48 protein-coding genes and 3 tRNA genes are annotated in these 53948 nt (G+C 53.4%); 22 read left to right on the top strand and 29 right to left on the bottom strand.

Annotated features, from left to right (window positions below):
* Positions 1–664 precede the first annotated feature (664 nt).
* The 10 genes from AC07RN_RS20840 to AC07RN_RS20795 all read left to right on the top strand — a co-directional run bounded on the left by AC07RN_RS20840 (position 665) and on the right by AC07RN_RS20795 (position 10744).
* Positions 665–1294, top strand: a complete 630-nt coding sequence (locus AC07RN_RS20840) for a response regulator (RefSeq protein ID WP_478337199.1) — start codon at positions 665–667, stop codon at positions 1292–1294.
* On the top strand, positions 1294–2835 hold the full coding sequence (locus tag AC07RN_RS20835) for an MASE1 domain-containing sensor histidine kinase (RefSeq protein ID WP_478337196.1): 1542 nt from the start codon (positions 1294–1296) through the stop codon (positions 2833–2835). Before AC07RN_RS20840 ends, AC07RN_RS20835 begins: the two co-directional genes overlap by 1 nt.
* A gap of 85 nt (positions 2836–2920) precedes the next feature.
* Entirely contained in the window at positions 2921–4222 is a 1302-nt protein-coding gene (uhpC, locus tag AC07RN_RS20830; protein WP_012016239.1) for an MFS transporter family glucose-6-phosphate receptor UhpC, read from the top strand.
* Positions 4223–4234: 12 nt separating this feature from the next.
* Positions 4235–5266, top strand: a complete 1032-nt coding sequence (locus AC07RN_RS20825; RefSeq protein WP_012016238.1) for an ABC transporter substrate-binding protein — start codon at positions 4235–4237, stop codon at positions 5264–5266.
* Between the two features lie 64 nt (positions 5267–5330).
* Complete coding sequence (locus AC07RN_RS20820; protein WP_478337195.1) at positions 5331–7409, top strand: ABC transporter permease; 2079 nt, start codon at positions 5331–5333, stop codon at positions 7407–7409.
* Positions 7410–7413: 4 nt separating this feature from the next.
* Entirely contained in the window at positions 7414–8460 is a 1047-nt protein-coding gene (fbpC, locus tag AC07RN_RS20815) for a ferric ABC transporter ATP-binding protein (protein WP_478337194.1), read from the top strand.
* 283 nt (positions 8461–8743) lie between these two features.
* Positions 8744–9307 (top strand): type IV secretion protein Rhs, encoded by a 564-nt coding sequence (locus AC07RN_RS20810; protein ID WP_478337193.1) that lies wholly within the window; start codon positions 8744–8746, stop codon positions 9305–9307.
* Positions 9304–9636 carry a putative T6SS immunity periplasmic lipoprotein gene (locus tag AC07RN_RS20805; RefSeq protein WP_478337192.1) on the top strand — a complete coding sequence of 111 codons (333 nt, stop codon included), beginning with the start codon at positions 9304–9306 and terminating at the stop codon, positions 9634–9636. Before AC07RN_RS20810 ends, AC07RN_RS20805 begins: the two co-directional genes overlap by 4 nt.
* A gap of 2 nt (positions 9637–9638) precedes the next feature.
* On the top strand, positions 9639–9827 hold the full coding sequence (locus AC07RN_RS20800) for a type VI secretion system tube protein Hcp (protein ID WP_478337191.1): 189 nt from the start codon (positions 9639–9641) through the stop codon (positions 9825–9827).
* Between the two features lie 428 nt (positions 9828–10255).
* A complete protein-coding gene (locus tag AC07RN_RS20795; RefSeq protein WP_478337190.1) occupies positions 10256–10744 on the top strand; it encodes an Hcp family type VI secretion system effector in 489 nt (162 codons plus the stop codon).
* A 247-nt stretch (positions 10745–10991) separates the two neighbouring features.
* On the opposite strand, the gene AC07RN_RS20790 is transcribed toward AC07RN_RS20795, so the two are convergent.
* The 3 genes from AC07RN_RS20790 to mmuP all read right to left on the bottom strand — a co-directional run bounded on the left by AC07RN_RS20790 (position 10992) and on the right by mmuP (position 14045).
* Entirely contained in the window at positions 10992–11510 is a 519-nt protein-coding gene (locus AC07RN_RS20790; RefSeq protein WP_449553330.1) for a DUF2778 domain-containing protein, read from the bottom strand.
* Positions 11511–11722: 212 nt separating this feature from the next.
* Positions 11723–12658, bottom strand: coding sequence for a homocysteine S-methyltransferase (gene mmuM / locus AC07RN_RS20785; protein ID WP_478337189.1), 936 nt, complete (start codon positions 12656–12658; stop codon positions 11723–11725).
* Positions 12645–14045 (bottom strand): S-methylmethionine permease, encoded by a 1401-nt coding sequence (mmuP, locus tag AC07RN_RS20780; RefSeq protein ID WP_478337198.1) that lies wholly within the window; start codon positions 14043–14045, stop codon positions 12645–12647. Before mmuP ends, mmuM begins: the two co-directional genes overlap by 14 nt.
* A 392-nt stretch (positions 14046–14437) precedes the next feature.
* On the opposite strand from mmuP, the gene AC07RN_RS20775 reads away from it, so the two are divergent.
* A complete protein-coding gene (locus tag AC07RN_RS20775) occupies positions 14438–15547 on the top strand; it encodes an AI-2E family transporter (RefSeq protein WP_012016232.1) in 1110 nt (369 codons plus the stop codon).
* Between the two features lie 120 nt (positions 15548–15667).
* Positions 15668–17452 carry a diguanylate cyclase gene (locus tag AC07RN_RS20770; protein ID WP_478337188.1) on the top strand — a complete coding sequence of 595 codons (1785 nt, stop codon included), beginning with the start codon at positions 15668–15670 and terminating at the stop codon, positions 17450–17452.
* A gap of 3 nt (positions 17453–17455) precedes the next feature.
* On the opposite strand, the gene AC07RN_RS20765 is transcribed toward AC07RN_RS20770, so the two are convergent.
* The 3 genes from AC07RN_RS20765 to AC07RN_RS20755 form a co-directional block, all read right to left on the bottom strand.
* Complete coding sequence (locus tag AC07RN_RS20765; protein WP_478337187.1) at positions 17456–18061, bottom strand: class I SAM-dependent DNA methyltransferase; 606 nt, start codon at positions 18059–18061, stop codon at positions 17456–17458.
* A gap of 135 nt (positions 18062–18196) precedes the next feature.
* On the bottom strand, positions 18197–19750 hold the full coding sequence (locus AC07RN_RS20760; RefSeq protein ID WP_012016229.1) for a peptide MFS transporter: 1554 nt from the start codon (positions 19748–19750) through the stop codon (positions 18197–18199).
* A 640-nt stretch (positions 19751–20390) separates the two neighbouring features.
* The gene (locus AC07RN_RS20755; protein WP_478337186.1) at positions 20391–20942 is read right to left on the bottom strand and encodes a fimbrial protein; all 552 of its coding nucleotides are present in this window, start codon (positions 20940–20942) and stop codon (positions 20391–20393) included.
* Positions 20943–21637: 695 nt separating this feature from the next.
* On the opposite strand from AC07RN_RS20755, the gene AC07RN_RS20750 reads away from it, so the two are divergent.
* Entirely contained in the window at positions 21638–21799 is a 162-nt protein-coding gene (locus tag AC07RN_RS20750) for a hypothetical protein (protein ID WP_186753340.1), read from the top strand.
* A gap of 223 nt (positions 21800–22022) precedes the next feature.
* Here the strand turns inward: AC07RN_RS20750 and AC07RN_RS20745 are convergent, their stop codons facing one another.
* The 4 genes from AC07RN_RS20745 to proB all read right to left on the bottom strand — a co-directional run bounded on the left by AC07RN_RS20745 (position 22023) and on the right by proB (position 25576).
* The gene (locus AC07RN_RS20745) at positions 22023–22781 is read right to left on the bottom strand and encodes an alpha/beta fold hydrolase (RefSeq protein ID WP_478337185.1); all 759 of its coding nucleotides are present in this window, start codon (positions 22779–22781) and stop codon (positions 22023–22025) included.
* 239 nt (positions 22782–23020) lie between these two features.
* A tRNA-Thr gene (locus AC07RN_RS20740) sits at positions 23021–23096 on the bottom strand.
* Between the two features lie 112 nt (positions 23097–23208).
* The gene (gene proA, locus AC07RN_RS20735; RefSeq protein WP_449553338.1) at positions 23209–24462 is read right to left on the bottom strand and encodes a glutamate-5-semialdehyde dehydrogenase; all 1254 of its coding nucleotides are present in this window, start codon (positions 24460–24462) and stop codon (positions 23209–23211) included.
* Positions 24463–24472: 10 nt separating this feature from the next.
* Positions 24473–25576, bottom strand: coding sequence for a glutamate 5-kinase (gene proB, locus AC07RN_RS20730; RefSeq protein WP_012016175.1), 1104 nt, complete (start codon positions 25574–25576; stop codon positions 24473–24475).
* Between the two features lie 305 nt (positions 25577–25881).
* Between proB and phoE the strand changes: the two genes are divergently transcribed.
* Complete coding sequence (gene phoE / locus AC07RN_RS20725; protein ID WP_478337184.1) at positions 25882–26934, top strand: phosphoporin PhoE; 1053 nt, start codon at positions 25882–25884, stop codon at positions 26932–26934.
* 55 nt (positions 26935–26989) lie between these two features.
* On the opposite strand, the gene crl is transcribed toward phoE, so the two are convergent.
* The 3 genes from crl to gpt all read right to left on the bottom strand — a co-directional run bounded on the left by crl (position 26990) and on the right by gpt (position 29261).
* Complete coding sequence (gene crl, locus AC07RN_RS20720) at positions 26990–27391, bottom strand: sigma factor-binding protein Crl (RefSeq protein ID WP_012016173.1); 402 nt, start codon at positions 27389–27391, stop codon at positions 26990–26992.
* A gap of 57 nt (positions 27392–27448) precedes the next feature.
* Positions 27449–28693: an esterase FrsA gene (gene frsA, locus AC07RN_RS20715; protein WP_449553339.1), complete on the bottom strand. Its 1245-nt coding sequence runs from the start codon at positions 28691–28693 to the stop codon at positions 27449–27451.
* 109 nt (positions 28694–28802) lie between these two features.
* The gene (gene gpt, locus AC07RN_RS20710) at positions 28803–29261 is read right to left on the bottom strand and encodes a xanthine phosphoribosyltransferase (RefSeq protein WP_012016171.1); all 459 of its coding nucleotides are present in this window, start codon (positions 29259–29261) and stop codon (positions 28803–28805) included.
* Between the two features lie 259 nt (positions 29262–29520).
* Here gpt and pepD point away from each other — a divergent pair, with 259 nt between their 5' ends.
* Positions 29521–30978: a cytosol nonspecific dipeptidase gene (gene pepD / locus AC07RN_RS20705; protein WP_478337183.1), complete on the top strand. Its 1458-nt coding sequence runs from the start codon at positions 29521–29523 to the stop codon at positions 30976–30978.
* A 52-nt stretch (positions 30979–31030) separates the two neighbouring features.
* Here the strand turns inward: pepD and dinB are convergent, their stop codons facing one another.
* Positions 31031–32089 (bottom strand): DNA polymerase IV, encoded by a 1059-nt coding sequence (gene dinB, locus AC07RN_RS20700; protein ID WP_478337182.1) that lies wholly within the window; start codon positions 32087–32089, stop codon positions 31031–31033.
* Between the two features lie 286 nt (positions 32090–32375).
* Between dinB and dpaA the strand changes: the two genes are divergently transcribed.
* Complete coding sequence (gene dpaA, locus AC07RN_RS20695; protein ID WP_012016168.1) at positions 32376–33116, top strand: peptidoglycan meso-diaminopimelic acid protein amidase; 741 nt, start codon at positions 32376–32378, stop codon at positions 33114–33116.
* Here dpaA and AC07RN_RS20690 read toward each other — a convergent pair.
* On the bottom strand, positions 33087–33854 hold the full coding sequence (locus tag AC07RN_RS20690) for a class II glutamine amidotransferase (protein ID WP_478337181.1): 768 nt from the start codon (positions 33852–33854) through the stop codon (positions 33087–33089). The two genes, dpaA and AC07RN_RS20690, sit on opposite strands and share 30 nt — an antisense overlap.
* 148 nt (positions 33855–34002) lie before the next feature.
* Positions 34003–34581 (bottom strand): D-sedoheptulose 7-phosphate isomerase, encoded by a 579-nt coding sequence (lpcA, locus tag AC07RN_RS20685; protein WP_012016166.1) that lies wholly within the window; start codon positions 34579–34581, stop codon positions 34003–34005.
* A gap of 238 nt (positions 34582–34819) precedes the next feature.
* Here lpcA and fadE point away from each other — a divergent pair, with 238 nt between their 5' ends.
* Both fadE and AC07RN_RS20675 read left to right on the top strand, forming a co-directional pair.
* Entirely contained in the window at positions 34820–37264 is a 2445-nt protein-coding gene (fadE, locus tag AC07RN_RS20680) for an acyl-CoA dehydrogenase FadE (protein ID WP_478337180.1), read from the top strand.
* 108 nt (positions 37265–37372) lie between these two features.
* Positions 37373–38143, top strand: coding sequence for an amidohydrolase (locus AC07RN_RS20675; protein ID WP_478337179.1), 771 nt, complete (start codon positions 37373–37375; stop codon positions 38141–38143).
* 53 nt (positions 38144–38196) lie between these two features.
* On the opposite strand, the gene AC07RN_RS20670 is transcribed toward AC07RN_RS20675, so the two are convergent.
* The 9 genes from AC07RN_RS20670 to dnaQ all read right to left on the bottom strand — a co-directional run bounded on the left by AC07RN_RS20670 (position 38197) and on the right by dnaQ (position 47290).
* Positions 38197–39798, bottom strand: coding sequence for a gamma-glutamyltransferase family protein (locus AC07RN_RS20670; protein ID WP_478337197.1), 1602 nt, complete (start codon positions 39796–39798; stop codon positions 38197–38199).
* 9 nt (positions 39799–39807) lie between these two features.
* Positions 39808–40683 carry an ABC transporter permease gene (locus AC07RN_RS20665; protein WP_478337178.1) on the bottom strand — a complete coding sequence of 292 codons (876 nt, stop codon included), beginning with the start codon at positions 40681–40683 and terminating at the stop codon, positions 39808–39810.
* Positions 40684–40685: 2 nt separating this feature from the next.
* Positions 40686–41627, bottom strand: coding sequence for an ABC transporter permease (locus AC07RN_RS20660; RefSeq protein ID WP_012016161.1), 942 nt, complete (start codon positions 41625–41627; stop codon positions 40686–40688).
* A gap of 20 nt (positions 41628–41647) precedes the next feature.
* Positions 41648–43162 carry an ABC transporter substrate-binding protein gene (locus tag AC07RN_RS20655; RefSeq protein WP_235134805.1) on the bottom strand — a complete coding sequence of 505 codons (1515 nt, stop codon included), beginning with the start codon at positions 43160–43162 and terminating at the stop codon, positions 41648–41650.
* Between the two features lie 2 nt (positions 43163–43164).
* Entirely contained in the window at positions 43165–44247 is a 1083-nt protein-coding gene (locus AC07RN_RS20650) for an ABC transporter ATP-binding protein (RefSeq protein WP_478337177.1), read from the bottom strand.
* Entirely contained in the window at positions 44244–45257 is a 1014-nt protein-coding gene (locus AC07RN_RS20645) for an ABC transporter ATP-binding protein (protein WP_186755223.1), read from the bottom strand. Before AC07RN_RS20645 ends, AC07RN_RS20650 begins: the two co-directional genes overlap by 4 nt.
* Positions 45254–45973, bottom strand: coding sequence for a FadR/GntR family transcriptional regulator (locus tag AC07RN_RS20640; RefSeq protein WP_012016157.1), 720 nt, complete (start codon positions 45971–45973; stop codon positions 45254–45256). The genes AC07RN_RS20645 and AC07RN_RS20640 overlap by 4 nt, the downstream gene beginning before the upstream one ends.
* A gap of 382 nt (positions 45974–46355) precedes the next feature.
* Positions 46356–46432 (bottom strand) — tRNA-Asp (locus tag AC07RN_RS20635).
* 129 nt (positions 46433–46561) lie between these two features.
* Positions 46562–47290 carry a DNA polymerase III subunit epsilon gene (dnaQ, locus tag AC07RN_RS20630; protein ID WP_150099555.1) on the bottom strand — a complete coding sequence of 243 codons (729 nt, stop codon included), beginning with the start codon at positions 47288–47290 and terminating at the stop codon, positions 46562–46564.
* Here dnaQ and rnhA point away from each other — a divergent pair.
* Complete coding sequence (gene rnhA / locus AC07RN_RS20625) at positions 47244–47822, top strand: ribonuclease HI (RefSeq protein ID WP_190275364.1); 579 nt, start codon at positions 47244–47246, stop codon at positions 47820–47822. The genes dnaQ and rnhA overlap by 47 nt on opposite strands.
* Here the strand turns inward: rnhA and AC07RN_RS20620 are convergent, their stop codons facing one another.
* Positions 47823–48539: a class I SAM-dependent methyltransferase gene (locus AC07RN_RS20620; RefSeq protein WP_012016154.1), complete on the bottom strand. Its 717-nt coding sequence runs from the start codon at positions 48537–48539 to the stop codon at positions 47823–47825.
* A 32-nt stretch (positions 48540–48571) separates the two neighbouring features.
* Here AC07RN_RS20620 and gloB point away from each other — a divergent pair, with 32 nt between their 5' ends.
* Positions 48572–49327, top strand: coding sequence for a hydroxyacylglutathione hydrolase (gene gloB, locus AC07RN_RS20615; RefSeq protein ID WP_478337176.1), 756 nt, complete (start codon positions 48572–48574; stop codon positions 49325–49327).
* A gap of 71 nt (positions 49328–49398) precedes the next feature.
* Positions 49399–50766, top strand: coding sequence for a murein transglycosylase D (mltD, locus tag AC07RN_RS20610; protein ID WP_478337175.1), 1368 nt, complete (start codon positions 49399–49401; stop codon positions 50764–50766).
* Between the two features lie 50 nt (positions 50767–50816).
* Here mltD and AC07RN_RS20605 read toward each other — a convergent pair whose 3' ends face one another.
* Positions 50817–51587 (bottom strand): class I SAM-dependent methyltransferase, encoded by a 771-nt coding sequence (locus AC07RN_RS20605; protein WP_449553345.1) that lies wholly within the window; start codon positions 51585–51587, stop codon positions 50817–50819.
* A gap of 74 nt (positions 51588–51661) precedes the next feature.
* Positions 51662–52462, bottom strand: a complete 801-nt coding sequence (locus tag AC07RN_RS20600) for an endonuclease/exonuclease/phosphatase family protein (RefSeq protein WP_478337174.1) — start codon at positions 52460–52462, stop codon at positions 51662–51664.
* 308 nt (positions 52463–52770) lie between these two features.
* On the opposite strand from AC07RN_RS20600, the gene yafC reads away from it, so the two are divergent.
* On the top strand, positions 52771–53673 hold the full coding sequence (yafC, locus tag AC07RN_RS20595) for a DNA-binding transcriptional regulator YafC (protein ID WP_478337173.1): 903 nt from the start codon (positions 52771–52773) through the stop codon (positions 53671–53673).
* 154 nt (positions 53674–53827) lie between these two features.
* Here yafC and AC07RN_RS20590 read toward each other — a convergent pair.
* A tRNA-Asp gene (locus AC07RN_RS20590) sits at positions 53828–53904 on the bottom strand.
* Positions 53905–53948 lie beyond the last annotated feature (44 nt).

Genomic DNA, 53948 nt, shown 5'->3' with positions numbered 1-53948 from the left:
GGTAACAGTCTCAGTCCAGGGCACGGCAAACCTCCGTCAGCTGTTTACCGTACCGTTATAACCTGTTACCCATGTGCCCGGTTTAAAGTGTTACCCATGTGACCGGTTCATACATCGCCGCCCCCTTAACACGTTCACCGGTTCAGGAATGACAGAGGAGCTGAGCACGTAAGGTGAACGGAACAGACTTCCGAGCCGCCTGTTCCCCCTCACCCCAACCCTCTCCCTAATGGAGAGGGAGAAAACCAGAGCCGCCTGCCTCCCCTCACCCCAACCCTCTCCCTAAATGGAGAGGGAGAAAATAAGAGCCGCCTGTTCCCCCTCACCCCAACCCTCTCCCTAATGGAGAGGGAGAAAACCAGAGCCGCCTGTTCCCCTCACCCCACCCCTCTCCCTAAATGGAGAGGGAGAAAACCAGAGCCGCCTGTTCCCCCTCACCCCAACCCTCTCCCTAAATGGAGAGGGAGAAAACCAGAGCCGCCAGCCCCCTCACCCCAACCCTCTCCCTAATGGAGAGGGAGAAAGGCAGCACCACCTGATCCCCCGTAGGAAAAAACAATCTAAATTGCAATTCTGTTACATCCGTTACATAACCGTACGCACACGATTGCCAGCCCGGCGGCGGCAGGCATCATAGAGAAACTATTCAGCAAAGGTATGAATGATGATCAAAGTGGTGCTGGTGGACGACCACGTGGTGGTCCGATCTGGATTCGCTCAGCTGTTAAATCTGGAAGAGGATCTGATCGTCGAAGGCCAATACGGCAGCGCCACCGAAGCCTGGCCAGCCTTGTCACGTAACGATATTGACGTCGCGGTGATGGACGTCGCCATGCCCGACGAAAATGGTCTCAGCCTGTTGAAACGCCTGCGTCAGCAGCGCCCCGGCTTTCGCGCAATCATTCTCAGTATTTATGATACTCCGGCGTTTGTGCAGAGCGCGCTCGACGCAGGCGCCAGCGGATATCTCACCAAACGCTGCGGCCCAGAAGAGCTGGTACAGGCCGTACGCTCGGTCGGGATGGGTGGACATTATCTTTGCGCCGATGCGGTCAAAGCCCTGCGCGGCGGCCAGCCCGTATCCAAAGTGCTCGATGTACTGACCCCACGCGAACGCGAAGTGTTCGACCTGCTGGTGAAAGGTGAAAGCGTCAAAGCCATCGCCTTTACGCTCGAACTGAGCCACAAAACGGTACACGTGCATCGCGCCAATGTGCTGGGGAAATTGCAGTGCAGCAGCACCATCGAACTGGTGCATTTCGCTCTCAATAATCAGCTGCTGACGGGCCACTGATGCGGCGATCCGTGCGGCACATTATCCTCTCGCTGTTCATTATGCTGGCCTGGGGCACCGGCTGGCTGATGCTGTGGACGCTCAGTTTTTATCTGACGCACAACGGCCAGCAGGCCGCACTGTTCCTGCCGCAGGGCGTGTACCTGGCGCTGCTGATTTTGCTGTCGCGCCGCTTCTGGCCGGCGTTAATTCTGTCGACTCTCGTTGCCATCGGGTGGTTGCACAGCGAACAGCTCCTGACCCGCGACGAGATGCTGGCGGTTCCGCTGATTGGGACGGCCGCCGCCTGGCTGACGCAACGCTACTGGCACCGTTTCCCGCTGTACTGGCAGCGTCTTTCCCTGCTGATTGCGGCGGTGACGTTCAACGCGCTGCTGCAAACGTTGCTGCTGTCACCGTTTCTGGAAAGCCCCGGCACGCTTCTGCTGCTGGCCTCTTTTACCGGCGGGGTGTTGCTCACGCCGTTTGTCTATCTGGTGTTTGAGTTTTTGCGCCAGCAGCATCGCTACCATTTGCTCGGGCTGGACACCAGCAATCCACCGCTGCGCACCTCGCTTATCATCTGGTGCAGCCTGTTTTTTATCATCGGGATCGGCACGCAAATGGTGCTCTCCCCCGCCCTTGAGCGCCTGCTGCTGATTGTGGTGTTTCTGCCAAACGTGGTGATGGCGTGGAAGTTTGGCTGGCAGGGCGGCGTGCTGTCTGGGCTGCTGGGCAGCATGATGATCACCATCGCGCGCCAGGTTGGCGTGGGGTTTACCGATCTGATGGAGCTGGAGATTTTCCTCGCCACCCAGTCGTTGCTCGGGATTGGCCTGGGGATCGCCATCAGCCGTCAGCAGCAGCTGGCGCTGAATCTTGACCACTATCGTCGTCGACTGGAGACCGAACTTCAGGCCCGGCGAGCGCTTACCGAAAAGCTGATCCACACCGAAGAAGATACCCGCAAGCATCTGGCTCGCGAGCTGCACGACGAGATTGGTCAGAACATTACCGCCATTCAAATTCAGTCTCAGCTGGTCAAGCGCGCGGGCGATACCCCGCTGGCGGTTGAGGCGGCCGGACAAATCAACGAACTGGCGCGGCGGATTCATCACTCGACCCGCCAGCTGCTGCGCCAGCTGCGCCCGCCCGTGCTTGACGAGCTGTCGCTGAAAGAGGCGCTGCATCATCTGGTCAACGAATTTGCCTTTGCCGAGCGCGGGATTACCTGTCGGTTTGAGTATCAGCTGCCCGCGCCACCGGAAAATGAAACCCTGGTATTCACCCTGTATCGCCTGTTGCAGGAACTGCTGAATAACGTCAGTAAACACGCCGATGCCAGTGAAGTGACGATTGTTCTTCGCCAGCAGGAAAACCGGCTGCATCTGGAAGTCGCGGACAATGGCAGCGGCATCAGCGCGGAAAAAACCTCCGGCTTTGGGATTCAGGGGATGCGCGAGCGCGTCCACGCTCTCGGGGGCGAATTTACGCTGAGCTCCCACGCCGGTACGCGCGTAATTGTTAACCTGCCCACAATTTTGCAACAAACACTTCACTAACCAGGAAAAAGTCTTAGTCACTCCAGACTTTCTCTCATCCCTTTTTCGTCGCGCTTTCATACAGTCATCTCAAACGGAGAACGCCATGCACGCACTGTCTGCTGAAGAGATTACTCAACGCTATCGGGCGATACGCCCACGATTGCTGTTGTGCATGGCCATCGGGTACGCCGCGTTTTACCTGACGCGCAAGAGCGTGAATTACGTGTTACCCGCGCTGCAAATGGATTTGGGGCTGAGTAAGAGCGATATCGGGCTGATCGGTTCGCTGTTTTATCTGAGCTACGGGCTGTCGAAATTTGCCGCCGGTCTGTGGCATGACAGCCACGGGCAGCGGGCATTTATGGGTATCGGCCTACTGGCAACCGGCGTGCTGAACGTGCTGTTTACGTTTAGCGATTCGTTCCCGCTGCTGCTGTTTATCTGGACGCTGAACGGCTTCTTTCAGGGATGGGGATGGCCGCCGTGCGCCCGATTGCTCACCCACTGGTATTCGCGCAACGAGCGCGGCTTCTGGTGGGGCTGCTGGAATACCTCCATCAATATTGGTGGCGCGATTATTCCATTGATATGTGCCTTTGCCGCCCATCTTTGGGGCTGGCAGGCAGCGATGCTGACACCGGGGATCATCAGCATTGTACTCGGCATTTGGCTGACCACGCAGCTGCGGGGAACACCGCAGGAAGAGGGTCTGCCGACGGTCGGGGAGTGGCGCAACGATCCGCTGGAGTTGCGCCAGGAACAGCATAGCCCGCCGATGGGGCTGTGGCAGATGTTACGCACGACGATGCTGCAAAACCCGATGATCTGGCTGCTCGGCGCATCGTACGTGCTGGTGTATCTGATCCGAATTGCGCTGAACGACTGGGGCAATATCTGGCTGTCAGAAAGCCACGGCGTCAATCTGTTGAGCGCCAACGCCACGGTGATGCTGTTTGAAGTGGGCGGTTTACTGGGCGCGCTGTTCGCCGGTTGGGGTTCGGACCTGCTGTTTAGCGGCCAGCGTGCGCCGATGATTTTGCTGTTCACGCTGGGATTGATGGTTTCCGTTGCCGCGCTGTGGCTGGCACCGGTTCACCACTACGCCCTGCTGGCGATGTGCTTTTTTACCGTCGGATTTTTTGTTTTTGGCCCGCAGATGCTGATCGGCCTTGCCGCCGTGGAGTGCGGGCACAAACAGGCAGCAGGCTCGATTACCGGTTTTCTCGGCGTGTTTGCCTATCTGGGGGCGGCGCTGGCCGGGTGGCCGCTGTCGTTGGTTATCGAACATTACGGCTGGTCGGGGATGTTCAGTTTGCTCTCGATTGCCGCCGTACTGATGGGTTTATTGCTGATGCCGCTGCTGATGTCGGGCATCACCGCTTCTCGCAGTCACATAACGTCCTAAAAAGGCTGAATAATGAAAACAACGCTCCTCTCTACCCTCATTGCTTCTGGGATCGCGCTGGCCACCTTGACGGGTGCCGCGCAGGCTAAAGGCCGTCTGGTGGTGTATTGCAGCGCCACCAACGAAATGTGTGAAACCGAAACCAAAGCCTTTGGCGATAAGTACGACGTCAAAACCTCGTTTATCCGCAACGGCTCCGGCAGCACGCTGGCGAAAGTCGATGCCGAGAAGAAAAACCCGCAAGCTGACGTCTGGTACGGCGGCACGCTGGACCCGCAATCACAGGCCGGTGAAATGGGCCTGTTGCAGCCGTATAAATCGAAAAATCTTGAGCAGATCATGGAGAACTTCCGCGATCCGGCCAAAGTAAAAGGCAACCTGTCTTCAGCGGTGTACGTCGGGATTTTAGGCTTTGGCGTCAACACCCAGCGCCTGAAAGAGAAAAACCTGCCGGTACCCAAATGCTGGAAAGATCTGACCAAGCCTGAATACAAAGGCGAGATCCAGATTGCCGATCCGCAAAGTTCCGGCACGGCGTATACCGCGCTGGCGACCTTCGTGCAGCTGTGGGGCGAAGATCAGGCGTTCGATTACCTGAAACAGCTGAACAGCAACGTGTCGCAGTACACCAAATCCGGTATCGCTCCGGCACGTAACGCCGCGCGCGGTGAAACCGCCATCGGGATTGGCTTCCTGCACGATTACTCGCTGGAAAAAGAACAGGGCGCACCGCTGGAGCTGATTTCACCGTGCGAAGGCACCGGGTATGAAATCGGCGGCGTGAGCATTCTGAAAGGTGCGCGTAACGAAGAAAACGCGAAGCTGTTTGTGGATTGGGTGCTGTCGAAAGAGGCCCAGGAGCTGGCATGGAAGAAAGGCAAATCCTACCAAATCCTGACCAACACCACGGCAGAAACCTCGCCGAACTCACTGAAGCTCGACGACCTGAAATTGATAAGCTACGACATGGATAAGTACGGCTCAACGGATGTGCGCAAGGCACTGATCAACAAATGGGTCAGCGACGTGAAGATGGGTAAATAAGCCCGCGAACAGTGGTTATCGCCCGGCGGATTTTCCCGTCGGGCCTCCAACACCCGGAAAACGTATGTCACACACATTAGCTCTCCATCCCGCCAAAAAACGGGATGCGGTATTCCTTTGGGTTTTACTTGGCTGGCTGGCGTTTGCCCTGCTGCCAAGCTGGAGCCTGGATTACGGCCTGCTGGAGTCGACGCGCGACGAGATCCTCGACGCCTACAGCTGGTCACATTTCAACGTTAGCTGGCTGTGGTATTTACTGCCGAGCCTGCTGCTGGTGCGTCCGTTCAGTGAAGCGAAACGCGAACAGATTAGCCGCCATTATATTGATGCGGGATGGGCGCTGCTGTGTATGGCGTTTATCGTCATCAGCGCCACGGTCGAAGGACGCGGGTTAGGTTACGCCTCTATCGTGCTGTTCGTCGCGCTTGGGGCGATCATGACGCTGGCGCTGACGCGACTCGAGTGGCTGGGCGGCGATCGCTTTGTAATTGCCTCTCTGATAACCATCGTCGCCCTGATCGGCATCTTTATCGTCTGGCCGAGCATCGCCATTTTCATTCCGATGTTCACCACCGATACGGGCGAATTTGCGCCGCTGGCCTTTATGACGGTGCTATCGCAGGCGCATATCGTTCAGGTCATTATCAACTCGATTCTGCTGTCGATTGCCGTCGGTATCGGCTGTACGTTCTTCGGGTTGGTGTTGGCGATCTACACCACCCGCATCGCCAAACGCAGCGCCATCATTGGGCGTATCTTCTCGATTCTGCCGATCGTCACCCCGCCGTTTGTGGTGGGCCTGGGCGTGACGCTGATGATGGGCCGCTCCGGCTACATCACCGAGCTGATGGTGGACTGGTTTGGCCTGACCAACACCAACTGGCTGTACGGGTTCACCGGTATCTGGCTGGCACAGGTGCTGGCCTTTACGCCGATGGCGTTCATGATCCTAGACGGGGCCATCAAAACCATTCACCCGTCGCTGGAAGAGGCGTCGTATACCCTGCGCGCCAGCCGCTGGCAGACCTTTAACGGCGTATTTGTGCCGCTGCTGAAACCCGCGCTGGCAAACGCCTTCCTGATTGTTATCGTGCAGTCGCTGGCCGATTTCAGTAACCCGCTGGTGCTGGGCGGCAACTTCGACGTGCTCGCCACGCAAATCTACTTCTACATCACCGGCTCGCAGTTGGATTATCAGGCCGCCAGCACGCTCGGCGCGTTCTTGCTGGTGTTCTCGCTGCTGGTGTTCTGCATTCAGTACATGTGGATCGGCAAGCGGTCTTACGTGACCGTGTCGGGCAAATCCTACCGTGGCGACGTGCAGCCGCTACCGGTGACGCTGGTCTGGGGTGTGGTGGCGCTGTTGTCCGTCTGGATCGCCTTTAACGCCCTGCTCTACGGCAGCATTTTCTACGGCAGCTTTACGGTGAACTGGGGCGTGGATTACACCCTGACGCTGGATAACTTTATCAAGCTGTTCGGCCAGGGCATGAGCGACGGGGCGTGGCCTTCACTGCTCGATACGCTGCTGTACGCCGGGATCGCCGCACCGATCACCGCCGGTTTTGGCCTGCTGATCGCCTGGGTGGTCGTGCGCCAGCAGTTCCGTGGCAAAAAGACTATCGAGTTCACCACCATGCTGTGCTTCGCCGTGCCAGGCACCGTGGCGGGCGTGTCGTACATTCTGGCCTTTAACAGCGCGCCGGTTTACCTCACGGGAACCGCCGCGATTGTGATTATCTCGATGGTGATGCGTAACGTGCCGGTGGGCATTCGTGCCGGGATCGCGGGACTGGGGCAGATCGACAAATCGCTGGATGAAGCATCGCTTAGCCTGCGCGCCGGAAGCTTCCGGACCATCACGCATATTTTGCTGCCGCTACTGCGCCCGGCGATTCTGTCGGCGCTGATTTACAGCTTCGTGCGCGCCATTACCACCGTTAGCGCCATTGTGTTCCTCGTCACGCCGGATACCCGGGTGGCAACGGCCTACATTCTGAACCGCGTGGAAGACGGCGAATACGGCGTGGCGATTGCCTACGGCTCGATCCTGATTGTGGTCATGCTGGCGATCATTTTCCTCTTTGACTGGCTGATCGGTGAATCTCGCACTTCCCGTTCAAAAGCCAAAAACCAGGCGTAACACTATGACTCAGAAACATTTCGTTGAACTGCGCAATGTCACCAAGCGCTTTGGTAACAACACCGTTATCGAGAATATTAATCTGGCGATTCCGCAGGGGCAGATGGTGACGCTGCTCGGCCCGTCGGGCTGCGGCAAAACCACAGTGCTGCGTCTGGTCGCGGGGCTGGAAAAACCCACCGAGGGGCAAATTTTAATCGACGGCGAAGACGTGACGCATCGGTCCATTCAGCAGCGTGATATCTGCATGGTGTTCCAGTCTTACGCCCTGTTCCCGCACATGTCGCTGGGCGAGAACGTGGGGTACGGCCTGAAAATGCTCGGCGTATCGCGCAGCGAAATGAAAACCCGCGTCAAAGAAGCGCTGGCGATGGTGGATCTGGACGGCTTTGAAGATCGATACGTCGACCAGATCTCCGGCGGGCAGCAGCAGCGCGTGGCGCTGGCCCGTGCGCTGATCCTCAAACCGAAAGTGCTGCTGTTCGATGAACCGCTGAGTAACCTCGACGCCAACCTGAGGCGCAGCATGCGTGACAAAATTCGCGAGCTGCAAAAGCAGTTCAACATCACGTCGCTGTATGTGACCCACGATCAGAGCGAGGCGTTTGCGGTGTCGGACACCGTGCTGGTGATGAACAAAGGCAACATTATGCAGATTGGCTCGCCGCAGGATCTGTATCGCCAGCCTGCATCGCGCTTTATGGCGAGCTTTATGGGCGACGCCAACCTGTTCCCGGCACGGTTTAGCGAGGATTTCGTGGAGATCCACGGCTATCGCCTGCCGCGCCCACTGCACTTTGCCCGCGAAGGAACGGGATCGGTTGGCGTGCGTCCGGAAGCGATCACCCTGAGCGAGCACGGCGAAGAGAGCCAGCGCTGCGTGATTCGCCATGTGGCGTATATGGGGCCGCAGTATGAGGTGATTGTGAACTGGCACGGGCAGGAGATTTTGTTGCAGGTGAACGCCACGCGCCTGCAGCCGAACGAAGGCGATAATTATTACCTCGAGATCCACCCGTACGGCATGTTTGTGCTGGCGGATGCGGCGTAGGTAAAAGCAAAACGGCAACGCACGTTGTCGTTTTTAGTGTCTTCGCCCTCTCCCTGGGTTGGGGTGAGGGCATCAGACTCGCGCTTGCCAACACTGGGCGCTCCGGTCACCATCAATAATAACCACTCATCATCTCAATATATATTGAATTGGCTTATTACTCATTCGATGAATAGTATTAATCCCTTCTTACAAATTTTAGAAATCTGCGCCGAAATATTTATTATTTTATATTCAGGAGAGGCGTACGATAAATTCTCACGTCATTAAAATGGATTTTTAAATGCCCGTTGATGAAAGTATAAAACCCACATCTGGAACATCCATTGTACCCGGTGGAGTCAGACAACTAACGTTAGGTGAAATCGCATTAGCAAAAACGTTGTTTGGTGGGAGTCTTATTTATAGCCGCATATGGGGACATCGTGAAGGGTATCTTCCATTCAACCTGCAACCTGTCGATGTTGCAATGACTCCTGACGGCGAGTTATGGTTTAGAGAGGAAACCTATTCCCCTGATTTTTCTTTAGAAAGAGATCTACAGAAGAAACTCAGATTTATGCATGAAATGGTTCATGCATGGCAAGCACAAAAGGGAATGTTTGTTAGAACCAGAGGGTTATTCTCTCGCTTTGCTGATTATAGTTACAGCTTAGATAAGGCTGATTTCCTCCATTATGGGTTAGAACAACAAGCATCAATTGCCAGCGATTATTGGCTACTGCTTACATATGGGTTTAATACAGGTACGTTATATTTAACAGAATATAGAGATTATCAACCGAATGAATCCACTTATGAACTCATTAGAAAATACAAATTAGTTTTGAAAGGATTTCCAGGGTGAAAACATTACTAACATTACCTTTCATTCTTATCCTTACAGGTTGCCCTGGTGGAGGAAAACCAGCATCTATCCAACGCGGTGTATTTATGCAAGGAAATACCATCTGCTTTTCTATAAATAAAAATGATATTCTAGAACGTTATAGCATTTACTATTGGCCTAATAAAAAATACACCGTTTTGAAAGCAACTGATAAAATTTCATCATCATATCCTGACACATGCGTTAACGTTAAATTACCAAAGGGATATAAATATGATATTGCATATAGTTTAAATGGGATCAGTTATTCTGATTCGTTCTTCATTGACAACGATGGGAACCTCTAATTATGTCACTACCAGCTTATTTATTTCTGTATGATGAAAATGGAATGCAAATCCCAGGAGATTGCATGGCTTTAGGACGTGAGGGTGCTATAGAAATTATGAATAGTAGTTACGGTGTTAGGCAGCCAGTAGACAGCAATACAGGAAGCATGACAGGCTGTAGACAACATAGCCCTGTATGTCATTCATAAACAACTTGATAAAACCAGCTTTTTTGCTATCGCTGTGTGTGAGCAAAAGAGATTACAAAAAGCCATCATTAAATAATATAATATTATCGAAGTAGGGATCAAGGTTGAACTATACAGAGTGACGCTTGAAAGCGTCTTAACTAGCACTGTCGATTTCACGCATGTCTATTATCCATGAAGCTCCTCGCCAAATATGCAACCAAATTTATAAAAGCGTAGATGCACTGGTCTCTCTTTAACTTTGAAAAAACAAGTAGGACAAAACCCCTTTACGTTTTTTAATAGTTAATAATTCGATCCCGCTGACAAGCGAGAGCTGACATCAAATTACCAGATACTTCCTGTAAAGGATTTATTATTTACTTGCCATTATTGCAAGCCTACACTTTATTATGTTTTTTACTAATCAATAATGAGGAAAAAGAAAAATGCCAATCCCAGCAAATATGTGGCTCAAAGACGATGGCGGCGCTGATATCAAAGGCTCTGTTGATGTCAAAGACCGTGAAGGGAGTATTGAGATTATTGGGCTGTCACATGGGTTAACATTACCCGTTGATACCGGAAGCGGAAAAATCACAGGTACTCGGCAACATTCGGCGATGATGCTCGAAAAAGAAATAGACAGTTCATCACCCTATCTCAATCGTGCAGCAGCTACCGGACAAGCGTTGAAAAGTGCGGAAATTCGCTTCTATAAGATTAATGACGCTGGTCAGGAAGTTTGTTATTACATTATCCTTCTCGAAAATGTAAAAGTTACAAGCGCAAACACTTCTATTCCAAACGTGAAGCTTGCCAGCCCTCAGATCAATCATGTTGAAAACGTTAGCCTCAACTATGAAAAAATTACCTGGCATTATGTCGATGGCAACGTCAAGTTCACTGATGCGTGGAATGAGCGAAAAACAGCCTAAGAAAATGCGCCCTTAGCGACGCACTTTTTTTACAAGAAGTGGCGTGATGAAGTAGATAATAATGGCGAATAGTAACGAGCAAATAATCCACGTCATCACCCACAAATCGTCAAAGTTTTCCTGGCTTGAATATCCGTATAGCCACTGAGAAAATCGTTGCGTTGTGTCGAGATCGATAAACTTTGCAGGGTCAATTATCCTTGCGCCTAAACAGAACAAGAGCACAAACCAAGCTATTTTAACTAGCCTACGGACAAGCGTTGTAGCCATTGCTGACAACCTCAATCATGCCATAGGCCATCATATCCTTCATGCATGGAACCCGGACTTGTGGTGTGTTTATTAACGCATTGCGCAGTGTACGAAAATCAGCATTGTTAACAAGGGTAATACAACCATCAGATAAAACTCCTGGATGTAATCGAAAGTGCTCGCGCTTAACCCCTTCAATCCACGCCATATCGTCAATATTCCAGTCATTTGGATAGAGTGCAAACCATTCAGAACGGGCGAACTCAGCGCCGCTGTGATACTTATTGTATGAATCCTTCACATAAGCAATGGCTTTAGAGATAGTGCCGCCACTGCCCCGCCCCACAATCCAATAGCGGCCAACAGGGATAGAACCATTTTCGGGATATTTTCCGCAATTCCCCCTGTTTTTATACGAGCCATTACCCGAGAAGGCCATAAATATACCGACTCCGGGAAAGACAAGTGGCGCTATATCTGCACCATTTAACATAAATTTTCCATTAATCGCCATACATTACCCCTCATAAAACTGTGGATTTAGTGTATAGCGTACGTGGTTATTTTTTTTATCAAAAATGCGTAATCGGCTATTAATGGACTTTAAATGCCATTCAAACTAAATCCTCTAACGGTTCGCTATATATATGGGATTGCGATACGGGTTTAGGCGTCAAACGATCGCATTTTATGCGCCGCGCTGCAGTGAGAACATAAAACCCGCACTCATCCGCGCTGCTTGTTCAGCTCCGCGATGTCCTTCGGTGTGGTACGACAGCATCCGCCAATCAGCTTCGCGCCTGCCGCCAGCCACTCCGGTAGATAACCCGACAGCGTTTCGCAGGCTTCGCCGTGGTGATGCCAGGTTTTGGTCACGGCGTCATAGTGCTCGCCCGAATTCGGATAAACCACCAGCGGCAGCGCAGTCAGGCTGTGCAGATGCTCAAGCGCGGCGGTGGTGTTTTCCAGCGCTATGCAGTTGATGCCCAGCGCGACAATTTGCGGATAATCCGCCAGAGCGGCAACCACTTCACGCAGTGGCGTGCCGTCGCTAAGGTGCTCGCTGTTGCGCAGGGTAAACGAGAACCACGCGCGAGCACGGGGATATTCACTCAGCAACGCCGCCAGGGCTTTGATCTCTGCAAATGACGGCAGCGTTTCGTAGGCCAGTAAGTCGGCCCCCGCATCCAGCAGCGCCTCTACGCGCGGGCGGTGAAATTCGGTAAATTCTTGCGCACTGCGCACGTAATCCCCGCGATATTCAGACCCGTCCGCCAGATACGCACCGTAAGGCCCGACAGAACCGGCGACCAGCAGCGTGCCCGCGTGCGCGTTTTCAGCCAGATAGGCTTCGCGTGCCTTACGCGCCAGCTCCACGCTTTTACCAATCAGCGCCCGCGACTGCGCCTCGTCCAGACCGCGCGCGGCAAAGCCCGCAGGCGTGGCCTGATAGCTGGCGGTGATCGCCACCTGTGCGCCAGCGCGGAAATAGTCGAGGTGTACGTCACGGATCAGATCCGGGTTTTCGACCAGCACTTTTGCCGACCATAGGCTGTCCGCCAGGTTACACCCGCGCGCTTCAAGCTCCGTCGCCATTGCGCCGTCCAGCACGATAAACGGCTGTGTTTCAAGGAGGGCGGTAAGCGGATTATTCAGCGACATGTTCAGGCTCCTGCGTTTTAAGATTTTGGGTGAGGTAATACGCACCATAACACAGGGCGACAAACGGAATTCCGCAGTAAAGGGCAATGCGCTGGCTTGGATCAAAGGCCAGACCGACGCAGGCCACCACGCACAGGACAAATCCCAATATCGGCACCAGCGGATACCACGGGGCACGATACTGTAAATCCGCCAGCGGTTTGCCCGCCTGGAGATGACGGCGGCGGAACATAAAGTGCGAGGCACAAATGCTTATCCACACCGCTACGACCGCAAACCCTGAAATCGCCGACAGCGCGACAAACACCGTGTCCGGGGCGATCACGCTTGAGAACAGCGCCAAGACGCCGCCCAGCATCGACACCGAGATCGCCGTCAGCGGAACGCCGTTTTTATTGACGCGGGCAAAGCAGCGCGGCAGCGTTTTCTCATTCGACAGCGACCACAGCATGCGGCCCGACGCATACAGCCCGGAGTTCGCCGCCGACAGAATGGCCGTCAGGATCACGAAGTTAAAAATGTCCGCCGCATACGGAATGCCGACCTTCTCGAACACCAGCACGAACGGGCTTTTCTCCACGCCGGCCTGCTGCATGGGGATCAGCGCCGCCAGCACAAAAACGGTGCCGATGAAGAACAGGATCAGGCGCGCAATCGTGGTGCGGATCGCCACCGGGATCACTTTATGCGGATTTTCCGTTTCACCTGCTGCGATGCCAATCAGCTCGGTGCCGGAGAAAGCGAAGTTCACCGCCACCATGGTCATCAGAATCGGCAGGCCGCCGTGCGGGAACCAGCCTTCGGCGGTGATATTGGATAAGCCCGGCGCGGGTGAACCGTCCTGCATCGGGATAAAGCCGAAGATCGCCGCCCCGCCCAGGATAATAAAGGCGATGATGGTGATGACTTTCACCAGCGAGAACCAGAATTCGCCTTCGGCAAAGAAACGCGTCGAGATGACATTGAGGGCAAAAATCACCGCGCAGAACACCACGCACCACGCCCAGACGGGCACCTGCGGGAACCAGTACTGCATGCAGAATCCGGCGGCGGTGAAGCTTGAGCCGAGCGCCACGGTCCAGGTGAGCCAGTAAAGCCACGCGACGGTATAGCCCGTAGCTGGCCCAAGATAGCGCGTGGCGTAGACATGAAATGCTCCGGTTTCCGGCATTGCGACGGAAAGCTCGCCCAGACACTGCATCACCAGCCAAACTACCAGCGCGCCGATCAGATACGCCAGCAGCGTGCCCGCCGCACCGGTCGTGGAGATGATGTAACCCGTATTAAAAAATAACCCTGTGCCAATCACGCCACCCAGCGACAGCATAATCAGGTGACGCGTTTTCATGGTGCGCTTTAGCTGCCCATTGTCGTGTTCTGTTTGCATATTACCTTCTAAACGTATGGACATCTAAACATCCAAAGAAGGTTTTGTTATACCGTGATTGTTAACAAAAAGCTAGCCGCGAACCAAACGTAACCGCGCACGGCGGGCACTGAGTCGGGGTTGGTTTGTCATGATCACGTAGAGAATGGGTCGCCATGCCATAAGCACCTCCATAAGCCGATACTGAAAGCATGGCGTGGACGGCGGGCATTTTCGGTCAGTCGAAAGTGGGATCCCGTCACCCCTTCTCATACAGAAAGGTGTGATCGCCCATTGCATCAAAGGGGTAAGGATGTGCAGAAAATCTAACGCTGTGATCCTGACGACAAAATTGGTAAATCAGCCAAAGGGTTCTATAGTCGACGGTGATTCTACGTTACCAGGACTGGCTCATGCGCTTTAAAGGACTTACCAAAGGTTTCTTCATTCTGATTCTCGCCATCGTTTCGCTGGCCTTCTTTGACATACTGGCGCCCTACTTTTCGGCCGTTCTATGGGCCTCGATACTGGCCGTCATCTTTCATCCGGTGAAGAACAAACTGCGCAGTATGATGGGGGAACGCAACGGGCTGGCATCGCTGCTGACGCTGGTCATTATCTGCCTGATCGTGTTTACACCGCTGATTGTGATTCTCTCGTCGCTCGCCATCGAGCTGAACGTGGTTTACACCAAGCTCCAGCATACGAACTCCCAATTCCCGGAAGTGGTGGCAAGCCTGTTTGCGCACCTGCCGGAGTGGGCTCGGAATTTCCTTGTCGATCACAATTTGGATAATGCCGCGCAGATCCAGCAAAAATTATCTGACGCTGCGTTAAAAGGCGGGCAGTATCTGGCCGGCAGCGCTTTCTTGATCGGCAAGGGCACGTTCGGCTTTGCGATCAGCTTCGGCATCATGATTTATTTGCTGTTTTTCCTGCTCAAAGACGGGCCGTATCTGGTGCGCCAGATCCTCGATTCCCTGCCGCTGTCCGATTTTGTTAAACAGCATCTGTTCGCGAAATTTGCCGCCGTCTCCCGCGCGACGGTCAAAGGTACGGTAGTTGTAGCTCTCGTGCAGGGTATTTTGGGCGGTATCGCCTTTTATATCGCCGGTATCGACGGCAGTATTTTGTGGGGCGCGCTGATGGCGTTCCTGTCGCTAATCCCGGCCGTCGGTTCGGCGATTATTTGGGTGCCCGCCGCTGTCTTCCTGTTTGCCACGCAACAGCTGTGGCAGGGGTTCTTCATTGTCGGCTTCTTTGTCATCATCGTGGGGCTGGTGGATAACATCCTGCGCCCGCTACTGGTCGGCAAAGACACCAAAATGCCGGACTACCTGATCCTGATTTCTACGCTTGGCGGTATGGAAATTTACGGCATTAACGGCTTTGTGATTGGCCCGCTGATCGCCGCCCTGTTTATTGCCTGCTGGAATATTCTTTCTGGTCGCGACCATGCCGGTAATTCGGACGAAATCGACGAAGCCTTTATCGAAGAAGGAAAAAACCCTCCAGATTTGTGAAGCGGTGACGATATCTAACAGACCAGGCGGCCAGCGGCCGCCTTTTTTTTACGCGGAAATCATGCGTTTCCTATAATTTCAGAAAAGATATCCCACAAATGGCCTAGAAGGATCCAACAGGTGCGTATTGCGACCATAACGAACTGGGCCTATGGTGCCACGGTGTGCCTGACAATCATTTCAGGCGTGGTGATGCTGATGGCGTCAAACGCGGATAATGTTGAGCGGCAGGCGGTAGAACAGCGACAGGTTTTTGATCAGCTGACTGAAGAAATTGAAGTTGAGATCTGGTCGCTTTCAGATCTGGCGCGGCTGTACGTGATCAAACAAGACTCTGACGTGCTGGCGGAATATCAGCAAAAAGAACAGTCCATGAAGGCCGTTGAACATCGTCTGGCAAAGCTGAAAGACAACGGCGCAACGGATGAAGAACTGGCGCTGCTGCATGAAGGACTGCGGGTTGTCGATGCGCTTCAGGATGAACAGCAGACCGCGTTAGCTCAGGTGACGCGCGGTGAGCAATCGCAAGCCCTGGCGCTGCTTTACGGCAAACCTTACGAGCAAGAGCTGGAGCGGGCGCAAGACCAAATCGACCATTTCCGCCTGATGCTCGATCGCCGTGCGCAGGACGCCGTCCAGCAGGCGACCAACACCTCACGCCTGTTACGCACTTTGTCTGAAGTGATGGTGGCCGTGACGGCCCTGCTGTTCCTGTTTGTGCTGGGTTTCATCTTAAAACGCCGGGTACTGCGCCCGGTGGTGCGTCTGAGCGACGTGGTGAATCGTCTCGCCTCCCAGGATTATGCGGTTGAGACGCCCAACTTTAACCAGATCGACGAAATTGGTGACATGGCGCAGGCGATCCGCATTTTTCGCGAGAATGGGCTGGTACGACAGCGCCTGGAAAAAGAGCGCGATGCCGACTGGGCGATCCGCGAGCTGCTGGCGCGTATGACGCAGCGTTTGCAGGGCTGCGAGAACTTCGAGGACGTGATTAATGTCGCACAGCTTTTCGCCCCGAATATCGCACCGGGAATAGCCGGGCGAATCTATATTCTTGACCGCGATCCGTGGCAGATGCGCTGCGTCGCGCAATGGCTTGCGCCCGAAGGAAAGCAGGACCCGTTCCATCCCGATGCGTGTTGGGCGGTGCGTCGCGGTCAGAGCCATCCACCGGTTAACGGCGAGCCGGATATCGCCTGCTACCATCTGCCGGAAACCTGCGCCAATCACTCGCTTTGCGTCCCGCTGATCGCGCAGGGAGAAGCGATTGGTTTACTCTCTTTCCAGAACATCACGCCAGAAACGGCGCCTTCTCGCGCGTATCTGGAACTGATGGCCGAAGCGCTTGGCCTGGCGTTAGCGAACCAACGTCTGCGCGATGCCCTGCTCGAAAAAGCGCTTCATGATCCGTTAACGGGGCTACGCAATCGTCACCATCTGGAAGACACGTTGCGCACCCAAATAAGCCTGGCGGCGCGCAATGCAGAACCCGTGAGTTGCCTGATGATCGACATTGATCACTTCAAAAACATTAACGACAGGTTCGGTCACGAGGCGGGCGATCAGGTGATCAAAAGCGTCGCGGCCATCATCCAACGCGCCGTTCACGACACTGGCGTGGCGTTCCGTTATGGCGGCGAGGAGTTTCTGGCGCTGCTGACGGGCGTTGATGAAGAAGGGGCCCACGCCTGCGCAACCGAGATTTTTGAGGGCGTTCACACCCTCTCGATGCGCTATGGGCTGTCTGAGATCGGTCCCGTGGACGTGTCGATTGGCATCGCCAGCTACCCGGAGCACGTCCAGAGCGACAACCTGCTGCGTGCGGCCGACGTTGCGCTGTATCGTGCAAAAGAGCTGGGGCGTTCGCGGATTGTGAGTTTTGGGATGCTGGAACCGGGTTAAGCGTTAGTGAGCCTGACAAAGCCAGACCGAATGCCCGCCGCACTCGGGATCTTCAAATACCACGTCAATCACTGCAAAACCCTTGTCCGCCAGCCGTTGCCGGTATTCGTCCGGCGACAGGCTGGCGTGATACAGCGGTTCGCCTTCAAATTCCCCCATCGCGACGCCGCTATGGGTGCCGCTGGTGAACATCAGCACGCTGCCAGGATGGCTGTGACGCGCAAATACCGGGAACATCTGGCGCTGATCGTCTTGAGTCAGGTGGAAAAAGCTGTCCCAGGCGATCAGCCCGTCAAAGGTTTCCTTCAGCGCTAACTGACGCATATCCAGATTCAACCAGCGCTGTTCAGGAAACTGCTGCTGCGCGCGAGCCAGCATCGCGGACGCGCCGTCGATACCCGTGATTTGATAATCTTGATGAATGAAATACTCAGCGATGGGCTGACCATTCCCGCAGCCGATATCCAGAATCGTCCCGCGTGAGCCGAGCAGATCGATAAATTTATCGAGCCAGGCTTTTTCCGTTAAATAGCGGGAACGCAGACGTGCAAAGGCATCCGCGTGCGTGTCGTAGAGGTGAAGAATGTTTTTTGCGGCGGATTCTGACATGTCCGGCTCTCGCGGTTGAGTTGTACGGTTTACGGTTTATTCATCGCCAGCATGGTGATAATAACTGAACATATCACGCCTATAAAAAAACCGGCGCATTTCGCGCCGGTCTGATTAAGGCTCAGTCACTGCACATCAGGCGGTGGTCACCGGTTTCTCTTCCGTTTTCACCTGTGCGTTTTCCAGCATACGACGCACCGGAACAATCAGCACCAGCAGCACCGCGGCACAGATCAACAGCGCAATAGAACAACGCGCGAAGAGATTTGGCAGCATATCCAGCTGATCGGCTTTAACGTGACCGCCAATCAAACCTGCCGCCAGGTTGCCCAGCGCGCTGGCGCAGAACCACAGGCCCATCATCTGGCCGCGCATTCTTTCCGGCGCCAACAGCGTCATGGTCGCCAGACCAATCGGACTCAGACAGAGTTCACCCAGCGTCAGCATCAGGATGCTGCCCACCAGCCACATCGGCGATACGCCTGCCCCGCCGCTGTTCAATACGTTTTGTGCCGCCAGCATCATCACGCCAAAGCCCGCTGCCGCACACAAAATGCCGATCACAAACTTGGTGATGCTGCTCGGACGCACGTTGTTACGCGCCAGCATTGGCCATGCCCAGCTAAAGATCGGCGCCAGAATAATGATAAACAGCGCATTGATTGACTGGAACCATACCGCCGGGATTTCAAAATCACCGATCATACGGTTGGTATAATCGTTCGCAAACAGGTTGAACGACGTTGGTTTTTGCTCAAACGCAGACCAGAAGAACGCCGCGGAGACCAGCAGAATGAAACAGACCAGCAGTCTGGCGCGCTCTTTACGATTCAGACCGGCAAAGAGGAACAGCCAGATAAAATAGAGCGCGACCGAGGCCGCAATCACGTAGACCAGCACGCTGGCGACCGCGACAGGGTTAATCACAATCACGCCCTGCGCAATCAGCGTCACAATAATCGCCACGCCAACCGCCAGCGCCATCAGCCAGGCACCTACGCCCTTTTTCTTCGCCACCGGATTGTTCCAGGTGGAATCCAGGCCAACTTCACTGTCGTAGCGTTTCATGGATGGCACGGCAAACATGCGGAAAATCACCAGCGCTACCAGCATCCCGATACCACCGATGCCAAAGCCCCAGTGCCAGCCGTGCGTTTTAATCAACCAGCCGGAGATCAGCGGAGCGATAAACGACCCCATGTTGATGCCCATATAAAACAGCGAGAAGCCGCCGTCACGACGGGCATCGCCTTTTTTGTACAGCGTCCCCACCATGACCGAGATACAGGTTTTGAACAAACCGGAACCGAGGACGATGAACATCAGGCCGATAAAGAACAGGTTGTTGCCCATAAAGGCCGACAGCGCGATCGACAGATGCCCAAGTGCAATCAGAATGGAACCGTACCAGACCGCCCGCTGCTGGCCGAGCCAGTTATCCGCCAGCCAGCCGCCAGGGAGCGCAGCGAGATACATACTGCCGGCAAAAATCCCGACGATGGCCGATGCGTTTTCACGCGCGAGCCCCATACCGCCGTCATAGACGGTCGCCGCCATGAACAGGATCAGTAACGGACGAATGCCGTAAAACGAGAACCGCTCCCACATTTCGGTAAAGAAGAGCGAGCCGAGCGGATAAGGATGGCCGAAGAAAGTTCGGCTTTCGTTCTTATTAACAGAGGATTGCATAATGCTCCTGAGAAAGTGTGCCAGAGTGTTTGCTGCGCTGGCATGTACGCCGACCAGTCATCTATCTGGGCGATTTTTTACATGCAGCGATATTTTAATTAACCATATGATAACCAGACGTTGGTTTTGTCTAGCATTAAGCGTTAACTTTAAGATGAAAAGTCGACAAATGTCTACTTTTACAAATTTTATGCTACCCAACAGAATAAATTAACATCTCATTTTCATGCCAACTTTCAGCATAAACCCTGCTAAGTGAAAGGTTTTATAAGGGCATTCCAGCTGGCGGGTTGTGATTCGTTTTTATTGAAAATGGGGGAATGAGATTTGGCTAAAATGCGTGAACGTCCACGGAATAATGTAAAGGAAAATGATTATCTGAATAGCTTTCGGTAGATAATTATTATTTGAGCGGAATAAGTCTGCAACTGTCAAAAAATCATCGTCTGGCAAAGCCCTACAAAAAAACAGAGGATTATTTACGCAAATACATCAATTAATTTATTTGTACTATAAAAACAGGCCATTTCAAATGACCTGTTTTAGTGACACGTGTTACGGTTTCACCTATTTATGACGGTAATAGAAGTCATATAAGGTGCTGCCCTATGATTTTAAAAGTCACTTATGGTAATTAAGATTACAGGCGGGTTAGCTCAATAGTCAAAGAGCCCGTCACGGTGCCATCAGTAATCTCTTGCCCTGCAAGTTTAACCATCTCAAGACCGAGTTTCACACTGTGTGAATCTTTATCTATGTCCAAAACACCATCATTGACGGGAATCATTTTCTTTGTATTGTAATCAAACATACCGATAGCGATGCCCGATGCTGCATTTTGCGTCTCGGTGTTGGCAAGAGATGTTCCCTGCCCATTATCTGGCTGGCCTTTCAATTTCAAAGCGAAGTGTCCAGCAGAAACCTCCTCACCGCAACCCGACAGATCGTCTGGGTTAGCAACGTGAATCATAACTGAATTCATTACGCCAGGTTCAGCACCTTGATCAACAATATTCTCGCCCGATATTAAGACGGAGTCGATTGCTGGATAAACACCGCAACTGACGCTCGGATTATGACCACTTACCGTTCCCGTAATAGTTATTGCTACTGATTCCGGAAGATCGCTTGCATGAGCAAATGCCGTAGACATGAGCATCGCCATACCGATACATAAAGTACTTTTTTTCATTTTAAAACCTTTTATCTTAAAAATAAATATTCATATACATTTTAATGTGAAGACTATTGTTAGTGTTTATAAAATAACGATAAATCTTCGCAAGTGAAGATACCTATTTAACGCAGGGTAAACATTCAAAAAGAGTTCTAAATTTAGATGTGTGAGTAAATTATATAGTTGATATTAATGGTTCTTTTACCCGCATCGAAAAATCACCGCCATGCTCACCGTTAATCACAGTGAATATAAAATTGATGAACGTTTCATTCTCAATGAGTATTAACTCGTTCACTGATGGATTGTTATGCAGATGGGCATCAATAATGACTTGGCCCATTTGATATAAATACATAAACAAGGATCAACAGCTTGCCTCTGATTTATCCGCCAGGACAATTCAGTCCGATGCCCGGCCTGAGAACGGGCATTAAAGTGAGCTCTTGAGGACTAGCGAGTGTGTACTTTTTGCGTGGGTAAGACGACGCTCTGGCTAGCAATCGCGAGGGAAAATCGCGCGTGTCATCACACGCGTTAACAGAGGGTTATATGCAGATTGAAGGCGGTGGGTGACGGCAAATCCACACGTCTGCACGGCCTCTTGTCAGTTATGGCTTGATGTAAATCAAATTTATTGTCAAAATAAGGCGTAAACAATCAATTTTTTTGGTTGTCACAAGGATGAAGAATCACGCTATGGAGCTGAAATGAAGACTGTATTTGCCGTTATGTTGAGCCTTACATTATCAGGATGTACCGCGAGCGACTGGATCGATGCCGCTGGCGGAATCATGCAAGCCAACGATAAATATGAAAAAGATTCCAGAAACAAACGTATAAAAGCGGCAAATAAAGCCGCCGGATATTAGTTTCGGAAAGAGAAATTCATGTTTATTCCTCTTCCGCTCATCATGAGTGAGAAGAGGACAAAAGCCGTATTCATCAATACGGCCCAAAAGCGTATCCCCTACCCGCCATTATCATGGCGCTGAAAGCCGCTAACATACCTCCGTCTTTCCCTGTCCAGATGCATGCCTATGGCGTTCGTCATTGCGCCGCGCGCTGAAATCACAGCGAAAGTCAGATGGAGAGTTATTCCTGACTAAATTCCTTGTTCAACGCCTCGGCAAGCGCAGAAGGATTCTCCCAGGACATTGAGTGCCCTGCCTGTGGCACTACGGCTACAGGTATGTCGTTTTGGCTAACATATTGAAAATCATTGTCCGGTAAGGATTGTTCGCCAAAAACCAGCGCGCGTGAACAGGACAGGCTGAGAAAGATTTCCATCCATGAGGGTGAAGTACCCTCGACCAGACTTTTGGCTCCCCGCCACATTGCCCAAGGTGCAGCATTTTGGGCTGACCCTTTCCAGGGAGAGGTTTGGTTTGCCAGCATCTGATCGTAAACGTGAGAGACAAATTCAGATTCCGGTTTCTCTACTATAATTCGGCTGTATTCACCGCCGCCTGCATGAAAGTTAGGTTCCGAAACCACCAGTTTGCCTACCCGTTCACGCAACCGTGCCGCCACTTCAATCGCGATACTGCCTCCCATGCTGTGACCATAAATATGGCATTGTGGGAGCTTTAATGCGTTGATCACCTCGATAACCACGTCTGCCTGATGAGCGATGCTGTAATCATAGTCACGGGGTTTATCACTGAAGCCGTATCCGGGAAGGTCAATCAGTATGGCGCGTCGCCCGCCAAATGCCGGATCCGCCACAATGCGTGGATACTCATAAGATGAAGCGCACCCAAGCCCGTGAATAAACACAACAGGAATACCCTTTCCTGGCAAATCATGCCAACGAACGCTGGCACCGGCAGTTAATGAAAATAAACTCTGCATCTTGTATCCCTCTGTTAATCGCGCGGTTAAATGACTTAACAGGCTGAATATTAGCAGTCGATAAGCATGCTAAAAAACGCGTGATTCTTTCTTTTTATTGCAACGTTATGAGGAGCTTTCACCAAATCACTGGCGGAACATGCCAGGTAAATGGACTTATTTCTGGCTGGAAATGACACAAATATGGCACAAGGGGCGTTTACTGATTTGGTGAATATCGCGTGAAGCCGCGTGAAGAATGGTGCCGATAATAGGAGTCGAACCTACGACCTTCGCATTACGAATGCGCTGCTCTACCAACTGAGCTATATCGGCCCTGAAAGGCCGGCTACGAATGTAACCACGGGGCAAAAGGTTAAAACTAACAGGGTGATGCGTCAATGGCCTTATGAATCAAGTGCCTGTTTTTGCATCACCCACGTTTTAATTACGCACGAATCGTATCATCGCCGTAGCCAATCCACTTGTAGGTGGTCAGCGCTTCCAGACCCATTGGCCCGCGCGCGTGCAGTTTTTGTGTACTCACTGCCACTTCTGCGCCCAAACCAAACTGTCCGCCGTCGGTGAAACGCGTTGACGCATTCACGTAGACGGCAGAAGAATCGACTTCGTTGATAAAGCGATTGCCGTGACTGAGCGTGCGGGTGAGGATCGCGTCGGAGTGCTGCGTACCGTGTTCACGAATGTGCGCAATGGCATCATCCAGATCCGCAACCACTTTTACGTTCAGATCCAGCGACAGATACTCGTCGTCATACTGCTCTGATTTTACGGCTTCGACTTTCGCCGGGCCATCTTGCAGCAGAGCTAACGCGCGGGCATCAGCATGCAACGTAACGCCACTCTCGGCCATTTGCTGACTCAGCGCAGGCAAGAATGTGTCGGCAATATCCTGATGAACCAACAGCGTCTCGACCGTGTTACAGGTGCTTGGACGCTGGGTTTTAGCGTTGACGATAATCTTCAGCGCAGGCTCAATCTCCGCGCTGTCATCCACCACGATATGGCACACGCCGATACCGCCGGTGATTACCGGAATGGTCGATTGCTCGCGACACAGTTTATGCAGGCCCGCACCGCCACGTGGGATCAACATGTCGATGTATTTGTCCATGCGCAGCATTTCGTTCACCAGCGCACGATCCGGGCTTTCAATCGCCTGAACGGCACCTGCTGGCAAACCGCACTCTTCCAGCGCTTGCTGAATCACTTTGACGGTGGCGGCGTTGGTGCGCCATGTTTCTTTGCCCCCGCGCAAAATGGCAGCGTTGCCGGTTTTCAGGCACAGAGAGGCGACGTCAACGGTGACGTTCGGACGCGCTTCATAGATCACGCCAACCACGCCAAGCGGCACGCGGCGACGTTCAAGGCGCAGGCCGCTGTCGAGTAGCCCACCGTCGATCACCTGCCCAACCGGATCGGCAAGATTGCACACCTGACGCACGTCATCGGCAATGCTTTTCAGACGCGCAGGGTTCAGCGCCAGACGATCCAGCATCGCGTCGCTCAGGCCGTTAGCACGGGCTTCGGCTAAATCTTGTTCGTTGGCGAGCAAAATCTGTTCTGACTGCCCTTCCAGATAATCAGCGATTTTTTCCAGAACGCGATTTTTCTCGCGGCTGGAAAGGAGCGCCAGCTTGTAAGAGGCGGCTTTGGCAGCTGCGCCCATTTGTTCCAGCATGTTTGGCTCCTTAGCGAATAATCATATCGTCGCGATGCACAGCGACCGGACCGTATTCGTAGCCCAGAATGGCGTCGATTTGTTGTGAGTGGTGGCCGGCAATACGGCGCAGCGCATCACTGTTATAGCGCGTCACACCGTGAGCGATGTCGCGTCCTTCAAGGTTACAGATACGAATCACTTCACCACGGGAGAAGTTACCTGTCACGCTTTTAATCCCTTTCGGAAGTAATGAGCTCCCCCTTTCCAGAATCGCGGCGGTGGCACCTTCATCGACGGTGATTTCACCGGCAGGCGGCGCGCCAAAGATCCAGCGTTTACGGTTTTCTAGCGGCGTAGCTTCAGCGTGGAAAAGCGTGCCAACGGAAATGCCTTCCATCACGTCGCCAATCACCCCCGGACGGCTACCCGCAGCAATGATGGTGTCGATACCGGCGCGACACGCCACGTCAGCGGCCTGTAATTTCGTGCCCATGCCGCCAGTGCCCAGGCCCGACACGCTGTCACCGGCGATGGCACGCAGCGCGTCATCAATACCGTGAACATCTTTTATCAGCTCGGCCTGCGGATTGTTGCGCGGATCGGCGGTGAACAAACCCTGCTGATCGGTGAGCAGCAGCAGTTTATCGGCCCCGGCAAGAATGGCTGCCAGCGCGGAGAGATTATCGTTATCGCCGACTTTGATTTCAGCCGTCGCGACGGCATCGTTCTCGTTAATGACCGGAACGATATTGTTATCGAGCAGCGCCCGCAGGGTGTCGCGCGCATTCAGGAAACGCTCGCGATCTTCCATGTCTGCACGGGTTAACAGCATCTGCCCCACGTGAATGCCATAGATTGAGAACAGCTGTTCCCACAGTTGAATCAGTCGGCTTTGTCCTACCGCGGCCAGCAGCTGTTTGGAGGCGATCGTCGCGGGCAGTTCGGGGTATCCCAGATGTTCACGTCCGGCAGCAATTGCCCCGGATGTGACGATAACGATACGGTGACCTGCGGCGTGAAGCTGTGCGCACTGGCGGACAAGTTCAACAATGTGGGCGCGATTGAGGCGGCGCGATCCGCCTGTTAAAACACTGGTACCGAGTTTTACCACCAGCGTCTGGCTGTCACTCATGATTCTCTGCCATTCAACAATAAGGGAAAATGATGTAATCAGACGTTTTAACAGGACTCAGCGCCGTTGCCAACTGCCATAGCACAAAGCACGATAATTTGTTGTGCGGGATCAGGAAGCGTAGCGGCAGATGTTGACAGTTTTATTACCGAAAAAATAAATGTGACTTTTTTATACATATTCTTACTTTGTCATAAAACGTTCATCCCCGGACGATAAAAACCATCCTGTTTTTCACGGGGTAATAAGCCGAATCTTATTGCTCAGCGAATATTAGCGCGTTTTAAAAAACATCAGGATTGAAAATGAAAAAGAGCACTCTGGCATTAGTGGTAATGAGCGTTGTCGCATCCGCATCCGTACAGGCAGCTGAAGTTTATAATAAAAACGGAAACAAACTGGACGTGTACGGCAAAGTTAAAGCCATGCATTATATCAGTGATAATGATGCTAAAGACGGTGACCAGACCTACGTTCGTTTTGGCTTCAAAGGTGAAACGCAAATTAACGATCAGCTGACCGGTTACGGTCGCTGGGAAGCAGAATTCTCGGGTAATAAAGCCGAGAGCGATTCAACGCAGAAAACCCGTCTGGCGTTTGCTGGCCTGAAATTGAAAGACTTTGGATCCCTGGATTACGGCCGTAACCTGGGCGCGCTGTATGACGTGGAAGCCTGGACCGATATGTTCCCGGAATTCGGCGGTGACTCTTCTGCTCAGACCGATAACTTTATGACCAAACGCGCCTCAGGCCTTGCGACATACCGCAATACCGACTTCTTCGGCGTGATTGATGGCCTGGATATGACCCTGCAATATCAGGGCAAAAACGAAGATCGTGACGTCAAAAAACAGAACGGCGACGGCTTTGGTACCTCTCTGACATATGATTTCGGCGGCAGCGATTTCGCCGTCAGCGGCGCATACACCAGCTCTGACCGTACCGACGATCAGAACCTGCAGGCGCGTGGCGAGGGCAAAAAAGCGGAAGCCTGGGCAACGGGTCTGAAATATGACGCGAACGATATTTACCTGGCCGCAATGTATTCTGAAACGCGCAATATGACCCCAATTTCAGGTGGTTTTGCGAATAAAGCGCAGAACTTCGAAGTCGTCGCGCAATATCAGTTTGACTTTGGTCTGCGTCCATCCCTGGGTTATGTGCAGTCTAAAGGCAAGGATATTGAAGGTATTGGTGATGAAGATCTGGTCAAATACATCGACGTCGGCGCGACCTATTATTTCAACAAAAATATGTCAGCATTTGTTGATTATAAAATCAACCAACTCGACGACAAAAATAAACTGGGCGTGAACAACGATGACATCGTTGCGCTTGGTATGACCTACCAGTTCTAATATTCAGATATAAAAAAACCCGGCGCGAAAGTGGCCGGGTTTTTTATTGCACGATTTACGCGGAGAGCTTCAGCTTTTCGTTGGTAAAATCATCAGCAGGTTCGAGCTTAAGTTCAAAGGTCTCCAGCAAAGCACGCGCTTTTTCATGGAATCCACGCAAGGTTTGCTCCAGACGCTCGACAACTTCCTTATCCTTAATGGTCGTCGCTTGCCAGTGGCCCGCTTTATTGAACAAACCAAAATGATAGGTGTAGGTGAAGCGTTTTTCTTCGGCTTCCATTTCCATCCACCAACCCCAGAATTCACGCTCTTCTGGAGCGGGTTGCACATTGACGCATACAGCCAGGCAGTCAAAAAAAAAGCGATTCTCTTCACACTGCTCTTCACGAATGTATGGGCCAAGAGCCATGAACTTCTTAATCAGTCTGCTTTTCGGGTGTCCACTCGGTAACGTCATTGCGATCTCCTTTTGTCAGTCCACTGTTTTACCAAACCATCAAAATTTAGCAATCTCTTAACACAATCTCTGCGTGATCCAACGTGTAATCTCTTTCAGCCCTTTGTCAAAATTCTGATACACCGGACTGAAGGGGATCTCCAGCAGTTTGCCATCCAAAGATGACGACGTGATTAAACGCGACTCTTCTTCCGGGCTGAACGGGTCATTTTTCCAGAAACCCGACATCATCGGGGTTGGGCAACGACGCCCCAGCAAACCCTGCGTTTTTAACGAGTAACGGTTCAGTTCTACGCGCAGCGCTTCATCTGATGCATCATGCATGCCAAGGCGGCTTGCCAGTACGTCCAGATACATTTCCGGCACGCTTGCCTGACGCTGCGGATCGCTGAGTAACGCGTGGACTACCGGCCCAAGACACGCGACCGCTTTCAGACGGGACGACTCCAGATACGCAAGGCGCACCGCGACGTTGGCCCCAAAACGGAAGCCAAATGCAGCCACGCGGGTGTGATCCACCCACGGAATATTCTCGAGTGCTTTCAGCGCATGCTGGTGCAGCAAACTGGAATCTTGCGTCAGTTTCCATTTCGATGAAAAACCGATCGACGGCATATCCAGCGTCAGCATCGCGATCCCTTTTGGTGCGAAGTAACGCTCAAACAGGCTGTAATAGTCAATTTGCAGGGAGTCGAGACCGCCGCACATCAGTACCGTCGGGAACGGGCCTTCGCCTGGCGGCATATGCAAGAATCCGGTCACCGATGCACCGCCGGGGATGGGGAATTCGATTTCACGCATGTTGCAGGGTAATCGCTGTGCCGCTTCTTCGTAAGCACGATTGGCCAGCGCCTGCGCTTGTTCAGCCAGGTCATCGCCTTTGAGATGGGGATAGGCCGCAATGCTGTAGAGATTGGCGGCGTGCAGCCAGTGTTGGCCGCTGAGGGTTTGATCTGGCTCCTGTGTCGCCTTTTGCTGCCAGACCATCGCCTGCGTGGCCCACTCGTAGATCCAGTTTCCGCCACGATACCCCACAACGGTATCGTAAAGTTCACTGTCGGTACGGTCGGCTTCACTCATGACGATGCGCGCCTGGACTTCGAGGATCTCACGCGCGTCAATACCGCGCCAAATCCACATCAGGCGGTTGATCATGCGATACCAGTGCGGCACGGTTTTGCCATCCAGGGCGGACTGAACTGCGGGCTGAGTGCCGGGGTTGAAACGACGCACCAGCGTCGACGTTTCCGGGTGCTTGAAACGGGGTTTGAACAGGGTTTCGCTGAGATTCGCCTGAGTCATTGCGCTCTGCCTCCATGATGACGTGTCATAGCGGCTATTGTAACGCGGTGCAGGCTAAATAAAACAACGCCCGGCATCACCGGGCGTTAAAAATAATGTCGAGGCGGTATTAACGGCCTGAAATTGGCGGGACGAAGGCCACGCCCATATCCCATGGCTGTTCAATCCAGGTATCCTGCGGGATATCGATAACGTAATCGTCAACCAGCGGCTGACCGGCCGGTTTGGCGAAAATCGTGACGAAATGCGCTTTTGGATACATGTCACGGATCGCAACCGCGGTACCGCCGGTGTCGACCAGATCGTCAATCACGATAAAGCCTTCGCCATCGCCTTCAGCGCGTTTCAGCACGGTCAGCTCACGCTGGTTATCGTGGTCATAGCTGGAGATGCAAACGGTATCAACATGACGAATACCCAGTTCACGCGCCAGCAGTGCGCCAGGCACCAGACCGCCACGGCTAACGGCAATAATGCCTTTCCACTGTTCAGAAGGCATCAGACGCGCAGCAAGCTTGCGGGCGTGAATCTGCAACATGTCCCAGGTGACGACGTATTTTTCGCTCATGTGAAGTGTCCCAGCCTGTGTATATACGGCTTAAAAAGTGTTCGAGGGGGAAATAGGTTGCGCGAGATTATAGAGATCTGACGCGCTAAAAACCAGTATTAAGCGGCGCTGGCCGGAGTTTTTACTTGCATTATGCTAGCAGCAGACGGAGAAAGTGGTATTCTCGACCTTATCTCGCAAGCCCGACTTGTGGTGACTATTAATCTGCTAACCCTGTGACCTGCAAGCTTGTTGCAGCGCCACGACAAGGAGACTCATCGTGTCTGAACTGTCTCAATTATCTCCACAGCCGCTGTGGGATATTTTTGCCAAAATCTGTTCCATTCCTCACCCGTCCTATCACGAAGAACAGCTTGCCGAACATATTATGGGCTGGGCGAAGGAAAAAGGCCTGCACGCTGAACGCGATCAGGTTGGCAATATTCTGATTCGTAAAGCGGCTACTGCAGGGATGGAAAACCGTAAACCGGTTGTGCTTCAGGCGCACCTGGACATGGTTCCGCAGAAGAACAACGACACTGAACACGACTTCACCAAAGATCCGATTCAGCCGTACATTGACGGCGAGTGGATCAAAGCGCGCGGCACGACGCTCGGCGCCGATAACGGTATCGGTATGGCGTCAGCGCTGGCCGTGCTGGCCGACGATCGCGTTGAACACGGTCCGCTGGAAGTGCTGCTGACCATGACCGAAGAAGCCGGCATGGACGGCGCATTCGGTTTGCAGGCCAACTGGCTGCAGGCGGATATCCTGATCAACACCGACTCAGAAGAAGAAGGTGAGATCTACATGGGTTGCGCGGGCGGGATTGATTTTATCTCTACGCTGCCGCTGTCCCGTGAAGCGGTTCCGGCCGGTTTCCAGACCTTCAAGCTGACGCTGAAAGGGCTGAAAGGCGGTCACTCAGGCGGTGATATTCACCTGGGCCTGGGTAATGCCAACAAACTGCTGGCGCGCTTCCTGGCGGGTCATGCAGACGAACTGGATTTGCGTCTGGTGGATTTCAACGGCGGTACGTTGCGTAACGCGATCCCACGTGAAGCCTTCGCGACCGTTGCCATTGCCGCGGATAAAGTCGACGCGCTGAAAAAACTGTCGACCGAGTATCTGGATATCCTGAAAAACGAACTGGCCGCGAAAGAGAAAAATCTGACCGTGGTTCTGGAAGCCGTATCCAGCGATAAAGCGGCGCTGACCAAACCGTCACGTGACAGCTTTGTTCAGCTGCTGAACGCGACGCCAAACGGCGTGATCCGTAACTCTGACGTGGCGAAAGGCGTGGTAGAAACCTCCCTGAACGTGGGCGTTGTGACCATGAGCGACGACAGCGCAGAAATCATCTGCCTGATCCGTTCTCTTATCGACAGCGGTAAAGAGTACGTGGTGAGCATGCTGGAATCGTTGGGCAAACTGTCTGGCGCGAAAACGTCTGCTAAAGGCAGCTACCCAGGCTGGCAGCCAGACGCAAGCTCTCCGGTGATGGCACTGGTGCGCGAGACTTATCAGCGTCTGTTCAACAGCACACCAAATATTCAGGTGATCCACGCCGGTCTTGAGTGCGGTCTGTTCAAAAAACCGTACCCGGATATGGATATGGTGTCCATTGGGCCGACCATCACCGGGCCGCACTCCCCGGATGAACAGGTTCATATCGAAAGCGTGGGCCACTACTGGACGCTGCTGACCGAACTGCTGAAATCCATTCCGGCAAAATAATCGCCCTCTCTTAAGAGAGTGACATGAAAAGCCCGGTTAGCGCCGGGCTTTTTTATAGCCCCAGTACCAGTTGTCGCTCAAGCTGAGGATCGAGCAGCGTGACATGCAGGCCCACCAGCCTGACTCCCCTTCCCGCGCGGCGTTCTTGCCAGGTTTTCTTTGCTGTCGCAATCAGATCGTCTTTGTTAAGTTTCGGCCAGACGTGTTCCTGCGTGGTTTGCTGGAAATCGTTAAATTTCAGCTTCACGCCCTGGCGCGCAATCAGCAGATCCGGCTTCACTTTTGCCAGCCGCCGTTCCAGCTCGGGATAAAGCTGTTCGGTGATAATCGTTTCGCAATCGTTCCAGTCGTGAATATCGTCTGCCAGCGTGCGCTCGACACCCACGGATTTGCGCAGGCGTTCATTGTTGATACTGCGCTCGTCAATCCCCTGACTGCGCTCCCACAGCACGCGCCCAAACTTACCAAAACGCTTCAGCAGCATCGCCAGATCGCTTTTCTGCACGTCTTCACAGGTGCGCAGCCCCAGGTTTTCCAGCTTGGCGGCGGAGACTTTGCCGACACCGGGTATTTTACTCAGCGGCAGGGTTTTCAAAAAATGCGGAACCTCATCGGGCGTGATCACGTACTGGCCGTTAGGTTTGTTGAGATCCGAGGCGATTTTGGCGAGAAACTTTACCGGCGCGATCCCCGCCGAAGCGGTGAGATTCAGTTCATCAGAAATGGTCTGGCGGATCTCCTGCGCCATTAGCGTGGCGGAGCCGTGGCAGTGCAGGCTGTCCGTCACGTCCAGATAAGCTTCATCCAGCGACAGCGGTTCAATAAGCGAAGTGTAACGGGAGAAGATTTCCTGAATACGAACCGAGGCCTCTTTATAAGCATCGAAACGGCCGGGCAGCAGAATCAGATGAGGGCAGAGCTTGAGCGCCATCGCTGTAGGCATGGCGCTGCGCACGCCAAATTTGCGCGCCGGATAATTGGCGGTGCTGATTACGCCACGCTTGACGCGGCTACCGCCAATCGCGATGGGGACATCCCGCAACGCCGGATTGTCTCGCATCTCTACTGCGGCAAAAAAGCAGTCCATATCGACATGGATTATTTTGCGCATAGTAAGCCCTCACTCATCACTGGATAAGTATACAGTAAAAGTTGAGACATTGAGAAGCACTCTGTCGCGAAGGCAATCGTCCGAATAAGGCGCGCTTTTACACTGTTCTTACAGTTATTCCGCCGTGAATGCAGTATAAAGAAAACTATTTTGTAAACTCATGGCTTCGCGCTTGCGAAAAAATTCAGCGATGCTAATGTGAGCGCTCCTAATCCAGAATATTCTGATTTCGGGTCTCTTTTGCCGTCCTGGCAAGTTGGTTTGGCTTTATCAAGGAACTTGTAGTATGCGTAAAATCGCATTGTTCATTGCGATGCTTCTGATTCCGTGTCTCTCGTTTGCTGGGCTATTAAGTAGCAACAGTTCAACAACACCAATCAGCAAAGAATATAAACAGCAGTTAATGGGATCACCGGTTTATATTCAGATCTTCAAGGAAGAACGCACACTCGATCTATTTGTCAAAATGGGCGAGACATATCAACTGCTTGATAGCTACAAAATCTGTAGTTATTCCGGCGGATTAGGCCCGAAACAGCGTCAGGGTGATTTCAAAAGTCCTGAAGGGTTCTACACCGTTCAACGTAATCAGCTCAAACCTGACAGCCGCTTTTATAAAGCCATTAATATCGGCTTCCCGAACGCCTATGACCGTGCACACGGTTACGACGGCAAATACCTGATGATTCACGGTGCCTGCGTGTCTATTGGCTGTTACGCCATGACGGACGGCGGTATTGATGAGATTTTCCAGTTTGTGACTGGCGCACTGGTGTTTGGTCAGGCGGGCGTGCAGGTGAGCATCTATCCGTTCAGAATGACGGATGCCAACATGCAGCGTCATAAGTTCTCGACCTACTCGGAGTTCTGGAAACAGCTAAAACCGGGCTATGACTACTTCGAGCAGACGCATAAACCGCCAACCGTTTCGGTTGCAGATGGACGCTACATCGTCAGCAAACCGCTGAGCCACGAAGTCGTCCATCCACAGCTGGCGTCAAATTACGCGGTCCCCGAGACAAAATAAGACCCACTCGCCTGGCATAATCTTTTGCCAGGTTTCATTGCCCGTCAGTGGCTGAGTGGCGATCACCGTGACCACATCGTTAGGTGTGGTCTCCGTTTGAAAATCAATTTCCACATCCGGATCGAGCAGCTTCGCGACACCAAACGGCGCGCGGCGCGTTATCCAAAACAGATTGGTCGAGCAGAACGCCATCACGTAGCGCCCATCCGACAGCAGCATATTAAAGACCCCCTTCTCACGCAGCTCACAGGCCAGCGAGCCGATGTATTTGAACACGGCGGTCATGTTGGTCGGCGTACGCGGATAGCGCTCGGCAAGCTTATGCAGCAGCCAGCAAAACGCCTTTTCACTGTCGGTTTCCCCCACTGGGCGGAAATTGCCCGTCTCCAGCGTTTTATAACCCGTCAGCTGTCCGTTATGCGCGTAAGTCCAGTTGCGGCCCCACAGTTCACGGGTAAAGGGATGGGTATTTTCCAGCGCCACTTCACCGCGATTCGCCTGACGAATATGCGCGATCACCGAGCGGGATTTGATCGGGTAATCCTGCACCAGTTTGGCAATCGGGGAGTTAAAGCTCGGTTGCGGATCTTTGAACGTGCGACAGCCTTTGCCTTCGTAGAAGGTAATGCCCCAGCCGTCTTTATGCGGCCCGGTTCCTCCACCGCGCTGCACCAGCCCGGTGAAACTAAAGCAGATATCGGTTGGCACATTGGCGCTCATCCCGAGCAATTCGCACATACATCACCTCCAAAAACGCCTGAACGCGAGAAGGCGTAATGGTTACAGCCAGTTTGGATACGGACAGCGCGCGACACCCGGCGCGTACCTGTGTACGTCACAAGTGCGAGCACTGCCCGGCTTCAAAATGGCAAACAAAAGAGCCGTCTTACTTAACCATCTCTTTTTCGATCAACTGAATCAGGATATGAATCACTTTGATGTGAATCTCCTGAACGCGGTCGGCGTAGCCGAAGTGCGGCACACGAATTTCAATATCCGCTGAACCTGCCATCTTACCGCCATCTTTACCGGTCAGAGTGATGACTTTCATCCCCTTCTCACGCGCCGCTTCGATCGCTTTGGCAACGTTTGCGGAGTTACCGGAAGTAGAAATACCCAGCAGAACGTCACCTTCACGACCAACCGCTTCAACGTAACGAGAGAAGATATGGTCATAACCGAAGTCGTTACCCACGCAGGAGATGTGGCTCACGTCAGAAATCGCAATCGCCGGATAGCCCGGACGGTTTTCACGGTAGCGACCGGTCAGCTCTTCTGCAAAGTGCATCGCATCGCAGTGAGAGCCGCCGTTACCGCACGAGATCACTTTGCCGCCTGCTTTAAAGCTGTCCGCCAGCAGAACCGCCGCGCGCTGAATTGCATGAATATTGGCTTCATCTTTCAGAAAGTTAGCTAACGTTTCCGCTGCTTCGTTCAGTTCGTTACGAATAAGATCCTGGTACATGAGGATAATCCTTCAGTATTGATGAAATAACTTACGGAGTGTACCGGATAGCGATAAAAGCGAGAAGCTAAAGCCATGCGAATCATCCGGCGTTTTGATGATTCGTGCCTGCCACACCCTGAACATTGTGAACCAGGTTGTAATTATTTTGTGAACGTATTGCTAAAAGAAATAACATCCACTACAACCATATCATCACAAGTGGTCAGACCTCCTACAAGACAGGGAGCTTTTCTTTATGATGATTTTGAGCATTCTCGCAACCGTTGTTCTGCTCGGTGTGCTGTTTTATCACCGCGTAGGTTTACTTCTGAGCAGCCTGATTTTACTGGCCTGGACCGCTGCGCTGGGTCTTTCGGGCCTGTGGACTATCTGGCTTGTCCTGCCGCTGGCCATCATCCTGCTGCCGCTGAACGTACCGGCGATGCGTAAGTCGATGATTTCCGCGCCCGTGTTTAAAGGCTTCCGTAAAGTGATGCCGCCGATGTCCCGCACTGAAAAAGAGGCAATCGACGCGGGCACAACCTGGTGGGAAGGCGATCTGTTCCAGGGAAATCCTGACTGGAAAAAACTGCACAACTATCCGCAGCCGCGTTTAACGGCCGAAGAAGTGGCCTTTATCGACGGCCCGGTTGAAGAAGCATGCCGCATGGCGAACGACTTCCAGATCACCCATGAAATGGCCGATCTCCCGCCGGAGCTGTGGGCGTTCCTTAAAGAGCATCGCTTCTTCGCGATGATCATCAAAAAAGAGTACGGCGGTCTGGAATTCTCCGCTTACGCTCAGGCTCGCGTCCTGCAAAAACTGGCAGGTGTCTCCGGGATTCTGGCGATCACCGTCGGCGTACCGAACTCGTTAGGCCCGGGCGAATTGCTGCAACATTACGGCACTGAAGCGCAAAAAGATCACTATCTGCCGCGTCTGGCTCGTGGACAGGAAATTCCATGCTTCGCGCTGACCAGCCCGGAAGCGGGTTCTGATGCCGGTGCGATCCCGGATACCGGCGTGGTCTGCATGGGCGATTGGCAGGGTCAGCAGGTGCTGGGTATGCGCCTGACCTGGAACAAACGCTATATCACCCTTGCGCCTATCGCGACCGTACTGGGTCTGGCCTTTAAGCTCTCTGACCCCGACAAACTGCTGGGCGATGAAGAAGATCTGGGCATTACCTGTGCGCTGATCCCAACCTCCACGCCGGGCGTTGAAATTGGTCGCCGCCACTTCCCGCTGAACGTCCCGTTCCAGAACGGTCCAACCCGTGGCGAAGACATTTTTGTGCCGATTGATTACATCATCGGCGGTCCGAGCATGGCCGGTCAGGGCTGGCGGATGCTGGTGGAATGTCTGTCGGTCGGTCGCGGTATCACCTTGCCGTCAAACTCTACCGGCAGCCTGAAGTCTGTGGCGATGGGTATCGGCGCCTACGCGCACATTCGCCGCCAGTTCAAAATCTCCATCGGCAAGATGGAAGGTATCGAAGAGCCGCTGGCACGTATCGCGGGCAACGCTTACGTGATGGACGCCGCTGCATCGCTGATCACTTACGGCATCATGCTCGGTGAAAAACCGGCGGTGCTGTCGGCTATCGTGAAGTATCACTGTACCCACCGCGCACAGCAGTCAATTATTGATGCAATGGATATCGCGGGCGGCAAAGGCATCATGCTTGGCGAGAGCAACTTCCTGGCACGCGGATATCAGGGCGCACCGATTGCCATCACCGTTGAGGGGGCAAACATTCTGACCCGCAGCATGATGATCTTCGGTCAGGGCGCGATTCGCTGCCATCCGTATGTGCTGGAAGAGATGGCGGCGGCGCAGAATAACGACGTCAACGCCTTCGATAAGCTGCTGTTCAAGCATATCGGCCACGTGGGCAGCAACAAAGTACGCAGCTTCTGGCTCGGCCTGACGCGCGGTTTGACCAGCGCCACGCCAACCGGCGATGCAACCAAACGCTATTACCAGCACCTGAACCGTCTGAGCGCTAACCTCGCGCTGCTGTCTGACGTGTCGATGGCCGTCCTGGGCGGCAGCCTGAAGCGCCGCGAGCGTATCTCTGCCCGTCTCGGCGATGTGTTAAGCCAGGTGTTCCTCGCATCTGCCACGCTGAAACGCTACGACGATGAAGGCCGTCACGAAGCGGATCTGCCGCTGGTGCACTGGGGCGTACAGGATGCGCTGTATAAAGCAGAACAGGCGATTGACGATCTGCTGGCGAACTTCCCGAATCGACTGGTTGCAGGCGCGTTGCGCGTGGTGATCTTCCCGACCGGGCGTCACTATCTCGCCCCGTCCGATAAACTCGATCACAAAGTGGCGAAGATCCTGCAGGTCCCAAGCGCGACGCGCTCCCGTATTGGCCGCGGTCAGTACCTGACGCCAAGCGAGCACAATCCGGTCGGTCTGCTGGAAGCGGCGCTGCTGGACGTCATGGCTGCCGATCCTATCCATCAGAAGATCTGCAAACAGCTCGGCAAAAACCTGCCGTTTACACGTCTGGATGCGCTGGCAGAACAGGCGCTGGCGGGTGGAATTATCGATCACACCGAAGCCGCCGTTTTGATTAAAGCCGAAGAGAGCCGTCTGCGCAGTATCAACGTCGATGATTTCGAGCACGACGAGCTGGCGACCAAGCCGGTAAAGCTGCCGGAGCAGGTCCGCAAATCTGAAGCGGCATAACCCGCTACGCTCCCACTAACCCCGCCCTGTGCGGGGTTTTTTATTGCCACATTTTCTCTTTGCCCCGTGCTACAGTGTCAAAATGCTGTCTGACGAGGAGTCTGAATTGTGCCTGGTTTGAAGATTACCCTACTGCAACAACCCCTGGTGTGGATGGATGGCCCTGCCAACCTGCGCCATTTTGATCGCCAGCTCGAAGATATTTCCGGGCGCGATGTGATTGTTCTGCCAGAAATGTTCACGACCGGCTTCGCCATGGAGGCGGCAAAACAGTCTCTGCCGCAGGACGAAGTGGTCGCCTGGATGCATACCAAGGCTCAGCAAACCAATGCCCTGGTAGCGGGAAGCGCGGCGCTGCAAACCGATCGCGGCCCCGTTAACCGCTTCCTGCTGGTCGAGCCGGACGGTACGCTGCACTTTTACGACAAACGCCATCTGTTCCGCATGGCGGATGAGCATCATCATTACGAAGCGGGTCACGAGCGGGTGATCTTTGAGTGGCGCGGCTGGCGGATCCTGCCGCTGGTGTGTTACGACCTGCGCTTCCCGGTGTGGTCACGCAACCGCAATGATTACGATCTGGCGCTGTACGTCGCCAACTGGCCAGCCCCGCGCTCGCTGCACTGGCAGGCGCTGCTGGTGGCGCGTGCAATTGAAAATCAGGCATATGTCGTCGGCTGCAATCGCGTCGGCACGGACGGTAACGGACACCACTATCGCGGTGATAGCCGGGTGGTGACTCCACAAGGTGAAATTCTGGCAACGGCGGAGGCGCATCAGGCGACGCGTATTGACGCCGAACTGTCGCTGACGGCGCTGAAAGAATATCGGGAGAAGTTTCCTGCGTGGCAGGATGCAGATCCGTTTAGCATCGGGTGAGTTTATCCCTGCGCAACAGCCCTCTCCCCACTGGGGAGAGGGTGGATCAATCGTTAGCTGACTAATGCCTGTCCGTCTTTGCGGCTTTCGGTTGCCGCAACGTAATGCCCTTCCGGCATGCGGTAAATCACCTGCGCACCGCCGAAGTTGTATTCCTGCAACGGATCTTCCACCACAATCTGATGCCCGCGCTCGCGCAGCGCCGCAATCGTATTGCGATCAAACGTCGATTCGACGATCACTTCCCTGCCCTGCACCACGCGCCAGCGCGGCGCATCGATTGCCGCCTGCGGGTTTTGTCCATGCAACATAATGCGCAGCGCCATTTGCATATGCCCTTGCGCCTGCATTGGGCCGCCCATCACGCCAAATGACATCAGCGGCTGACCGTTTCCATCCATCGCAAAGCCCGGAATGATAGTGTGGAACGGACGCTTGCCGCCCGCTAGCGCGTTCGGGTGTTTGGGGTCGAGCACAAAACCGCAGCCACGGTTTTGCAGGCTGATGCCGGTATCCGGCACAACCACACCGGAGCCAAAGCCCATAAAGTTCGACTGAATAAAGGAGATCATCATGCCGCTGGAATCGGCTGCGGAAAGGTAAACCGTCCCGCTTTGCGTCGGCGCGCCGTAGGTAAAATCTGACGCTTTATCGTGGTCAATCAGTGCCGCGCGCGATGCCAGATACTCATCGGTCAACAACGCTTTCGCCGCGAACTCCATGTGTTCTTCGTCGGCCACGTAACGATCCAGATCGGCCAGCGCCAGCTTCATCGCTTCGATTGACAGATGCAGCGACTGCACAGAATCCGGGTGATGGCGCTCAATTCCGCACTGTTCCAGAATCCCGAGAGCAATCAGCGTCGCAATCCCCTGACCGTTCGGCGGTAGCTCTTGTACCGAGCCGCCCGCAAAGTCGCGCGACAGCAACTCAACCCAATCAACGCGATGATTCGCCAGATCCTCAGCCGTCAAATGCGCGCCGTGCTCTTTGGCAAAGGCGGCAATTTTCTGCGCCAGTTCGCCACGATAGAACGCTTCACCGTTGGTTTTGGCAATCAGCTCCAGGGAATTGGCCTGCGCCGGATTACGGAAAATCTCACCGACGCGCGGAGCGCAGCCTTCTGGGGCAAAGCAGGCGCTAAAGCCCGGCTGATCCTTCAGTTTGTTATAGCCGCGCTGCCACAGATGACCAATCAGCGGTGAAACCGGGAAACCGTTGCGTGCATACTCAATGGCCGGTTGCGCCAGTGTCGTCATCGGCAACGTGCCGAAACGTTCTGCCAGCGCCACCCAACCAGACACCGCGCCGGGTACGGTAACGGCATCCCAGCCAAGCTCTGGCATGGCGGTTTTGCCAGCGAACAGATCCGCATGCCAGCTGGCAGGCGAACGGCCCGAAGCGTTCAAACCGTGCAGTTTTTTACCGTCCCAGACGATGGCAAACGCATCGCTGCCAATTCCGTTACCGGTTGGCTCAACGACGGTGAGCGCCATGGCCGTGGCAATCGCGGCGTCAACGGCATTGCCGCCGAGCTGCAGCATGCGCATCCCAGCCTGCGCCGCCAGGGGCTGAGAGGTGGCGACCGCATTGTGCCCCATCATCGGAGGGCGTCGTGACGCGTAACCGGTCGTAAAATCAAGCGCTTTGGTCATCATGACTCCTTAGTCGTGGCGCGGATCGAGCGCATCGCGTAGCCCGTCGCCGAGTAAATTAAAGCCCTGCACCGCCAGGAAAATAGCGATGCCAGGAAAAATGGACATCCAGGGGGATTGTTCCAGGAAACCTTTTGCCGTGTTGAGCATGGAACCCCACGATGGGTTTGGCGGCTGTTGGCCCAGGCCGAGGAACGACAGACTGGCTTCGGCGATAATCGCGGAAGCAATCGCCAGCGTAGCCTGCACCAGAATCGGTGACATCACGTTTGGCAGCACGTATTTGATGATGATCCAGCGATCCGGCAGGCCAATTGCTCGCGCCCCGTCGATGTACTCTTCGTTGCGGATGGCGATCACCTGACCGCGCGTCAGTCGCGCAAAGATCGGCATGGCGGATAAACCGATAGCGATCATCGCGTTGGTCAGGCTTGGACCTAAAAAAGCCCCCAGCGCGATCGCCATGATCAGGAACGGACAGGCCAGCAGCGCTTCGATAAACCGCGAAATGACGCCGTCCCAGATTCCCTGGAAATAACCGGCCACCAGCCCCAACGGCACACCGATCACCACCGCGATCACCACAGACATACAGCCCGCCATCAGCGACGTACGTGCGCCCCAGACAATACGCGAGAGAATATCGCGGCCCAGTTCGTCGGTGCCAAACCAGAACAGTTCAGACGGCGGTTTGCGCACCGCCAGAAAGTTGGCTTTGACCGGATCGAACGGCGCGAGCCACGGCGCCAGGAGCGCAATCAGCACAAAGATGCCGACCACGACGGCGCCAATCACCGCACTTTTATTGGCGAGGAATTTCTTCAGCACCCGGTTTTGCGCACGCTGCAGCACGGGCGCAACGGTTTGAGTGGTCATTTCCGCCATGATTAGCCTCGCATTTTCGGGTTGATGAGAACATAAAGCACGTCAGCCAGCAGGTTCAGCAGCAGGAAACCTATTGCGACGATCAGCACCACCCCCTGCACCACCGCGTAATCACGGTTGAACACGGAATCGACAATCATTTTGCCAAAGCCGGGGATGGTGAAAACCTGCTCAGTCAGCACCGCTCCGCCCAACAATTCGCCGAACAGCAGCGTGGTGAGCGTGATAACCGGCACCAGCGCATTACGAAAGGCGTGCTTGAGGATCACTGCGTTTGGCAGCAGCCCTTTCGCGCGCGCCGTCCGAATGTAATCTGCTTTCAGCACCGCAATCATCGACGCGCGCGTGTGACGCATCAGCGTTGCCGCAAGCCCGGTTCCGAGTACTGACGCGGGCAGTAACAGTGTGCGCAGGTTTTGCAGCGGATCCTCGCTGAACGGCACATAGCCAGAAGCAGGAAGCCACTGCAAATTGACCGAGAACACCAGGATCAACAAGATCCCCAGCCAAAAGTGCGGTATCGAGATCCCGGAGATCGCCACAAAGTTTGCCCCGTGATCGACCCAGGTGTTTTTGTTGACCGCCGCGAGGATCCCCATGCCGATACCAAACACCAGCGCGATGATCATCGCCAGCAATGACAGCTCCATCGTGACCGGCAATTTGCTGGCAATCAGCTGTGTCACCGGTTCATGTGTACGTAAGGAGACACCAAGATCGCCCTGCAACGCGCGCGTCAGCCAGTCGAAATACTGCACCGGCAACGGCGCATCCAGGTTCAGTTCCGCACGCAGCTGAGCGATGACCACCGGGTCACGCTCTTCTCCTGCCATGGCGATGAGCGGATCGCCGGGCAGCAATTTTTGCAGCCCGAAAACCATCATGCTGACCAGCAGTAACGTTGGGATCGCCAGCAGCAGGCGTTTACAAATCAGTTCCAGCATGGTTTCTCCTCACACCCTCGTTACTTCGCAAGCGTTAAGCCCGCCAGACGCACGATGCCGTCCGGATACGGTTTGAAGCCTTGCACGCTTTTATTCAGACCGAAAATACGTGGCTCAAAATAGAGGTAAGCGATCGGCATATCCGTTTGCAGCTGTTTGACCACCTTGTCGTACAACGGCTGGCGCGCCGCAGGATCGGTATTCAAACGAGCCTGAGTCAGCCATTCATCCACCTGCGCGTTGCTGTACCGACCGTCGTTCAGGTTGCCTTTGCTGTTAATAAAGCCGTAGATGCTGCCGTCCGGATCCGGGCGACCAGACCAGCCGGAGAAGCTCAGCTGATAATCGCCGCTTTGCTGGCGATCCAGCAGCGTAGCGAATTCGGTCATTTGCAGATTCAGATTAAAGCCCGCTTCCGCCACCATCGCCTGTAAGACCTGGCCCACCTGCTGCGAGGTTGGGTTGTTTGGCACCAGCAGATTCACATTAAGCGGAGCGTTAATGCCTGCCGCTTTCAGCAGTGATTTTGATTTCTCAACGTCGCGCGCCGGGACGGGCACGTTGACGTGGTAGGGGCTGACCGGTGAGAACGCCTGGTTTGCCGGGGTGTACAGCCCTTCAAACACCACCTGATTCAGCGCATCGCGGTCAATCGCCAGCGAGAACGCCTCACGTACGCGGGCGTCTTTGAACGGATCGTTCGCCGGGACTTTGCCGTTGTTGATGTTGAACGTGATGCCCTGATATCCCAGCCCGGTGACTTTTGCCAGCGCCAGCTTGCTGTCCGCTTCGACCGTTTTAACGTCGCTTGCCGCCACGCCTTCGGTCAGATCCAGATCGCCCGCGCGCAGGTTCGCCAGGCGCACAGAGGCATCCGGGATCGGCAGATAGATGATTTTGTCGAAGTGATACGCGCCTTTATTCCAGTAATTGTCGAAACGACTCAGAACGATGCGATCCTGCGAAACGCGGCTATCGAATTTGTAAGGCCCGGAGCACACCGGATGCGCGGCAAAATCAGGCTTCGCTGCCGCTTCTGGCGCCATCATCGCCCCTGCACGGTCGGTTAGCTGCATCAGCAGCGCGGCGTCTGGCGTTTTCAGGTGAATCGCAATTTGAGTTGGGCTTTTTACTTCGACGGATTCGATAGACGAAATTTCGCTTTTACGCAGCGAGCCTTTCAGCGTTAATGCGCGGTCGAGGTTGTATTTCGCGGCTTTCGCATCAAACTTTTCGCCATCGTGGAAGGTCACGCCTTCACGCAAATTCATGGTCAGCGTTTTATTGTCATCGCTCCACGACCAGTCTTTCGCCAGGCCCGGCACCACTTTCAGATTTTCATCCACGTCCACCAGCCTGTCGCACAGAGAGGCAAACACGAAGCGGCCATAGTAGGTGCGCGCCAGATGCGGATCGAGCATATCCGGGTCAGCGCCCAGTCCGATTCGCAGGACGCTTTCTGAGTGCGCGGGAACGGCCGCACCAAGCAACATTACACTTCCCAGTACGGTCAAAAGAGAATTACGCATTGTCATTATCATGAGTTCCTTGCTGGAAGAGACGAGTGAGTTGCCGCATGTTCGAACAGCGCGCGGCGGCGCAAAAAGGCTGCGGATGGCGGTGCTATCTGGATAACACTGCGATCGCGATTGATCTCCTGCCAGCGATGGCAGGCGACCTGACGTCCACCTTCCAAAACCTGATCGATAGGTTCTACCTGGCGGCATTCATCCGTGACGTAAGGACAGCGGGTGTGGAATCGACATCCCGTTGGCGGGTTTGCCGGGTTCGGCAAATCCCCTTGTAATAGCGGCGTAGTGCGCTGCGCGCCCGGCTGCATTTGCGGTGCGGAAGCAATCAACGCCTGAGTGTATGGGTGTAGCGGTGCGTCAAAAATTTCATCGACGGTCGCCAGCTCAACGATTTGCCCGAGGTACATGACCGCCACGCGGTCGCTCATATGGCGGATCACCGCCAGACCGTGCGCCACAATCACCATCGTCAGGCCCAACTGATGCTTCAGGCTTTCCAGTAAATTCACGACCTGTGCCTGCACGGAAACATCCAGCGCCGACACCGGCTCATCGCCGAGCAACAGTTTTGGCCCTGACGCGAGCGCACGCGCAATGCCGATGCGCTGGCGCTGGCCGCCGGAAAACTCATGTGGATAACGTCCGGCCCAGGCGGCAGGTAATCCGACGGTTTTGAGCAGTTCCGCCACGCGATACTGGCGGTCGGCTTTTTTCATGTTCTGGTGCAACCACAGCGGTTCACCGACGATTTGCTCCACCGTCATGCGCGGATTCAGCGAGGCAAACGGATCCTGAAAGATGATTTGCAGCTCGCGGCGCAGCTGGTTCAGACGCGAACCTGAAGCCTGGGTGATCTCTTCGCCCTGATAAAAAACACGACCTTCGCTGGCCGCGAGTAAACGCAGGAGCAAGCGTCCAAGGGTGGACTTTCCGGAGCCGGACTCACCGACGATAGCCAGCGTTTCGCCCGGCATTACCGAGAGCGAAACCCTGTCGACCGCCGTCACAAATTTTGCGGGCGCGAAGAGCTTTTTAGGGCCGGGAAAAAGTTTGCTCAGATCGCGAGCTTCAAGAATGGGTACGGTCATGCGATTTCTCCCAGCGCGATATGTTGCTCAAGGGGGACGCGGAAACAGGCGACCTGATGCCCCGCGCCCAGGGTGTTCAGCACAGGTTTTTCATCGTGACAGCGGGTTTGCGCGAACGGGCAGCGAGTGGCGAAACGACAGCCTTTAGGCATAAATTCCGGCAGCGGTACGGCTCCTGGAATGGTGGAAAGCTGGCCTTTACGCGCACCGAGCGAGGGAATGGAACCCATTAAACCAATGGTGTAAGGATGCTGCGGATCGGCAAATATCGCCTCGACGCTTCCCTGCTCTACTACTTGTCCTGCATACATCACCGCCACCTGCTGCGCGACTTCTGCCACGACGCCCAGATCGTGAGTGATCATTAATACCGCAGTGCCGGTTTCGGCTTTCAGGGTGTTCAGCAGGCTCAGAATTTGCGCCTGAATGGTGACATCCAGTGCGGTCGTCGGTTCGTCGGCGATGAGCAGACGCGGGTGATTGATAAGCGCCATCGCAATCATCACACGCTGGCGCATCCCGCCCGAAAGCTGATGGGGATACGATTTCAGACGCATTTCTGGCGCAGGAATTTGCACTTTTTCCAGAATTTGCAGCGCCACTGCCATGGCGTCTGAAGGGGACATTTTCTGATGGCGTATAACCGCTTCGCTGAGCTGATCGCCCAGAGTGAAGGCCGGGTTTAGCGAGGTCATGGGTTCCTGGAAAATCATCGCCAGCTCGCTCCCGCGCAGATCGGCGTATTCCCGGGGCGAGAGCTTGCGCAGATCGTGGCGGCGGAACTGCATTTCTCCGCTCACGATTTGCGCGCTGGCTGGCAACAGCCCCATCAGCGCCAGGGAGGTGATGCTTTTTCCGCACCCGGATTCGCCCACCAGCGCCAGGGTTTCACCCGATTTGACCGTCAGGGAAATACCGTCGAGCACGCTGACCGGCGAGCCGGCAAATTTCACGTTGAGATTGTGCAGGCGAAGGACCGGCGCGGCCTCCTTAAAAGGGATCGTCGTCATAACAGGGAATCATCCTCAAGGTTGATGGCCTGAATCAGGGCGGTTTGCAGGCTGAGCAAGTGTTCGCGCATGGCGGCCGCGGCTTCATTGGGTTGGCGATTGATTATCGCCGTCATGATTTTGTCGTGATGGTCGTTGTAGCTGTCAACGCGCTCCGGCGTTCGGGCTAGTTCGCGTAAATGCTGCCAGCCGGGCTCCCGGCGGACGGCATCAATGGCGTCGAACAGCCCCAGCATCAAGCGATTTCCGGCGGCCTCCGCGATAGCGCGGTGAAAGGCGCTGTCCCAGAGTTCGTTAAGATCGCGGTCATCCGGGCTGACCTTATTGATGCGTTCCAGCATGCGCTGCATGAGCGCGAGGTTTTCCCTGGTGGCACGCAGTGCCGCAAGTCGGGCCAGGCCCGGTTCGAGCTGCAGACGGGCTTCCATGACTTCCAGCAAATTGGTTTGTTGCACTAAACCCTGAAGTGCCAGCGGTTCAACAGGTGCAGCCGGACCAATAAAGGTCCCTTTGCCCTGCTTGCGCCAGATGCGCCCCTCTTCTTCCAGCACGTCCAGCGCACGACGAATTTCACGTCGCCCTACGCTGAGTGTTTCCGCCAATTCACGTTCAGTGGGCAGCGGAATGCCTGGTGTTGACTCGTGCTGATGGATGAGACCACGCAACTGCTCAAGCGCAGTGCTGGAATTTGCCAGAAACCGTGACGCTTTTTCCATAATGGTTCGCCTGCTTTCATCATTGCTTTATAGTTATTAACGATAAGCTATTGATATAGATAAGTACTTATCGCCTATATGATTAAGCAATTAACGAACCAATAAATGATTGGTTCAGGAACTTTCTGGAAAACAGTGAGTAAGCTAATGATTATCGGAGGATTATTTTTTACAAAGCAGTTACAAAAAGTCATGTTTGCAAATGAGTTGGCACATACAGTTGCACAAAAAAGGTGCGAAAGACGCACTGAAATCGCACAATTGTTAATTAATTGCACCACTAGCATTAACTTTTAGCTAACAAAGCTGAGGGAAAGATAAGAGACGTGATAGGGCTTAAATGACGAAAGCCTGAATCATTTCTGATTCAGGCTTTCTAATGTGGCGGAACGGACGGGACTCGAACCCGCGACCCCCTGCGTGACAGGCAGGTATTCTAACCGACTGAACTACCGCTCCGCATTGTTCCCTTGGGAACGAGGCGAATATTACGGTTTGCCTTCGATCCCGTCAACGCTTTTTCTCAACATTTGAATCAGTTGCTGCAAAAATCACCCGTGCGCCAGGTTTAAAGGGTTTAAAGCTGATTTATGCCCGCCACAGGCAGCTTCCACCTTTCTTCTGGACGATATCGAGACGCGACTCATGCTCTGCCAGCTCTTCTTCACTGGCTAAAATGACGCGTAGTCGGCTGTCTTGTCGCACAACGCGTTGAATTCCGCCGTTGGCCTGCTGCTGAGAATCGCTTTCAGTGCTGAAAGCCATCGACGTCTGACCGCCCGTCATGAGCAGATAGACGTCAGCCAGAATCTGGGCATCGAGCAATGCGCCGTGCAGCGTTCGTTTGCTGTTGTCTATTTCATAACGCGAGCAGAGCGCATCAAGGCTGTTACGTTTGCCCGGATACATTTTTCTCGCCAGTGCCAGGCTGTCGGTCACCTTGCAGAAGGTGTTTGTTTTCGGGATGTTACGGTTGAGCTTGCTGAACTCATAATCCATAAAGCCGATATCGAACGAGGCGTTATGGATGACAAGTTCTGCCCCATTGATGTACTCGATAAACTCATCCGCTACGTCCGCAAACGTGGGTTTGTCTAACAAGAATTCATCGGCAATACCGTGAACGCCAAACGCTTCCGGATCCACCAGACGATCGGGCTTGAGATAAACATGGAAATTTCTGCCAGTCAGACGACGGTTAATCACCTCAACGGCACCGATCTCAATGATCTTGTGACCTTCGTAGTGCGCGCCAATCTGATTCATACCGGTGGTTTCAGTATCGAGAACGATCTGTCGTGTAATTGCAGTGCTCATATCAGTCATTTATGTCAGACTCGTCGTTTTACTGATCGTTTCAAATACAGGAAGTCTACCAGAGATGACTAAGCAGGTAGAAATTTTCACCGATGGATCTTGCCTCGGCAATCCGGGGCCTGGCGGCTACGGTGCTATTTTGCGTTATCGCGGACATGAAAAAACCTTTAATGAAGGTTATCACCTGACCACCAATAATCGCATGGAGCTGATGGCGGCCATCGTCGCGCTGGAAGCGTTAAAAGAAGATTGTGATGTGGTCATCAGCACGGACAGCCAATACGTGCGCCAGGGGATTACGCAGTGGATTCATAACTGGAAGAAGCGCGGATGGAAAACCGCAGATAAGAAACCGGTCAAAAATGTGGATCTCTGGAAGCGCCTGGATGCGGCGTTGAGCCATCACACCATTAAATGGGAATGGGTAAAAGGCCATGCGGGACACCCGGAAAACGAACGCTGCGACGAACTTGCGCGCGCGGCCGCGATGAATCCCATTCAAGAAGACGTGGGTTATCAGCCGGGTTCCTGATTACGGTTTGCGAAAATGTCGCGTTGCGCCCACGGCCTGACGAATCTGGGATTTCGCTTTGCTCTGTTTCATCGGATTAAGCGTAAGAGGAATGGTCCGCTTACGCGCGACAATAAGCTGCATGCAGCCCAGCGCCGGAAAGTGCGTGGTTAGCATTTTCCCTCCCTCTTGCGTCCAGGGTAATACCTGAAAACCGCTGTAATGCATGACTTCAAAATTCAGTAACGAGAGCCAGTCAAGCTGCCGTGTGAACGTAAACATCCGGCTGTTGTACGGGACTTTCCGCCGCAAAACAGGCACCAGTTTGCGCAGTCCCATCAGGCTCATCGGGTTAAAACCACTCAATATCAGCCATCCATCATCGATTAACACGCGGTCAGCCTCTCGCAAAAGACGATGCGGATCGCTACACCACGGCAGCGTATTTGCCAGCAGACAGGCATCAACGGATTTTTCAGCAAAGGGTAAATGCAGCGGATCTGCCTTAACCTGAATGGGTTGACCAGCTAGCGAAACATTCACCTGATGGGAGATAGCACAGCTTTCGGTATTGATTTCCGCGCTGAGATTGCCAATCTTGAGCAGGTGAAAACCGTACATTTTTGCGAGCCAGGGTTTGAGCTGACGCTCAAGCGCGTCGCGAAAATATTCACCCTTAGGCAATTGTGCCCAATGTTCTGGTGCAGAGACAATCTGAGGTATCCTTGCCGGCTTCATCAAAACACTCGCTAGGTTATGAGAGGTAATTTATGAATCTTATCAGTATTCCCGCATTTCAGGACAACTACATCTGGGTTTTAGCGGACGATAAAGATCGCTGCGTTATTGTCGATCCTGGTGAAGCGGCTCCAGTGCTGAAAGCGATTGAAGAAAATGGCTGGCAGCCTGAGGCCATTTTACTGACGCATCATCATAACGATCATGTTGGCGGCGTTCCTGCTCTGCGCGCAAAATTCCCTCATCTTGAGGTATATGGACCGCAGGAGACGCAAAATAAGGGAACCACCTGCGTAGTCGAAGAGGGGCAAAATGTCCTCATACTGGAGTGGGAATTTTCTGTATTTGCTACACCGGGTCACACTTCAGGACACATTTGTTTCTACAGCTCTCCTTATCTTTTTTGTGGGGACACGATGTTTTCTGCCGGTTGCGGACGGCTTTTTGAAGGGACGCCTGAGCAAATGTATAAGTCTTTCCAAAAGATTAACGCACTGCCTGAAGAAACCATCATTTGTTGCGCTCATGAGTATACATTAGCAAACATGAAGTTTGAGGCGAGCATCCTTCCTGAGGATCGTGCGATTCAGGATTATTACCACAAAGTGAAGGAGTTACGGGCAAAAAACCTAAGTACACTGCCTGTAATTCTCAAAAATGAGCGGGAAATAAATTTATTTTTAAGAACTGATGATATTGATTTAATTAACAAAATTAACCAAGAAACAAAATTGCAACAACCTGAACAACGTTTTGCATGGTTACGGTCAAAGAAAGATAACTTCTAACAATTGCGGGTTGCCTTTTCAAAATTTCGCCGTTATTATCGCTCGTCTTTTAAGCAACTATTGACACACACATGAAGGCAAAAGCGATATTACTCGCCTCTGTCCTGCTCGCTGGGTGCCAGTCTTCTCAGAATACTGGTAACGTTCAGCAGCACGCACAGAGCCTTTCTGCAGCTGGTCAAGGGGAAGCAGGGAAGTTTACAAGTCAGGCGCGATGGATGGACGATGGGACATCATTTGCGCAGGATCAGGACTTGTGGGCCTCTATTAGCGACGAGCTGAAGATGGGAATTCCGGAAAACACCCGGATTCGCGATCAGAAACAGAAGTATTTGAGAAATAAGAGCTATCTCCACGATGTAACTTTACGGGCAGAGCCGTATATGTACTGGATAGCAGGGCAAGTTAAGAAACGTAACATGCCTATGGAACTGGTACTACTACCCATAGTGGAGAGCGCTTTTGACCCGCACGCGACGTCTGGCGCCAATGCTGCAGGCATTTGGCAGATCATTCCGAGCACTGGGCGCAATTATGGATTGAAACAGACCCGCAGCTACGATGCGCGTCGTGATGTAGTCGCTTCAACGACTGCCGCTCTCGACATGATGCAACGTCTGAATAAGATGTTTGACGGTGACTGGTTACTCACAGTCGCAGCGTATAACAGCGGTGAAGGTCGTGTACTGAAAGCAATGAAAGCGAACAAATCGCGTGGTAAACCTACCGATTTTTGGTCTCTCTCTCTGCCTCAGGAAACCAAGCTTTACGTACCGAAAATGCTGGCTTTGAGCGATATACTCAAAAACAGTAAACGTTATGGCGTACAACTGCCTACATCCGATGAAAGTCGTGCGTTGGCCAGAGTTAGCCTCAGCAGCCCAGTTGATATGAAACAGGTTGCTGATATGACGGGAATTCCGGTTAAGAAGCTTAAGACCTTTAATGCAGGCATTAAAGGCTCCACACTGGGCGCAAATGGGCCACAGTACGTTCTTGTTCCGCAGAAGCATGCAGAGCAGTTACGCGAGTCTTTAGCCTCAGGTGAAATTGCTGCCGTTCAGTCTACGCTGATCGCTGACGTTTCCTCTGTGACGAGTCGTAGCTACAAGGTTAGATCTGGCGATACACTTTCAGGCATCGCTTCACGTCTTGGCGTGAACACAAAAGATCTGCAGCAGTGGAATAATCTGCGCGGTTCTAGTCTGAAAGTGGGTCAGAATCTGACGATTGGTGCAGGTAGCAGTGCACAGCGTCTTGCCCGCAACAGCGATAGCATTACTTATCGCGTACGCAAAGGCGATTCGCTGTCCAGTATCGCGAAGACTCACGGCGTGAACATCAAAGATGTGATGCGCTGGAACGATGATACCGGAAATCTGCAACCTGGCGATCAGTTGACGCTGTTTGTGAAAAATAGCGCAACGCCAGACTCCTGATAGCTCAATCCTTAATGAAAAGGCACCGATTCCCCCGGTGCCTTTTTTGTTTATCCTGCTTTATGTGCCTCGGCCAGGATCGTATCGCTGGTGAACGAACCGTCCTCCTGAAGCTCAAAGTACGCTCTCACGTCCGCAGAAGCACTTTCCTGATACAACCTAATCGCCTGGCGTAACGCCTCAGGTGTGCGCATACGCGCAATCCAGGAGGTGAACTCAAGAGGCAAGCGGTCAGTCACCAACGATCGTGAAATTAATCCCGCGTCTGTCATCATTGAAAACCACTCGCCGCTGGAATAGTTGCGCACATGCGAGGTGTCACGCAAGGCTTCAACAGTCTGGAGCCAAACGTCACGTACCGGGTGTCCCGGGGACATAATATCCATGATGATAAAAATACCGCCGGGCTTCAGCACACGTTTGATTTCGCGTAACGCCAGGCCGACATCGTGCCAGTGGTGAGCAGAATAGCGGCTGATAACAATATCAAATGACTCATCGGTTAAAGGCAGCGATTCGGCATACCCCTGCTGGGTCGTTATGTTACTCAGCCCTTTGTCTTTTGCCGCGTGACTAACCACCTCAAGCATTTGGCTGGATAAGTCATATGCTGTCACTTTTGCAACGTGCTGCGCCGCAACAAAGCTCGCGTGTCCTGCCCCGCAACCTAAATCGAGAACATGAGCCCGGGGAAATGCGGCCAGTCGCTCGCCAAGACGCACCAAGTCGTTGCCAGATGCATGTACGGCGCTGGTCAGATAGGCCTTCGCCTGTGAGCCAAACTGTTTTTCTACGTTGTCATGATGGGATTGTGTTGTCATCGTACTGTCCTTTTGATTGAAAAATAAAGGGCAGCACCTCCGTAGGCCTGCCCGACGGCAGACCTGACTCACCATTACTTATCAGGTTTGCCGGGACTGAATTCAACGAGTAGGGGATTGTGATCGGAGGCACGGGTGACCAACACGGAAGCTTCGTGCACGTTCAGGCCCCGATAGAACACAAAATCAAGCGGACGACCAAACGCTTTACGGCGCTGGTCATCGGTAAAGCGAACTTCACGCAGAGACATTTCACGCGCAAAGCGATAAAGGGCATTCATTCGCGGCCGACTCCAGGCATTGAAATCGCCCGCCATAATAATCGGTCCACTGTGGTGCGCTATCTGATCGCCAATCGGAAGTAGCTGTTTACTGTAGACATCCACGCCCAGACTAAAATTCACAGCATGAATATTCACGACCATCAGTAAACGGGTATCCGGCAAAGGATAGACCGTGACCAACGCCGATTTAGCCAGGCGTAAAATGGGCTCACGTTCACGCAATGGACAACAATAGACAGGGTGTGCAGCCGAGAGTGTCATGACGCCTGACGGATGCTGAGGCAAGACAAATGCGGGAACCTGATCGGCGGCCAGATAGTTGGTCGTCGCAAAACGGACTAACTCAGGTGTGGTCTGCGCCTCTTGTAATAAGACCAGATGCGCATCTTTGCCGAAATTCTTCAGGACGGATAACCATTCGGCGCGCTGTTGCTTAAAAATGTTCCATACCAGTACGCGGATTTTTTCATCGCTGCTTAGCGGTGCACCAGCAGGCAATGCCTGACCAATGCTCGCAAAGGATCCCGGAGGCCAAATTCTCTCCGCGGGTTGTCCGGCGATATAGCGCATAGCATAGGTATTTTTTCGCACTTTTAGAAACGACCTCTATTACATGGACCCGGCCGAAATACTGGCGGGTTCTAATGTTATAGGGACTTTAGCTCACACTTTCAACGCAATTACTCATAAACCTGTTTCTGATTTTGTAAGCAAGCGCTTACTAAAGCTCATCAATCCGGGACATTTACGACTTAATTTTCGAACGGGTCTTCATTTTCAGGAGGCTCATATGGAGTTGCGCAGTGAAGTTTACGGATCATGATGACATGAAGCGGACGTGAGTGTATTACTATCAAAAAAAGTCATAACATGAATGGAATTTTGCGGATGGTGCAACAATGAAAGCAACGTCAGAAGAGCTGGTTATCTTTGTGGCGGTGGTAGAAAGCGGGAGCTTCAGTCGGGCAGCGGTGCAACTGGGTCAGGCTAATTCAGCCATCAGTCGTTCGGTAAAAAAGTTGGAAATGAAACTTGGGGTGAGTTTATTAAATCGCACCACGCGACAACTGAGCCTTACGGAAGAAGGTGAGCGATATTTTCGTCGCGTTCAATCTATCTTGCAGGAGATGGCCGCCGCAGAAACAGAAATTATCGAAACCAGGAGCACACCTCGAGGTCTACTGCGGATCGATGCTGCTACACCTGTCGTCTTGCACTTTTTGCTGCCGCTAGTGAAACCTTTCCGTGAGCGTTATCCGGAAGTGTCGCTGTCGCTTGTTTCGTCCGAGACTTTTATCAACCTGATTGAACGTAAAGTAGATGTAGCGATTCGCGCCGGTACACTGACTGACTCAAGCCTGCGCGCACGGCCTCTCTTTACTAGCTACCGAAAAATGATTGCCTCACCCAGTTACATTGCCCGCTACGGGAACCCCACTAACGTGGAAGACCTTAAACGCCATGTATGCCTTGGCTTTACTGAACCTGTATCGCTGAATACCTGGCCTATCGCCGGCAGCGACGGACAACCACATGAGATTATCAGCGGGTTATCCTCTAATAGTGGAGAGACGTTAAAACAGCTTTGCCTCAGCGGCAACGGTATTGCCTGTTTATCAGACTATATGATTAATAAAGAGTTAGAGAAGGGAGATCTCGTTGAGATATTGGCAGACAAACGTCTACCGGTTGAGATGCCATTCAGTGCGGTATATTACAGTGACCGAGCGGTAAGTACTCGTATTCGCGCCTTTATCGACTTTCTAAGTGAGCATGTAAAACAAATTCCGCTGGAAAGATAAGAGATTTGAGGCTGCTTCATAAATACCCCACTCGGCATTGAACATGCCAAGTAATCTTGTTTACTGAGATTCACAACCGAGATTTTGGTGATGAAAAAACTCAAACAACAGGCAAAAAAAAAGCCCTGAGCGTTAGCTCAGGGCTTTAAATAAGTGGCGGAACGGACGGGACTCGAACCCGCGACCCCCTGCGTGACAGGCAGGTATTCTAACCGACTGAACTACCGCTCCACCGAAGACTGCTGTAACCACCGGATTTATGCACCGGCTTACTA

Source organism: Lelliottia sp. GFLA7 (genome assembly GCF_056490165.1).
Note: the sequence above shows the minus strand (reverse complement) of the source record. Positions and strands in the feature narration are given on the sequence as shown.

What these genes read in the sequence shown, in the direction of transcription:
- lpcA (WP_012016166.1), bottom strand. Translation starts at nt 34,581, where the DNA reads ATGTACCAGGATCTTATTCGTAACGAACTGAACGAAGCAGCGGAAACG.
- AC07RN_RS20645 (WP_186755223.1), bottom strand. Translation starts at nt 45,257, where the DNA reads ATGACGACGATCCCTTTTAAGGAGGCCGCGCCGGTCCTTCGCCTGCAC.
- AC07RN_RS20605 (WP_449553345.1), bottom strand. Translation starts at nt 51,587, where the DNA reads ATGACAACACAATCCCATCATGACAACGTAGAAAAACAGTTTGGCTCA.
- fadE (WP_478337180.1), top strand. Translation starts at nt 34,820, where the DNA reads ATGATGATTTTGAGCATTCTCGCAACCGTTGTTCTGCTCGGTGTGCTG.
- AC07RN_RS20690 (WP_478337181.1), bottom strand. Translation starts at nt 33,854, where the DNA reads ATGTGCGAATTGCTCGGGATGAGCGCCAATGTGCCAACCGATATCTGC.
- AC07RN_RS20760 (WP_012016229.1), bottom strand. Translation starts at nt 19,750, where the DNA reads ATGCAATCCTCTGTTAATAAGAACGAAAGCCGAACTTTCTTCGGCCAT.
- AC07RN_RS20640 (WP_012016157.1), bottom strand. Translation starts at nt 45,973, where the DNA reads ATGGAAAAAGCGTCACGGTTTCTGGCAAATTCCAGCACTGCGCTTGAG.
- AC07RN_RS20790 (WP_449553330.1), bottom strand. Translation starts at nt 11,510, where the DNA reads ATGGCGATTAATGGAAAATTTATGTTAAATGGTGCAGATATAGCGCCA.
- AC07RN_RS20650 (WP_478337177.1), bottom strand. Translation starts at nt 44,247, where the DNA reads ATGACCGTACCCATTCTTGAAGCTCGCGATCTGAGCAAACTTTTTCCC.
- dinB (WP_478337182.1), bottom strand. Translation starts at nt 32,089, where the DNA reads ATGCGCAAAATAATCCATGTCGATATGGACTGCTTTTTTGCCGCAGTA.
- phoE (WP_478337184.1), top strand. Translation starts at nt 25,882, where the DNA reads ATGAAAAAGAGCACTCTGGCATTAGTGGTAATGAGCGTTGTCGCATCC.
- AC07RN_RS20660 (WP_012016161.1), bottom strand. Translation starts at nt 41,627, where the DNA reads ATGCTGGAACTGATTTGTAAACGCCTGCTGCTGGCGATCCCAACGTTA.
- frsA (WP_449553339.1), bottom strand. Translation starts at nt 28,693, where the DNA reads ATGACTCAGGCGAATCTCAGCGAAACCCTGTTCAAACCCCGTTTCAAG.
- AC07RN_RS20835 (WP_478337196.1), top strand. Translation starts at nt 1,294, where the DNA reads ATGCGGCGATCCGTGCGGCACATTATCCTCTCGCTGTTCATTATGCTG.
- AC07RN_RS20620 (WP_012016154.1), bottom strand. Translation starts at nt 48,539, where the DNA reads ATGAAGCCGGCAAGGATACCTCAGATTGTCTCTGCACCAGAACATTGG.
- crl (WP_012016173.1), bottom strand. Translation starts at nt 27,391, where the DNA reads ATGACGTTACCGAGTGGACACCCGAAAAGCAGACTGATTAAGAAGTTC.
- uhpC (WP_012016239.1), top strand. Translation starts at nt 2,921, where the DNA reads ATGCACGCACTGTCTGCTGAAGAGATTACTCAACGCTATCGGGCGATA.
- dpaA (WP_012016168.1), top strand. Translation starts at nt 32,376, where the DNA reads ATGCGTAAAATCGCATTGTTCATTGCGATGCTTCTGATTCCGTGTCTC.
- AC07RN_RS20665 (WP_478337178.1), bottom strand. Translation starts at nt 40,683, where the DNA reads ATGGCGGAAATGACCACTCAAACCGTTGCGCCCGTGCTGCAGCGTGCG.
- AC07RN_RS20795 (WP_478337190.1), top strand. Translation starts at nt 10,256, where the DNA reads ATGCCAATCCCAGCAAATATGTGGCTCAAAGACGATGGCGGCGCTGAT.
- proA (WP_449553338.1), bottom strand. Translation starts at nt 24,462, where the DNA reads ATGCTGGAACAAATGGGCGCAGCTGCCAAAGCCGCCTCTTACAAGCTG.
- AC07RN_RS20765 (WP_478337187.1), bottom strand. Translation starts at nt 18,061, where the DNA reads ATGTCAGAATCCGCCGCAAAAAACATTCTTCACCTCTACGACACGCAC.
- AC07RN_RS20800 (WP_478337191.1), top strand. Translation starts at nt 9,639, where the DNA reads ATGTCACTACCAGCTTATTTATTTCTGTATGATGAAAATGGAATGCAA.
- proB (WP_012016175.1), bottom strand. Translation starts at nt 25,576, where the DNA reads ATGAGTGACAGCCAGACGCTGGTGGTAAAACTCGGTACCAGTGTTTTA.
- AC07RN_RS20775 (WP_012016232.1), top strand. Translation starts at nt 14,438, where the DNA reads ATGCGCTTTAAAGGACTTACCAAAGGTTTCTTCATTCTGATTCTCGCC.
- AC07RN_RS20750 (WP_186753340.1), top strand. Translation starts at nt 21,638, where the DNA reads ATGAAGACTGTATTTGCCGTTATGTTGAGCCTTACATTATCAGGATGT.
- yafC (WP_478337173.1), top strand. Translation starts at nt 52,771, where the DNA reads ATGAAAGCAACGTCAGAAGAGCTGGTTATCTTTGTGGCGGTGGTAGAA.
- AC07RN_RS20755 (WP_478337186.1), bottom strand. Translation starts at nt 20,942, where the DNA reads ATGAAAAAAAGTACTTTATGTATCGGTATGGCGATGCTCATGTCTACG.
- fbpC (WP_478337194.1), top strand. Translation starts at nt 7,414, where the DNA reads ATGACTCAGAAACATTTCGTTGAACTGCGCAATGTCACCAAGCGCTTT.
- AC07RN_RS20745 (WP_478337185.1), bottom strand. Translation starts at nt 22,781, where the DNA reads ATGCAGAGTTTATTTTCATTAACTGCCGGTGCCAGCGTTCGTTGGCAT.
- mltD (WP_478337175.1), top strand. Translation starts at nt 49,399, where the DNA reads ATGAAGGCAAAAGCGATATTACTCGCCTCTGTCCTGCTCGCTGGGTGC.
- dnaQ (WP_150099555.1), bottom strand. Translation starts at nt 47,290, where the DNA reads ATGAGCACTGCAATTACACGACAGATCGTTCTCGATACTGAAACCACC.
- AC07RN_RS20655 (WP_235134805.1), bottom strand. Translation starts at nt 43,162, where the DNA reads ATGACAATGCGTAATTCTCTTTTGACCGTACTGGGAAGTGTAATGTTG.
- mmuP (WP_478337198.1), bottom strand. Translation starts at nt 14,045, where the DNA reads ATGCAAACAGAACACGACAATGGGCAGCTAAAGCGCACCATGAAAACG.
- AC07RN_RS20840 (WP_478337199.1), top strand. Translation starts at nt 665, where the DNA reads ATGATCAAAGTGGTGCTGGTGGACGACCACGTGGTGGTCCGATCTGGA.
- gpt (WP_012016171.1), bottom strand. Translation starts at nt 29,261, where the DNA reads ATGAGCGAAAAATACGTCGTCACCTGGGACATGTTGCAGATTCACGCC.
- AC07RN_RS20820 (WP_478337195.1), top strand. Translation starts at nt 5,331, where the DNA reads ATGTCACACACATTAGCTCTCCATCCCGCCAAAAAACGGGATGCGGTA.
- AC07RN_RS20670 (WP_478337197.1), bottom strand. Translation starts at nt 39,798, where the DNA reads ATGACCAAAGCGCTTGATTTTACGACCGGTTACGCGTCACGACGCCCT.
- AC07RN_RS20810 (WP_478337193.1), top strand. Translation starts at nt 8,744, where the DNA reads ATGCCCGTTGATGAAAGTATAAAACCCACATCTGGAACATCCATTGTA.
- AC07RN_RS20825 (WP_012016238.1), top strand. Translation starts at nt 4,235, where the DNA reads ATGAAAACAACGCTCCTCTCTACCCTCATTGCTTCTGGGATCGCGCTG.
- gloB (WP_478337176.1), top strand. Translation starts at nt 48,572, where the DNA reads ATGAATCTTATCAGTATTCCCGCATTTCAGGACAACTACATCTGGGTT.
- mmuM (WP_478337189.1), bottom strand. Translation starts at nt 12,658, where the DNA reads ATGTCGCTGAATAATCCGCTTACCGCCCTCCTTGAAACACAGCCGTTT.